General features: G+C 73.4%; 49 protein-coding genes (1 of these 49 running past the window's edge). 28 read left to right on the top strand and 21 right to left on the bottom strand.

The genetic code is table 11. The features are described from left to right. On the bottom strand, window positions 1–94 hold the 5' portion of the coding sequence (locus tag AB0I21_RS24595; protein ID WP_360564463.1) for an HDOD domain-containing protein. Its footprint begins 1,172 nt before the window's first position; 94 of the gene's 1,266 nt are visible here — the first part of the coding sequence; it begins with the start codon at window positions 92–94; its stop codon lies beyond the left edge, outside the window. 128 nt (window positions 95–222) lie between these two features. On the opposite strand from AB0I21_RS24595, the gene AB0I21_RS24590 reads away from it, so the two are divergent. The 6 genes from AB0I21_RS24590 (at window position 223) to AB0I21_RS24565 (ending at window position 5,199) form a co-directional block, all read left to right on the top strand. Further along, complete coding sequence (locus tag AB0I21_RS24590; RefSeq protein ID WP_360564461.1) at window positions 223–1,125, top strand: anti-sigma factor RsbA family regulatory protein; 903 nt, start codon at window positions 223–225, stop codon at window positions 1,123–1,125. 137 nt (window positions 1,126–1,262) lie between these two features. After that, a complete protein-coding gene (locus AB0I21_RS24585) occupies window positions 1,263–2,471 on the top strand; it encodes an inorganic phosphate transporter (RefSeq protein ID WP_360564460.1) in 1,209 nt (402 codons plus the stop codon). 12 nt (window positions 2,472–2,483) lie between these two features. Next, window positions 2,484–2,768, top strand: coding sequence for a hypothetical protein (locus AB0I21_RS24580; RefSeq protein ID WP_360564458.1), 285 nt, complete (start codon window positions 2,484–2,486; stop codon window positions 2,766–2,768). 9 nt (window positions 2,769–2,777) lie between these two features. Further along, on the top strand, window positions 2,778–3,095 hold the full coding sequence (locus tag AB0I21_RS24575) for a DUF3349 domain-containing protein (protein ID WP_360564456.1): 318 nt from the start codon (window positions 2,778–2,780) through the stop codon (window positions 3,093–3,095). A gap of 43 nt (window positions 3,096–3,138) precedes the next feature. Beyond that, window positions 3,139–4,392: a phytase gene (locus tag AB0I21_RS24570; protein WP_360564455.1), complete on the top strand. Its 1,254-nt coding sequence runs from the start codon at window positions 3,139–3,141 to the stop codon at window positions 4,390–4,392. A 162-nt stretch (window positions 4,393–4,554) separates the two neighbouring features. Further along, window positions 4,555–5,199, top strand: a complete 645-nt coding sequence (locus tag AB0I21_RS24565) for a hypothetical protein (RefSeq protein WP_360564453.1) — start codon at window positions 4,555–4,557, stop codon at window positions 5,197–5,199. 117 nt (window positions 5,200–5,316) lie between these two features. Here AB0I21_RS24565 and AB0I21_RS24560 read toward each other — a convergent pair whose 3' ends face one another. Beyond that, entirely contained in the window at window positions 5,317–5,832 is a 516-nt protein-coding gene (locus AB0I21_RS24560) for a GNAT family N-acetyltransferase (protein WP_360564452.1), read from the bottom strand. 83 nt (window positions 5,833–5,915) lie between these two features. After that, window positions 5,916–7,064, bottom strand: a complete 1,149-nt coding sequence (locus AB0I21_RS24555) for a helix-turn-helix domain-containing protein (RefSeq protein ID WP_360564450.1) — start codon at window positions 7,062–7,064, stop codon at window positions 5,916–5,918. A 114-nt stretch (window positions 7,065–7,178) separates the two neighbouring features. Between AB0I21_RS24555 and AB0I21_RS24550 the strand changes: the two genes are divergently transcribed. Together AB0I21_RS24550 and AB0I21_RS24545 are read left to right on the top strand one after the other, a co-directional pair. Then, on the top strand, window positions 7,179–7,982 hold the full coding sequence (locus AB0I21_RS24550; RefSeq protein ID WP_360564449.1) for a hypothetical protein: 804 nt from the start codon (window positions 7,179–7,181) through the stop codon (window positions 7,980–7,982). A gap of 29 nt (window positions 7,983–8,011) precedes the next feature. Continuing rightward, window positions 8,012–8,878, top strand: coding sequence for an alpha/beta hydrolase (locus AB0I21_RS24545; RefSeq protein WP_360564447.1), 867 nt, complete (start codon window positions 8,012–8,014; stop codon window positions 8,876–8,878). An 88-nt stretch (window positions 8,879–8,966) separates the two neighbouring features. On the opposite strand, the gene AB0I21_RS24540 is transcribed toward AB0I21_RS24545, so the two are convergent. After that, on the bottom strand, window positions 8,967–9,242 hold the full coding sequence (locus tag AB0I21_RS24540; RefSeq protein ID WP_360564446.1) for a GlsB/YeaQ/YmgE family stress response membrane protein: 276 nt from the start codon (window positions 9,240–9,242) through the stop codon (window positions 8,967–8,969). A gap of 418 nt (window positions 9,243–9,660) precedes the next feature. On the opposite strand from AB0I21_RS24540, the gene AB0I21_RS24535 reads away from it, so the two are divergent. From AB0I21_RS24535 to AB0I21_RS24525, 3 genes are all read left to right on the top strand, one after another. Then, window positions 9,661–11,142, top strand: a complete 1,482-nt coding sequence (locus AB0I21_RS24535; RefSeq protein WP_360564444.1) for a GAF domain-containing protein — start codon at window positions 9,661–9,663, stop codon at window positions 11,140–11,142. Between the two features lie 77 nt (window positions 11,143–11,219). Then, on the top strand, window positions 11,220–12,212 hold the full coding sequence (locus AB0I21_RS24530; protein WP_360564442.1) for a proline racemase family protein: 993 nt from the start codon (window positions 11,220–11,222) through the stop codon (window positions 12,210–12,212). Beyond that, window positions 12,209–13,120 carry an ornithine cyclodeaminase family protein gene (locus tag AB0I21_RS24525; protein WP_360564440.1) on the top strand — a complete coding sequence of 304 codons (912 nt, stop codon included), beginning with the start codon at window positions 12,209–12,211 and terminating at the stop codon, window positions 13,118–13,120. Before AB0I21_RS24530 ends, AB0I21_RS24525 begins: the two co-directional genes overlap by 4 nt. Here AB0I21_RS24525 and AB0I21_RS24520 read toward each other — a convergent pair. Together AB0I21_RS24520 and AB0I21_RS24515 are read right to left on the bottom strand one after the other, a co-directional pair. After that, entirely contained in the window at window positions 13,089–14,105 is a 1,017-nt protein-coding gene (locus AB0I21_RS24520; RefSeq protein WP_360564438.1) for a pyridoxal-phosphate dependent enzyme, read from the bottom strand. The two genes, AB0I21_RS24525 and AB0I21_RS24520, sit on opposite strands and share 32 nt — an antisense overlap. Continuing rightward, window positions 14,102–14,485: a M20/M25/M40 family metallo-hydrolase gene (locus AB0I21_RS24515; RefSeq protein WP_360564436.1), complete on the bottom strand. Its 384-nt coding sequence runs from the start codon at window positions 14,483–14,485 to the stop codon at window positions 14,102–14,104. Before AB0I21_RS24515 ends, AB0I21_RS24520 begins: the two co-directional genes overlap by 4 nt. On the opposite strand from AB0I21_RS24515, the gene AB0I21_RS24510 reads away from it, so the two are divergent. Continuing rightward, complete coding sequence (locus tag AB0I21_RS24510; RefSeq protein WP_360564435.1) at window positions 14,457–14,945, top strand: LysR substrate-binding domain-containing protein; 489 nt, start codon at window positions 14,457–14,459, stop codon at window positions 14,943–14,945. The genes AB0I21_RS24515 and AB0I21_RS24510 overlap by 29 nt on opposite strands. 77 nt (window positions 14,946–15,022) lie before the next feature. Here the strand turns inward: AB0I21_RS24510 and AB0I21_RS24505 are convergent, their stop codons facing one another. Continuing rightward, window positions 15,023–15,979: an SMP-30/gluconolactonase/LRE family protein gene (locus tag AB0I21_RS24505; RefSeq protein ID WP_360564434.1), complete on the bottom strand. Its 957-nt coding sequence runs from the start codon at window positions 15,977–15,979 to the stop codon at window positions 15,023–15,025. 77 nt (window positions 15,980–16,056) lie between these two features. On the opposite strand from AB0I21_RS24505, the gene AB0I21_RS24500 reads away from it, so the two are divergent. Further along, window positions 16,057–16,524, top strand: coding sequence for an Lrp/AsnC family transcriptional regulator (locus AB0I21_RS24500; protein ID WP_360564432.1), 468 nt, complete (start codon window positions 16,057–16,059; stop codon window positions 16,522–16,524). A gap of 9 nt (window positions 16,525–16,533) precedes the next feature. Here AB0I21_RS24500 and AB0I21_RS24495 read toward each other — a convergent pair whose 3' ends face one another. Beyond that, a complete protein-coding gene (locus AB0I21_RS24495) occupies window positions 16,534–17,595 on the bottom strand; it encodes a nuclear transport factor 2 family protein (RefSeq protein ID WP_360564430.1) in 1,062 nt (353 codons plus the stop codon). Between the two features lie 152 nt (window positions 17,596–17,747). Here AB0I21_RS24495 and sigJ point away from each other — a divergent pair, with 152 nt between their 5' ends. From sigJ to AB0I21_RS24475, 4 genes are all read left to right on the top strand, one after another. Continuing rightward, on the top strand, window positions 17,748–18,644 hold the full coding sequence (gene sigJ, locus AB0I21_RS24490; protein ID WP_360564428.1) for an RNA polymerase sigma factor SigJ: 897 nt from the start codon (window positions 17,748–17,750) through the stop codon (window positions 18,642–18,644). A gap of 64 nt (window positions 18,645–18,708) precedes the next feature. After that, the gene (locus AB0I21_RS24485; protein ID WP_360564426.1) at window positions 18,709–19,467 is read left to right on the top strand and encodes a relaxase domain-containing protein; all 759 of its coding nucleotides are present in this window, start codon (window positions 18,709–18,711) and stop codon (window positions 19,465–19,467) included. A 45-nt stretch (window positions 19,468–19,512) separates the two neighbouring features. Then, window positions 19,513–21,504, top strand: coding sequence for an RICIN domain-containing protein (locus AB0I21_RS24480; RefSeq protein WP_360564424.1), 1,992 nt, complete (start codon window positions 19,513–19,515; stop codon window positions 21,502–21,504). Between the two features lie 68 nt (window positions 21,505–21,572). Beyond that, window positions 21,573–22,367 (top strand): NmrA family transcriptional regulator, encoded by a 795-nt coding sequence (locus AB0I21_RS24475; protein ID WP_360564422.1) that lies wholly within the window; start codon window positions 21,573–21,575, stop codon window positions 22,365–22,367. A gap of 4 nt (window positions 22,368–22,371) precedes the next feature. Here AB0I21_RS24475 and AB0I21_RS24470 read toward each other — a convergent pair whose 3' ends face one another. Both AB0I21_RS24470 and AB0I21_RS24465 read right to left on the bottom strand, forming a co-directional pair. Further along, window positions 22,372–23,040, bottom strand: a complete 669-nt coding sequence (locus AB0I21_RS24470; RefSeq protein WP_360564420.1) for an arabinan endo-1,5-alpha-L-arabinosidase — start codon at window positions 23,038–23,040, stop codon at window positions 22,372–22,374. Further along, window positions 23,040–24,596 (bottom strand): alpha-L-arabinofuranosidase B, encoded by a 1,557-nt coding sequence (locus AB0I21_RS24465; protein WP_360564418.1) that lies wholly within the window; start codon window positions 24,594–24,596, stop codon window positions 23,040–23,042. The genes AB0I21_RS24470 and AB0I21_RS24465 overlap by 1 nt, the downstream gene beginning before the upstream one ends. 208 nt (window positions 24,597–24,804) lie before the next feature. On the opposite strand from AB0I21_RS24465, the gene AB0I21_RS24460 reads away from it, so the two are divergent. Further along, window positions 24,805–25,620, top strand: a complete 816-nt coding sequence (locus tag AB0I21_RS24460; RefSeq protein ID WP_360564416.1) for an NAD(P)H-binding protein — start codon at window positions 24,805–24,807, stop codon at window positions 25,618–25,620. 18 nt (window positions 25,621–25,638) lie between these two features. On the opposite strand, the gene AB0I21_RS24455 is transcribed toward AB0I21_RS24460, so the two are convergent. The 3 genes from AB0I21_RS24455 to AB0I21_RS24445 form a co-directional block, all read right to left on the bottom strand. After that, window positions 25,639–26,880, bottom strand: a complete 1,242-nt coding sequence (locus AB0I21_RS24455) for an MFS transporter (RefSeq protein ID WP_360564415.1) — start codon at window positions 26,878–26,880, stop codon at window positions 25,639–25,641. Continuing rightward, complete coding sequence (locus AB0I21_RS24450) at window positions 26,877–27,518, bottom strand: GntR family transcriptional regulator (protein WP_360564413.1); 642 nt, start codon at window positions 27,516–27,518, stop codon at window positions 26,877–26,879. The genes AB0I21_RS24455 and AB0I21_RS24450 overlap by 4 nt, the downstream gene beginning before the upstream one ends. 86 nt (window positions 27,519–27,604) lie before the next feature. Continuing rightward, complete coding sequence (locus tag AB0I21_RS24445; RefSeq protein WP_360564541.1) at window positions 27,605–28,255, bottom strand: GNAT family N-acetyltransferase; 651 nt, start codon at window positions 28,253–28,255, stop codon at window positions 27,605–27,607. 73 nt (window positions 28,256–28,328) lie between these two features. Here AB0I21_RS24445 and AB0I21_RS24440 point away from each other — a divergent pair, with 73 nt between their 5' ends. Next, a complete protein-coding gene (locus tag AB0I21_RS24440; protein ID WP_360564412.1) occupies window positions 28,329–29,786 on the top strand; it encodes an EAL domain-containing protein in 1,458 nt (485 codons plus the stop codon). Here the strand turns inward: AB0I21_RS24440 and AB0I21_RS24435 are convergent. The 5 genes from AB0I21_RS24435 to AB0I21_RS24415 all read right to left on the bottom strand — a co-directional run bounded on the left by AB0I21_RS24435 (window position 29,777) and on the right by AB0I21_RS24415 (window position 44,233). After that, complete coding sequence (locus AB0I21_RS24435; RefSeq protein WP_360564410.1) at window positions 29,777–30,697, bottom strand: CPBP family glutamic-type intramembrane protease; 921 nt, start codon at window positions 30,695–30,697, stop codon at window positions 29,777–29,779. The genes AB0I21_RS24440 and AB0I21_RS24435 overlap by 10 nt on opposite strands. A gap of 12 nt (window positions 30,698–30,709) precedes the next feature. Further along, entirely contained in the window at window positions 30,710–31,285 is a 576-nt protein-coding gene (locus AB0I21_RS24430; RefSeq protein ID WP_360564408.1) for a TetR/AcrR family transcriptional regulator, read from the bottom strand. Between the two features lie 76 nt (window positions 31,286–31,361). Then, window positions 31,362–37,751 carry an RHS repeat-associated core domain-containing protein gene (locus tag AB0I21_RS24425; protein ID WP_360564406.1) on the bottom strand — a complete coding sequence of 2,130 codons (6,390 nt, stop codon included), beginning with the start codon at window positions 37,749–37,751 and terminating at the stop codon, window positions 31,362–31,364. Further along, window positions 37,748–40,891, bottom strand: coding sequence for a VCBS repeat-containing protein (locus AB0I21_RS24420; RefSeq protein WP_360564404.1), 3,144 nt, complete (start codon window positions 40,889–40,891; stop codon window positions 37,748–37,750). Before AB0I21_RS24420 ends, AB0I21_RS24425 begins: the two co-directional genes overlap by 4 nt. A 138-nt stretch (window positions 40,892–41,029) precedes the next feature. Continuing rightward, complete coding sequence (locus tag AB0I21_RS24415) at window positions 41,030–44,233, bottom strand: BTAD domain-containing putative transcriptional regulator (protein WP_360564402.1); 3,204 nt, start codon at window positions 44,231–44,233, stop codon at window positions 41,030–41,032. A 226-nt stretch (window positions 44,234–44,459) separates the two neighbouring features. On the opposite strand from AB0I21_RS24415, the gene AB0I21_RS24410 reads away from it, so the two are divergent. Next, window positions 44,460–45,215, top strand: a complete 756-nt coding sequence (locus tag AB0I21_RS24410; RefSeq protein WP_360564400.1) for a DinB family protein — start codon at window positions 44,460–44,462, stop codon at window positions 45,213–45,215. 76 nt (window positions 45,216–45,291) lie between these two features. Here the strand turns inward: AB0I21_RS24410 and AB0I21_RS24405 are convergent, their stop codons facing one another. Further along, on the bottom strand, window positions 45,292–45,447 hold the full coding sequence (locus tag AB0I21_RS24405) for a hypothetical protein (protein ID WP_360564398.1): 156 nt from the start codon (window positions 45,445–45,447) through the stop codon (window positions 45,292–45,294). Between AB0I21_RS24405 and AB0I21_RS24400 the strand changes: the two genes are divergently transcribed. After that, on the top strand, window positions 45,421–45,648 hold the full coding sequence (locus AB0I21_RS24400) for a DUF1731 domain-containing protein (RefSeq protein ID WP_360564396.1): 228 nt from the start codon (window positions 45,421–45,423) through the stop codon (window positions 45,646–45,648). The genes AB0I21_RS24405 and AB0I21_RS24400 overlap by 27 nt on opposite strands. 134 nt (window positions 45,649–45,782) lie before the next feature. After that, window positions 45,783–47,738: an acyltransferase family protein gene (locus AB0I21_RS24395; RefSeq protein WP_360564395.1), complete on the top strand. Its 1,956-nt coding sequence runs from the start codon at window positions 45,783–45,785 to the stop codon at window positions 47,736–47,738. Between the two features lie 32 nt (window positions 47,739–47,770). Here the strand turns inward: AB0I21_RS24395 and pflA are convergent, their stop codons facing one another. Then, window positions 47,771–48,565: a pyruvate formate-lyase-activating protein gene (gene pflA / locus AB0I21_RS24390; protein WP_360564393.1), complete on the bottom strand. Its 795-nt coding sequence runs from the start codon at window positions 48,563–48,565 to the stop codon at window positions 47,771–47,773. Beyond that, window positions 48,562–50,826 carry a formate C-acetyltransferase gene (gene pflB, locus AB0I21_RS24385; RefSeq protein WP_360564391.1) on the bottom strand — a complete coding sequence of 755 codons (2,265 nt, stop codon included), beginning with the start codon at window positions 50,824–50,826 and terminating at the stop codon, window positions 48,562–48,564. The genes pflA and pflB overlap by 4 nt, the downstream gene beginning before the upstream one ends. A gap of 233 nt (window positions 50,827–51,059) precedes the next feature. Between pflB and AB0I21_RS24380 the strand changes: the two genes are divergently transcribed. From AB0I21_RS24380 to AB0I21_RS24355, 6 genes are all read left to right on the top strand, one after another. Then, a complete protein-coding gene (locus AB0I21_RS24380) occupies window positions 51,060–51,842 on the top strand; it encodes a thioredoxin domain-containing protein (protein ID WP_360564389.1) in 783 nt (260 codons plus the stop codon). After that, complete coding sequence (locus AB0I21_RS24375) at window positions 51,839–52,456, top strand: vitamin K epoxide reductase family protein (RefSeq protein WP_360564387.1); 618 nt, start codon at window positions 51,839–51,841, stop codon at window positions 52,454–52,456. Before AB0I21_RS24380 ends, AB0I21_RS24375 begins: the two co-directional genes overlap by 4 nt. Window positions 52,457–52,486: 30 nt before the next feature. After that, window positions 52,487–52,756 (top strand): hypothetical protein, encoded by a 270-nt coding sequence (locus AB0I21_RS24370; RefSeq protein WP_360564385.1) that lies wholly within the window; start codon window positions 52,487–52,489, stop codon window positions 52,754–52,756. A 61-nt stretch (window positions 52,757–52,817) separates the two neighbouring features. Continuing rightward, complete coding sequence (locus tag AB0I21_RS24365) at window positions 52,818–53,435, top strand: CBS domain-containing protein (protein ID WP_360564384.1); 618 nt, start codon at window positions 52,818–52,820, stop codon at window positions 53,433–53,435. A 159-nt stretch (window positions 53,436–53,594) separates the two neighbouring features. Beyond that, the gene (locus tag AB0I21_RS24360; protein WP_360564382.1) at window positions 53,595–55,208 is read left to right on the top strand and encodes an RICIN domain-containing protein; all 1,614 of its coding nucleotides are present in this window, start codon (window positions 53,595–53,597) and stop codon (window positions 55,206–55,208) included. Window positions 55,209–55,394: 186 nt separating this feature from the next. Continuing rightward, a complete protein-coding gene (locus tag AB0I21_RS24355; protein WP_360564380.1) occupies window positions 55,395–56,924 on the top strand; it encodes a S8 family serine peptidase in 1,530 nt (509 codons plus the stop codon). Window positions 56,925–56,981: the final 57 nt, after the last annotated feature.

Here is a 56,981-nt window from a genome sequence, read left to right as displayed (position 1 = left end):
CCATGATGCCGTCCCGGTCGTAGATCGGCTGCCGGGCGACGTGCACGACATGGTCGGTGTCCGGTCCCCTGAATGCCCCCGTGTGCTCCCTCACTCCGCCATGATCTCCCCAAAACCAGGTCGAATGGTGCGGAACGGCGTATATACCCTCACCTTCGGCGGGTGATGGCAGGGGTACGGTGGAGGCCGGCAGGCCGGAGGTCGAAAGGCGGGGTGGTGGGGATGCGGGCGTCGCTGACCCACGACGCGTTCTTCTACGACACCGACGAGGGGTTTACCGGCGGTCTCGTGCCGTTCGTCCGCGACGGCCTGCGCAGCGACCACGCCGTCGTCGCCGCCGTCACCGACGCCAACGCGGACCTGCTGCGCGACGCGCTCGGCCGCGACGCCGCCCAGGTGACGTTCATGGACCGCGACGGCTGCTTCCGGCGGCCGGCGAGCACCGTCGCCGGCTGGCGGAAGCTCCTCGCCGACGCCGCCAGCCGCGGGCACGACGCGGTCCGGATCATCGGCGAGGCCGGGTCCGGGCCGCCGGCGCGGCACGTGACCTGGGCGCGGTTCGAGTCGGCGGTCAACGAGGTGCTCGCCGACGCCCCGGCCTGGATCGTCTGCCCGTATGACACGCGCGTGCTGCCGCACGCGGTGCTCGCCGACGCCCGGCGCACCCATCCCGGCAGCGACACGTACCGGCCGCCGGCGGAGTTCCTCGGTGCGGTGCCCGAGCCGGTCCCGCCCGTCGACGGCCCGCCCGCCGCCGTGACGCCCCTCGGCGACAGCGTGGCCGAGGCCCGCCACCTCGTCGGCCGGATCGCCGCCGCGCACGGCTGGGCCGGCACCGACCGGCTCGACGAGCTGCTGCTGGTCACCAGCGAGATCGCCGCCAACGCCGTGCTGTACGGGGGCGCCCGCCGCGAGCTGCGGGTCTGGGTCACGCCGCAGGGCGTGGTCTGCGAGGTCGGCGACGACGGGCCCGGCCCGTCCGACCCGCTCGCCGGCTACCGCCCGCCGGACGACCGGCTGCTCGGCGGCCGCGGCATGTGGATCGCCCAGCAGCTGTCCGAGGCCTTCGCCGTCACCCACCACGACGGTTGGACCCGGGTGCGGTTCATGCTGTCGCACCCGTAGGCGACCGGGCTGTCGCACCCGTAGCTGATCGGGCTGCCGCACCCGTGGGTGACCGGGCGGGAAACTGGTAGCGAAATCCCGTCTGAGCAGGGCTTCTGCGGTGGTGGGTCACACCGGGCGGCGTGACGATCGAAAGTGTGACCGAAACCACCGTGGTCCTCGTCCTGGTGATCGTGACGGCGCTCGGGTTCGACTTCACGAACGGATTCCACGACACCGCCAACGCGATGGCGACCTCCATCGCCACCCGCGCCCTGCGGCCGAAGGTCGCGGTGCTCCTGTCCGGCGTCCTGAACCTGGTCGGCGCGTTCCTGTCCGTCGAGGTCGCCCTGACCGTGAGCAACGCGGTCGTGAAGATCCAGAACTCCAACGGCACACCGAAACAGGACCTCGTCGCCGATGGCGGCGCCGCGCTGCTGCTGATCATCCTGGCCGGGCTGGTCGGCGGCATCGTGTGGAACCTGCTGACCTGGCTGCTCGGCCTGCCGTCCAGCTCGTCGCACGCGCTCTTCGGCGGGCTCATCGGCGCCACGATCGCCGGGCTCGGCTGGTCCGGCGTCAACTGGAACGGCGACGGCAGCAAGCTCGACGGTGTCATCGGCAAGGTCGTCCTGCCGGCGGTCATGTCGCCGGTGATCGCCGGGGCCGTCGCCGCCACCGGCACCTGGCTGATCTACCGGATCACCGCCGGCGTCGACCAGCGCTTCACCGACAACGGCTTCCGCTGGGGGCAGATCGGCAGCGCCTCGCTGGTCTCGCTCGCCCACGGCACCAACGACGCCCAGAAGACCATGGGGGTCATCACCCTGGCGCTGATCGCGACGGGGGCCTGGACGGACACGACGAACATCCCGTTCTGGGTCAAGGCCGCCTGCGCGGTGGCGATCGCGCTCGGCACCGCTCTCGGCGGCTGGCGCATCATCCGTACCGTCGGCAAGGGCCTGGTCGAGATCTCCCCGCCGCAGGGGCTCGCCGCCGAGTCGGCGTCCGCGGCGGTCATCCTGGCCTCCAGCCATCTCGGGTTCGCGCTGTCGACCACCCACGTCGCGACCGGCTCGATCCTCGGCAGCGGCGTCGGGCGGCCCGGCGCGCTGGTCCGCTGGGCGGTGGCCGGGCGGATGGTCGCGGCCTGGCTCATCACGCTGCCCGCCGCCGCGGTCGTCGGCGCGCTCATGTGGTGGCTCGGCAACGGCGTCGGCGGCCTCGCCGGCGCGGTCACCATCTTCCTGGTCCTCCTCGCCGCGGCCGCGTTCATGTACCTGCGGTCCCGCCGGGCGCCGGTCGACCACACCAACGTCAACGACGACTGGGACGCCCGGCGCGAGCTCGCCGACGCGGACCGCTGAGAGGACCGCGAGATGCACAACCTCGGATTCGCGCTCGAGGCGGTCTGGCGGGTCCTGCTGGCCGGCCTGATCCTGGGCGCCGGCCTGCCGGCCCTGTTCGCGCTCGGCGTGCGGTCGCTCGCCTACGGCGCGGGCGGCCCGGGCCGGGCACCGCGCCCGCTGGGCACCGCCGGCGGCTACCTCTGCTTCGCGATCGTGCTGCTCGGCGTCGCGCTGGGCATCACGTTCATCGTCGCGTCGGGCTTCGGCAAGGAGCTCAGCTTCGAGCACGTCTACCCGACCGTCGTGGACAAGTGAGAGGACACCATGGGTGAGCCCAGCTCGAACTTCCTGACCCGCACCGTGGAGTGGCTGCGGGCCGGCTACCCGTCCGGGGTGCCCCGCCAGGACTACGTGGCGCTGCTCGGGCTGCTGCGCCGCAAGCTGACCGACGACGAGATCCACAGGATCGCGCGGGCGCTCGCCGAGGAGCCGCAGCGCACCGCCGACCCGGTCAGCACCGCCGACATCGAGAGCATGATCAACGACTCCGTGCTGCAGGCGGCGTCCGCCGAGGACGTCGCCCGGGTGTCGGCGCGCCTGGCCGCCGTCGGCTGGCCACTGGCGGATCCTCCGGCAGACTGAGCGTGTTCACCTGACGGATCGACACGCACCATAGCTTCGGCGGATGCGACGACTCATTCTCATCGCGGCGACCGCGGTGCCGCTGCTACTGCTCCCCACGGCCGCCCACGCGGCGCCGTCCCTGAAGACGGTGACCGCGGCCGTGGAGACCCCGCCCCTCTACGACGACGAGGCCGGCGGCGACGCCAACGCCGACGACCCGGCCATCTGGGTCAACGAGCGCGACCGCGGCGCGAGCCGGGTGCTGGCCACCGCCAAGAACGGTGGTCTTCGCGTGTACGACCTCGCGGGCCGCGAACGGCAGGGGATCGCCACCCCGCCCGCGCCCGGCGAAGACGACGCCGCAGGCCGGTTCAACAACGTCGACCTGGTGCCCGGGTTCCGGCTCGGCGGCCGCACCACCGACCTGGCCGTCGTCACCGACCGGGGCCGCGACCAGCTGCGCTTCTACCGCATCGACCCGGCCACCGGCACCCTCACCGACGTGACCGCGCCCGGTGTGCCGTTCGCGTTCAGCACCGACCAGGCGCAGGTCAACGAGCAGCGCACCGCCTACGGCCTGGCCACGTTCCGCGACTTCGACGGCACCGCGTACGCCGTCGTCAGCCGCCGCAGCACTTCCGAGGTCGGCCTGTTCCAGCTCGTCGCGACCGGCGGCACCGTCACCTACCGGCGGGTGGACCTGCTGACGCTGCCGTCGACGTTCCGGCTGCCGAACGGCTCGGCCTGGTCGCCGTGCGCCGACCCCGGCGACGGCCCGCAGGTGGAGGGCAGCGTCGTCGACCCGACGACCCGGATCGCGTACCTGGCGCAGGAGACCGTCGGCCTGTGGCGGATCCCGGTGTGGGGCGGCCGGTTCCGCGGCGCGCCGCAGTCCGTGGAGCGGACCCGCGAGTTCGGCGTCCCTGCCCGGTTCGACGAGGCCGAGGACGACTGCGTCGTCGACTACGCCGCCGACCCCGGCTACGGCGGCCGCATCGCCGCGGACGTCGAGGGCCTCACCATCCTGCAGACCGGCGCGCTCACCGGCACCCTGCTCGTGTCGAGCCAGGGCGACGACACCTTCTACACCTACGACCGACTGACCCTGCGCCCGACCGGCCACTTCGCGGTCGTCGCCGGCGCCCGCACCGACGGCTCCGAAGGCTGCGACGGCGCCGCCGTGACCGCGACCCCGCTGCCCGGCTTCCCGCACGGCCTGCTCGTCGTGCACGACGGCGCGGACACGCCCACCGACGGCGACCGGGAGACCACCAACTTCAAGTTCCTCGACGCCGGCTTCCTGCGCCAGCGCTGACCCGGCCCTGACCACGAGGACCTCCAGGCCACCGTCTTCACCGACCCCTTGGAGGTCCTCGCGACGGCCACCCCGCCGGCCGCCCCTTCGACGTCCCGCGAGGACACTTCCGCCGCCGCCGCGACGCACCGGTGGCGAGTCCTGATCGGGGATGATGTTGTGATGACCAGTCATGACGGACGTCAGTTGACGGCCAGTGGCATCACTGTCTGGCCGAATCTGATGGCCGTGCGGAGCCGTCCGCTGATGTACTTCGGGGTCGATCGGCACGACCCGGCGCTGCCCGGACAGGTGCTGCGTTGGGCGGTCCACCAGGCCGCGGCCGATCCTCAGAGCCTGGTTTCCCAGGTCGATGTCGTGATCGAATCGGACCTGGTGTTCTCCGTGCGGGACAACGGCGTGGGTCTTTCCGTCGATCGGATTCGGCCACAGCGGGCGCCGTGGGTGGCCGAGGCGTTGACCGCATTCTTCGGTCCCGGGCCATGCCCGGCAGGCACGGGTCTGGCCATGGTGACGGCCCTGTGCACCGCGGTCGTCGCGGATGTCTGGCGGGACGGGCGGCACTACCGGCAGTGGGCCGACTGGCGATATCCACCCCCGCAGCTGCAGGTGCTCGACGAAACCGAGGAACACGGCACCGAGATCCTCGCCCACCTTGACGGCGCGTACCTCGGTCCCCACGCGAGGCTGCCCCTCGACCCGGCCGAACTGCTGTCCGACCCCTCCGGAGACTTCACTGTGCCGAGCGACGTCGACGTGACCGTGATCGATCGGCGTCGCGTCCGAGCCGCCGACACCGACGCCTGACAGCGCCGCGCCGACGGTCTGGACATCCTCGCCGGCGAACCGTTCCAGTACATGGATGACGGCGTTCTTGACGATCGCGGTCCCGGTGCACTTCGAGGCTCCGGCCTCACGGTGGGCTCAGAGTGCCCGGGTGTAGTGGCGGATCGGTTCGCCGTGCTCGTCGGTGTTGGTGCGGCCCGACAGGGTCCAGCCGAGGCGGCGGTACAGGCGGTCGGCTCGCGCGTTGCTCTGCTGCGTCCACAGCTGCGCCTGGGTGTAGCCGAGGCCGCGGGCCTCGGCCTGCGCGCGGGTGACGACGGCGGCGCCGAGGCCGAGGCCCCAGCGGGACGGGTCGACGGCGACCATCGTGACGTGGGCCAGCCCCGGGACCGGGTCGCCGGCGCCGTCCCGCGCGAGGGCCTGCACGACCACGGTCATCGCGGCCGGCTCGCCCTCGTCCTCCGCCACCACCAGGAGCGACCCGGCCCCCGCCAGCATCCGCAGGGCCCTCGCCTCCGCGGTGGTCTCGTCGTGGTGCCCGGCCCCGGTGCCGGCCTCTGTGCAGGCAGCGGCGCGGCGGGCGGCGTCCGCGGCGGCCCACAGCCGGGCGACGACCGGCGCGTCCGACGGTCCCCCGACACGTGTCGTCAGCATCCGTTCACGCTACCCGCGATCGGGCCGGCGGCGTTCAGTGCCGTGGAAGGCGTTGATCCACGATGTCCGCGGTTCGTACGAAGTCAGCCGGCACCGGCCTGCGGCGGGCGGTCGTGCAGCGCCGCGGCGGTGAGGGCGGCGTCCAGCAGGCGGGCGTGCTCGGGGACCGCCGGGTCCAGGCCGGTCATCGTGGTGATGCGGTGCAGGCGGTAGTCCAGCGTGTTGCGGTGGATGTGCAGGTCCAGCGCGGTCTGCCGGCGGTTGTGCCCGTGCGCGACGAAACTGCGCAGCGTGTCGAGCAGGTACGGGTGCCCGCGCAGCGGGTCGAGCTTCGCCGCCAGCCGCTGCAGGCCCGGCCCGGGACGGGAGAGCTGGTACTCCACGAGGACGTCGTCCAGGCGGTACACGCCGGACGTGCGGCCGATCCGGGTCACCAGGTCCATCACCTCGCGCGCCTCGGCGGCCGCGGCCGGGATGCCGGCGGGCGTGTCCGCCGCCGCCGCGGCCGCCAGCACGGTGCTCGACAGCGCCTCCCCCAGGCCCGCGGCCATCGACGCCGCGGTGACGCCGTCGGGCAGCAGCACGATGCCGGCGACGTGGTCGGCGAGGACGGGCGTGCCCGCGTGCGCGTCGAGGGCGACCTGCACGAGCCGGTCCGGCGGGCGGGGCGCGAACCGCACCAGCAGCACCGTGTGCCGCTGCCCGACCTCGACCCTGACGTCCTGCGCGAGGGCCGCGACGACGTGGAACGGCTGCCCGTGCAGCAGCGCGGCGAGCAGCTCCCGCCGGGCCCGCGCCGACTCGCCCCGCAGGTCCTCCTGCGCCTGCAGGTGCGCGACGACGACGGCGGGCATCATGCCGGCCAGCCCGTCCAGCAGCAGCGCGCCGGCGGCGGGCAGCTCCGCGGGGGCGGCGACGGCCGACAGCGTGCGCCACCAGGTGCGGGCGCCGATGAGGTACGCCGCGAGCGCCGCCTCCAGCGGCACGTGGTCCCGGGCTCGGCGGGCGGACCGCTCCACCACCCAGGTCAGGTCGCCGGGCCGCAGCGCCTCCTCGTCGCGGAGCATCCTCAGCAGAAGGCCCAAGACGGTGCCGACCGACTCGCGGACCGGGCCGTCCAGGACCTCGGCCGGCAGCCCCCGGTAGAACGGCACGTCGGCGGCGCATCCAGCGACGATCTCACCGGTCAGCCCGGCGAGCCTGGGCGCCATCCGGTCGTGCAGGTCCCGCATGCCGGCATCGTCACATTGCCCAAACCCGCGCGTCAATCATTGCCGCAAGTGCGCACAGACACCGGCCGCGGCCGGCGCGACGATTCGAGGACCCCCAACCAACGAGGAGGCACGATGTCTCACCGTTACGGCCTCGCCGCGCTGCTGTGCGTGGCCGCGCTGCTGGTCCCCGCCCGACCGGCCGCCGCCGCGGACGCCTGGGACGCGCCCGGCCCCTACGCGACCGCCGTCCAGGTCGGTGTCGTCAACACCCTGTACTACCCGCGCGACATCGCCACCAGCCCCCGCCGGCACCCGGTGATCGTGTGGGGCAACGGCACCGGCGGCGTCCCGCTCGTCTACCGTGACCTGCTGCTGTACTGGGCGAGCCACGGCTTCATCGTCTCCGCCGCGAACACGCCCACCTCCAACCTCGGCGTCTCGATGCGCCTCGGCATCGACGCCCTCGCCCAGGCCGACGCCGACCCCGGCAGCGTCTTCCACCACCACGTCGACCTCGCCCACATCGGCGCGTCCGGCCACTCCCAGGGCGGCGCCGCGGCGATCGTCGTCGGCGCCGACCCGCGCATCGACGCGATCCTGCCGATCCAGCCCGGCCCCCTCGCCGACATCGACGCCGTGCACGTCCCCGCGCTGCTGCTCGCCGGCCAGTTCGACAGCATCGTGTTCCCGGCGCTGGTGAAGGCGTTCTACAACGACGCGGACCACATCCCGGCGATCTACGCTGAGCTGCGGGGCGCCGACCACTTCACCGTCGTCGGCGACCCGGGCCCGTTCGCCGCGCCGACGACTGCCTGGTTCCGGTTCCAGCTCATGGGCGACACCGCCGCCGGCGCCGAGTTCACCGGTCCACGCTGCGGCATCTGTACCGACACCCGCACCTTCTCCGACGTCCGCCGCAACGCCCTCGCCCCGTAACCCTGCACAGTCCGGAGGAACCACACCACATGGACAGCGTCGAGATCCCCACGCCGGACGGCCCGCTGCACGCCCTGCGGTCCGGCTCGCAGGACCCGGCGGCGCCGGTCGTGCTCGCCGCCCACGGCATCACCGCCTCGGCGATGGCGTTCGCGGCGCTCGCCCGTGCCCTGCCCGCCGGCTGGACGCTGCTCGCCGTGGACCTGCGCGGCCGGGGACGCAGCAACGGCCTCCCCGGCCCGTTCGGCATGGACCGCCACGCCGAGGACCTCGCCACCGCCGCCCGCCACCTCGGCCGGCCCGTCGTCCTCGCCGGCCAGTCGATGGGCGCATACGCCGCGCTGCGGGCCGCGGTCCGGGAGCCCGGCCTGTACCGGCGCCTCGTGCTCATCGACGGCGGCCTGCCGCTGCCCGTCCCGCCCGGCGCGGACCCCGACGCGGTCCTGGAGGCGACCCTGGGCCCGGCGATCACCCGCCTGAGGATGACGTTCCCGACCGAGGACGCCTACGTCGACGTGTTCCGCAACCACCCGGCGCTCGCCGCGGACTGGAGCGCCGACCTCGACGCGTACGCCCGCTACGACGCCACCGGCGACCCCGGCGCGATCCGCTCCCGGGTGTCCCCGGCCGCCGTGGCGGAGGACGGCCGCGACCTGCTCGTCAACGCCGGCAGCTTCGGCGACGACCTGCGCGCGCTGCGCCTGCCGGCCGACCTGCTGCACGCCCCGCGCGGCATGTTCGGCCAGGAGCCCGGCCTGCTCCCGCAGCCCGTGGTCGACCACTGGACCGCGCAGACCGCCCTGCGCGCCGAGCTCGTCCCCGACTGCAACCACTACACGATCCTCACCACCCCCCGGGCCACCGCGCGGCTCGCCGAGGTCCTCACCGCACAGTGACGACCGGAGCGCCGCGACGGCGCGGACCGTCTGGTCCGCGCCGTCGCCCTGTTCCTGAAGTTGCCTGGCCGAGTCCCTCGTCGGGCCGCTACACGTGGTGGCCGCGGCGGGCGTAGAGGCCCGCGACCAGCCACACGCCGGCCGCGGCCAGCACGACCTGGATGAGGAGCTCGATCCAGTCGATGCCCGCTGTGTTGGCCACGCCGATCGCACCGGCGATGGCGGTGCCGATCAGGGCGGCGACGATGCCGATGACGATGGTCAGCCAGATCGGGATGTGCTGCTTGCCGGGCACGACCAGGCGCCCGAGCGCGCCGATGATCAGGCCGATGATGAGCGCGGAGATGATGCCGCCGACAGCCATCTGATGCCTCCAGATTTGCGGGGTTGCGCTACGTCGGCGTACGTGCCCGGCCGGAGGAGCTACCAAACCGTCTGCGGCTGACCCGGCCGCTCATTCCTGCGGTCCGGGTTCGTATTCTCGGCAGATGGCTCACGGCGGCGAACAGCGCCGGGTCGGACCGCCACAGCTCGGCAGCGAAGATGTCGATATGGCGAGCGGCTGGTGGCGATGTTGAACAGAACCTCGCGTCGATGATGGCCGCATCGGCGGGCCACCGATGTGCGGGGCGCTGGTTCGTGCCACCATCGTTGCGGCGCATCGACCATGCCCGACGTCGCCACAGGTGCCGGGTCCAGTTGCAGACTGCTGGCAATGTGGTGTGGAGCACCGGAGCTCATCGCGCCGGCGCGGGGCTGGACGGCGCGGGGAAGGAGCCGCAATGACCGATCCATGGTTCCTTCCGCCGCCGATCGACCCGGTCCGGTCCGCCGCGACGGTCCGCAACCACGACCGGCTGCAGGCCGTCGCCGCGACGGGGCTGAGGGACGCGCCGCACCGCCGGTTCGACACGATCGCCGAGCAGGTCCGCGCCAAGCTCCGCACGCCGGTCGCTCTGGTGGTGCTCGTCGAGGCGCACCGCCAGATCTTCCCGGGCGCGGCCGGGCTCCCCGAGCTGTGGCAACACAGCCGCCAGACGGCACTGACGCACTCGTTCTGCCAGTACGTCGTCGGCACCGACGACCGGCTCGTCGTGCGCGACGCCCGCCGTCATCCGCTGCTGCACACCAACGACGCGATCCGCGACCTCGGTGTCGTGGCCTACGCCGGCACCCCGCTCACCTCCCGCGACGGGCAGGTCCTCGGCGCCCTGTGCGCCATCGACAACCAGCCCAGAGACTGGTCCTCGGAGGAGCTCGCCGACCTCGACGCCCTGGCCACCGACTGCAGCGCGGCCCTGCACGCGCTCTCCCACGCCACGGCGACGCACCGCCCGCCACCGCCTGACGAGCGTTGCGGCAGCGACGGCCGCGACAGCGGCACCGGTCAGGACGATCCGGCCCGCGACGGACTGTGGTCGACCGCGGGACTGCCCAGCGGCCTGGTGTTCGACGGCCGGCCGCCGCTTCGGACCACGGCCACGTTCCTGGTCAGCGCCGCGCGGCTGCACGGCGAACCCGTCGCCGTCGGTTTCCGTCTCGTCGACACCGACGCGGCACGCCGCAGCCTGCACCGCCACATCGACGTGGCCCGGGCGTTCGACCGCCACCGGCCGCCCGTCGTCGTCGGCATGTACCGCTGGAGCGACGACGACCGCGTCCTCATCCTCACCCGCGCCATCGGCGACCCGCTCCGCGACGGCCCCGACACCGTCAGCGATCTCGACATCGAGCAGGTCCGCCGGATCATCCACACCGCCGCCCTGCTGTCCACCTGGCTGCCACCCGGCGACGCGCTGCAGCGCTGGCACGTCGACTACGAGCGCAGCATCGCCGCGCACCACCATGCCGGGCACCTCACCGACGACGACGCCCGCCGCACCCTCGCCCTCCTGCGACGCTGCGACGACGTCCGCACCTTCACCCACGGCAACCTCGTGCCCCACAACATCCAGCAGCTGCCCTCCGGCCGGCTCGGCCTGCTCGACTTCGGCGCCGCCGGGATGTACCTCACCGGCCTCGACCTCGCCACCCTCTACCTCACCACCGCCCATGACCCCGATGCCCGCCGCGAACTGCGCAACCGCGTCACCGACGCCGACATTTTGGATCCCTTCACCGTCAACCTGATGCTCGCCACCGCCCGCATGGCCGCCCACCACCACCCGACCGCGCCCAGCCCGGTCCTCGCCCGCCGCCGCAACGCCCTGATCCACGGCCGCCGCACCGCCCGGCAGCTGCTCCACGCCCTCACCGACGCGTGAACGGCCCCCCGGCGGTGCGGGCGAGCGCCGCGGCGCGGGTGCGGATGGTTCAAGATGGGGTGGTGATCGTGCCTGCCGTGTCGACGGCTGACTACCACACGGCCGGGGAGCCGTTCCGGATCGTGGCGGAGCCACCGGTGGCGCTGCCCGGACAGAGCGTCGCGGAGCGGCGGGTGCGGGCGATCGACAGCCCCGACGCGCAGCGGCTGCGGGAGCTGCTGTGCTTCGAGCCGCGGGGGCACGCCGACATGTACGGCGGGTTCGTCGTGCCGCCCGACGACGACGGGGCGCATCTCGGAGTGCTGTTCTGGCACAAGGACGGGTTCTCCACCGCCTGCGGGCACGGGACGATCGCGCTCGGGGTGTGGGCGGTGGACACCGGGATCGTCGAGGCGCCGCGGGACGGCACGGTCGACGTGGTCATCGACGTGCCGTCGGGCAGGGTCACGGCGCGGGTGCACCGCGACGCCGGGCGGAGCGTCGCCGTCGACTTCGTCAACGTGGCGAGCTACGTCATCGCCCGTGACGTGCCGCTCAGCACGTCCCGGGGAGCGCTCGCGGTGACCGTCAGCTACGGCGGGGCGATCTACGCCTGCGTCGACGCGGCGTCCGCCGGGCTGCGCGTCGACCCGGGCCACTATCAGGACCTGATCGCGCTGGGGCGGGAGGTGAAGTGGGCGCTCAACGACGGCCCGCACGCCGTGCACCCCAGCGACCCGCGGCTCAGCGGCGTGTACGGCACGATCCTGTTCGAGGACCTGGGGGTGGCCGACGGCCAGGTGCACCAGCGCAACGTCACCGTGTTCGCGGACGGGGAGGTCGACCGGTCGCCCTGCGGGTCGGGGACCTGCGCCCGGCTCGCCGCGCTCGCCGAACGGGACGGTGCGGTGACGCTGCGGCACGAGTCCATCGTCGGGTCCGTGTTCGCCGGCACGGTGGTCGCCGCCACCACGGTCGACGGGCGGGCGGCGGTCATCCCGCAGGTGACGGGGATGGCGTACCGGACGGGTGAGCACACGTTCGTCGTCGACCCCGCCGACCCGCTCGTGCCCGGGTTCGTGCTGCGGTGACCGGGCCGCTGATCCTCGACGCCGACGCCGTGCGGGACGCGTGCGGGCCCGCCGCGGCCGTCGCCGCGATCACCGCCGCGCTGCGGGCCGGCCTCGACCCGGCCGCCGACCCGCCGCGGCACGCCGTCGCCGTGCGGGCGGGCCAGTTCTTGCTCATGCCGTCGGAGGCGACCGGCACCCACGCCGGCATCAAGGTGGCGACCGTCGCGCCCGGCAACCCGGCCCGAGGGCTGCCCCGCATCCAGGCGTCCTACCTGCTGTTCGACGCCGAGTCGCTGGGCCTGGTCGCGGTGCTGGACGGCACGGCGCTGACGACGCTGCGCACGCCGGCGGTGTCCGTCGCCGCCGTCCTGCCGCGGCTGCAAACCATGCCGGACCCGTTGCGGGTGGCGGTGTTCGGGGCGGGGCCGCAGGCGCACGGGCACGCCGAGACCCTCGCCGCGGTGCTCCCCATCGCGACCGTCACGCACCTCACCCGCGGCCGCACGGGCGACCGGCCGGTCGAGGACGTGCTGCGCGAGGCCGACGTCGTCGTCTGCGCCACGACCGCGCGGGAGCCGCTCTTCGACGCCGGCCTGATCCGCGACACCGCGACCGTCATCGCCGTCGGCTCGCACGAGCCCGACGCCCGCGAGGTGCCGCCGGCGCTGTGCGCCCGCGCGACGGTCGTCGTCGAGGACGCCGCCACCGCCCTGCGCGAGGCCGGCGACGTCGGCATGGCCGTCCACGAGCGGCGACTGCGGCCCGAGGACCTGGTCCCGATGCGTGACGTCGTCACCGGCCGCGCCCACCCGCCCGCCGACCGGCCGCTGCTGTTCAAGAGCGTCGGCATGGCCTGGCAGGACCTCGTCACCGCGGAGGCCGTCCTGGCCGCCGTCAATGCGCGTTCGCGGCGCGGCCCTCGGTGACCAGCAGCACGACGGTGCTGTCCGGGGCGGCCCGCAGCGACCGCAGCGCGGCCAGCGGCGCGGCGCCGCAGGGGCCGGCGTCGACGCCGTAAGCGGACAGGTCGCGCATCGCCACGGCGGCCTGGGCGTCGGTGACGGTGGTGCACGCGTCGAGGCCGCTGCTGATGTACGGCCACGCGAGGCTCGACACGGTGCCGCAGTTGAGCCCGGCCATGCTGGTCGTGCCGGTCGCGACGGTGACCGGGTGGCCGGCGGCGACGCTCGCCAGGACGCACGCGGCGGAGTCCGGCTCGACGCTCACCACCGCCGTGCCGGGCGGGGCGCCGCGGCTGCGGTAGTGGGTGAGCGCGGCCTGCAGCAGCGAGCCGACGCCGGCGGGGACGACGACCAGGTCGGGACGGACGGGCAGCTCCGCGAACAGGGTGGAGTACCCGTCGACGATCCACCCCGGCACGTCCTCGTAGCCGTCCCACGCCATGTCCTGCACGAGCAGCCGGTCCCCGCCTTCTCCGCCGTCCCCGCCGACGGAGGAAGCGGCGGCGGCCGCGACGGCGGTGTCGTAGTCGCCGGGGACGTGGGTGACGTCGGCGCCCTCGTCGCGGATCGCCCGCACCGCCGCCGGGTGCACGCCGTCGGGCACGTAGACGGCGGCGCGGTGGCCGAACTGCCGGGCGAAGCGGGCTACGGCGCGGCCGTGGTTGCCGTCCGTCGCGGTGACGATCGTCGCCTGCCCCGCACCGCGCCGTGCGCGCAGCGCCCGGTGGATCGCCCAGGACGCGCCGAGCGCCTTGAACGCCGGCAGCCCCAGCCGCGTCGACTCGTCCTTGGCGTAGAGCCGGGCGACACCGGCCGCGGCGGCCAGCTCGGGCAGCTCGGTGAGCGGGGTCGGGGCGTACCCGGGAAGCCGCCGGTGGAAGTCCAGCACCTCGGCGGGTGCGGGCTCGCAGCGCCAGGCCGGGTCGCGGAGCGGGTTCGCGGCCGTCATGTGGTGGCGGCCGGCAGCGCGGTGCGGACCAGGTTGACGTAGTACGCGACGCCGGTGCTCAGGACGTCGTCGTTGAAGTCGTAGTCGGCGCTGTGCAGCGACGGGCCGCCGGCGCCGTTGCCGAGCAGCGCGAAGCAGCCGGGCACCCGGTTGCTGAACGCGCCGAAGTCCTCGCTGGCGGTCCACGGCGGGGTGTCGCCGTCGACGCGGTCCGCGCCGACGGTGAGCCGGGCCGCGGTCAGCGCGGTCGCCACGGCGGCGGGGTCGTTGACGGTCGGCTCGAACTCGTGCGTGTACGTGACCTCTGCCGTCGCGCCGTGCGCGGCGCAGATCCCGTCGGCGAGCTGCCGGATGCGGTGCTCCAGCGTCGACCTGGTCATCGTCGAGGAGTACCCGGACAGCCCGCAGCCGCCGGCCGCCGGCATCGACGTCGCGCCGCTGTGCGTCGACCCGATCAGGCTGGCGCACCCGCGGACGGTGCGCACCCCGCAGAACCAGGCGGCGCTCGCCGCCCTCGCCGGTCACCCGTGGGTGCTGGAGCCCGCGGGGACGGCGGCGAGGGCGTGGGCGGTCGCCGTCTGCCGCAAGGCCGGCTTCGAGCCCGACGTCCGCTACGAGAGCAGCGACCTGCTGCTGCACGTCCGCCTCGTCGAGTCCGGCCACGCCGCCGCGTTTCTGCCCTACCTCACCTGGCGCGGCCGCCGCCCCACCGTCGCGACCCGCCCGCTGCCGAAGCCCCAGTCCCACCGCCGCATCTCCACCGCCGTCCGCCAGGGCCACGCCGACCACCCCGCGATCCGCTCCCTCCGCCAGGCCCTCACCTCGGCGCTGCCCAGCTGACCGGACCTGACCGGCTCCGTGCGCGGGTGGCTCCGCACCTGGGCCGACGGCCGCGACGTGTGGGGCGGGGCGCTCGGCTACCGCTGACCGTCCAGCCAGGGCCGGCGTCCCGGTCCGGTCGGATGTGTGCCGGTGACGCCCATGACGACGGAGTAGAGGCTTGTCTCGGCGGCGATGAAGAGGCGGTTGCGTTTGGCGCCGCCCCAGGAGACGTTGGCGACCGATTCGGGGACCCGCAGCCGTCCGAGCAGCGTGCCGTCGGGGTCGTAGCAGTGCACGCCGTCGCTCATCGCGGCGGCCCAGAGCCGGCCGGCGTCGTCGAAGCGGAGGTTGTCGAAGCGGGCCCGGTCGCGGGTCGCCGCCTCGGCGAAGATGCGGTCCTTGGACAGGGTGCCGTCGTCGCGGACGTCGAAGACCCGGATGACGCCCGCCCGGGTGTCGGAGACGTACAGTTGCCGCTCGTCGGCGGAGAAGACCAGGCCGTTCGGGGCGCCGAAGCAGTCGGCGACCAGCCGCACCTCGCCGGTGGCGGGGTCGATCCGGTAGACGTTGTTGGAGCCGATCTCGCTGTCTGCCCGGTAGCCCTCGTAGTCGCTGGTGATGCCGAAGTCCGGGTCGGAGAACCAGATCGACCCGTCGGACTTCACCGTGGCGTCGTTCGGGCTGTTCAGGCGCTTGCCCTGCCACCGGTCCGCCAGCACGGTGACGGTGCCGTCGGGTTCGGTCCGGGTCACCCGCCGGTTGCCCTGCTCGCAGGTGACCAGCCGGCCCTGACGGTCGAGGGTGTTGCCGTTGGGGTGCCCGGCGCCGCGGCGGAAGACGCTGACCGTGCCGGTCTCCTCGTCCCAGCGCAGCATCCGGTCGTTGGGGATGTCGCTCCAGATAACCTGCCGCCAGGCGGGGAGGTAGATCGGCCCTTCCGCCCACCGGCAGCCCGTGTGCAGGACCTCCAGCCGTTCGTCACCGTTCATGCACCGCCCCGCACGGAACCGGTCGTCGAACATCTCGTACAGCGCGGGGGAATCACCGCTCATGGAAACTTCCTCCCAGTTCCTGCAAGCACCGAACCACATCCTGTCTTCAGCTCAGAGTGCAGGATGCGGTACGGTGAATGCAAGCAACAGCCGGACGGAGGACCGTGGACCAGATCGACAGGACGCTGCTGGGGAAGCTGCAGGAGGACGCCGGCCAGCCCTACGCCGAGCTGGGCCGGGCCGTCGGGCTGTCCGCCGGCGCGGCCCACGAGCGCGTGCGGAAGCTGCGCGAGCGCGGCGTCATCCGGCGCACCACGGTCGAGGTCGACCCGGCCGCCGTGGGCGGCGGCGTCCTGGCCTTCGTGATGGTCGACTCGGACGCCTGGATGGGCGACTCGGCGGACGCGTTCGCGGCGCTGCCCGAGGTCCTGGAGGCGCACGTCATCGCCGGCAGCGCGTCGGTCATGGTGAAGGTCAGGACGACGAGCACCACCCACCTGCAGGATGTGCTCCGCCGGATCTACGCGATCGACGGGGTCAGCGGCACGCAGGCCACCGTGGTGCTGGAGACCTTCTTCGAGCGCCCCGTCTCGCCGCAGGCCTGACGGCGCGCTTCAGAATCCGATGGGTTCGCGCAGCAGCAGGACGGTGCCGCGGCCGGGTTCGAGCTCCGCGTTGAGGATGAGCACGCGGTTCGCGGCGCTGGGCCGGCCGTAGGCCGCCTGGGCGCGGGCGCTCTCCAGCGGCAGGCAGTGCGCCTCGACGCGGTGCAGGGCGGCGTTCAGGTCGGGCACGACCTTCTGCGCGCCGACGATCCAGATGGCGTGGCCGGCGGCGCCGGCGTAGCCGGGCAGCTGGGAGCCGCTGGCCGAGGCGACGACGAGGGAGCCGGTCTCGGTGACCGCGGCGACACTGCCCACGATGACGTCGGGGCTGGCGATCAGCCGCCAGATGTCGCGGGTGCCGGTGGCCCGGTCCATCGTCAGGGTCCGTGACTTGACCGCGTCGTAGCGCCCGCCGCCGTTGATGTCCGCGTCGATGCCGGACACCCGCAGCGTCTCGCTGGCACCGGTGAACACGCTGGCGCCCTCGGGGATCAGCCCCTCGACGCGGGCCCGGGCCGCGGCGGCGTCGTCGAGGACCTCGACGGCGAAGTTGTTCGCCCGCAGCGCCGCCGCGGTCCGCTGCAGCCGCGCCTCGGACGCCGCACCGGTGAACGCGGAGGGTTCGGCGTCCGTGGCGGCGGGCGCCGAGCCGGCCAGCGGGCTGGTGTCCAGGTACCTGACCTCGTAGACCCGCTCCACGAACTTCCAGCCGTCGCCGGTGCGCCGGTAGCGGTCGTGGTAGATGGCGAAGTTCTGCCCCTGGCGGCCGTCGCGGGTGCGCGCGATCTCCTGGATGTAGGTGCGGCCGGTCGCGGTGTCGCCGTCGAGCTGGACCGTGCCGGGGTGGGTGTTCTGCACGAAGAACTCCCACTGGGCCTGCAGCCGCTCACCCCCGGCGCGGATCTGCGCCGGCCCGACCAGCTCGACCGGGATGTTCGGCATCCGCAGCACGCCGTCGTCGGTGAACAGCGCGGCGAGGCGGGCGCGGTCGCGCATCATCGCCGCGTCGGTGAACTCGCCGCGCAGCGCCTCGATCTCGACGCGGTCCGCGATCGCCTGGAAGTCCGTCATCGGTGTCCCCTGCCCGTTGGATGATGGGTTCGTCTCACCGGGTCCGACAGCACAGCGCACCGGAGTGTGAGGCGACGAGGCCGACCTCACAATCCGGGGGGCTGCCGTGTCGTACCGGTGAAGCACCTGCCACCGAGGGAGCCGTCGCGGCCATGACCACCCCAGCGATCGTCAACGAGCGCCGTCAGCTGATCAATCTGGCCTACCGGCTGCTGGGCTCCCTCGCGGAGGCCGAGGACGCCGTGCAGGAGACGTATGCCCGCTGGTACGCCATGCCCCGCGAGCAGCAGCGGGCCATCGAGTCGCCCGGCGCCTGGCTGACGACGGTCGCCAGCCGCATCTGCCTCAACCTGCTCGGCTCGGCCCGGGCCCGGCGGGAGCGCTACGTGGGCGAGTGGCTCCCGGAGCCGCTGCCCGACCGCACGGAGTGGACCGGCGGCGCCCCGGCCGACCCGGCCGATCCCGCCGACCGGGTCACCCTCGACGAGTCCGTCAACATGGCGTTTCTCGTGATGCTCGAGTCGATGACGCCGGCCGAACGGGTCGCGTTCATCCTCCACGACGTCTTCCGCTACCCGTTCGCCGAGATCGCCGAGATCGTCGGCCGCACCCCGGCGGCGTGCCGCCAGCTGGCCTCGTCGGCCCGCCGCCGCATCCGCGCCGCGCAGCCTCCGGCGACCCCGCCGGCCCGGCAGGCCGCCGTCGTCCGGGCCTTCAAGGCGGCCTGGGAGGCCAAGGACGTCGACGCGCTCATCGGCCTGCTCGACCCTGGTGCCACGGCGGTCGCCGACGGCGGCGGCCTGGCCACCACCTTCCTCCAGCCGATCGAGGGCGGCGCGCGGATCGCCCGCGCCTGGGTCGAGATCGCCGAGCGGGCCCCGCGGGACACGACGTTCCTGGAACGCACCGTCAACGGGCGGCCCGGCCTGGTCGCCCGGCACGCCGGCCGGACCCTGACGGTGTTCGCGTTCACCGTCACCGGCGACCGGATCACCCGCATCTGGGTGGTCCGCAACCCGGAGAAGCTCCGGCAGTGGATGACCGCCTGAGGCGGCGGCGCCGGCCGGCATGTGGTACTCCTGTCGATGATCGCATCGACGGAAGGGGCACCCCTTGATCGAAGATCAGGTCACCGCCGGCGCGTTCGCCGGGCGGCTCCTGGACGACGGGCTGTCGCCCCGGGCGTTCGGCGAAGGCCCGCCGGCGAGCGCGTGGGCCGGGGCGGGTGACGCGCTGCGGCAGCTGGGGCTCGATCCCGGCGCCGAGGTCCACGTGCGGGACCTGGTCGCGGTCCTCGAGGGGCGGCACACCCGCACGCCGGCGCGGGTGCTGCGCGAGCCGGTCTTCTACGACCTGGTGTTCATGGCGCCGCGTTCGGTGTCGGTCGCCTGGTCGCTGCTCGGCACCGACGGGCGGGCCGGCATCGAGCAGGCCGTGCTGGCCGGCGGCCGCACCCTGCTGACGCACCTGACGCGCATCGCGCCGCTGGCCGGCGGCACACGGCTGCCCCGGTCGTTCGTCGCCGCGCTGGTGCTGCACGCCGTCGGCACCCGCTCGCCCGTCCCTGGTGCCGACCCTGGTGCCGTCCCGCCCGTCCTGCACGTGCACGGCTGCCTGTTCGCGGTGCAGGACGGCGACGGCTCGCTGACCGCGCCGCACGAGCCGACCCTCGCCGGCGAGGACCTCCAGCGCGAGTGCGACGCCGTCGCCGGCGCCGACCTCGCCCACCGGCTGAGCGTGCTGGGCTACCAGGTCAGGAACACCGCCCTCGCCGGCACCGGCCACACCTTCGAGCTCGACGGGGTGCCCGCGGCGCTCATCGACGACGAGGCGTACTGGAGCAACACCGGCTGCGCCGCCGGCGCGTCCTGACCCGCCGCACGCAGCTCCCCGGAGCCATCGACGGCATCGAAGCACTTGACATGCCGGAGACGCCGACGTGACACTTCGGGCAGTGCTGAGAGCGCTCTCACCGACATCACCAGCGGCGGCACCGCCAACGGCACCAAGCTCCAGCTGTGGGACTGCAACGGCACCGGCGCGCAGCAGTGGGTCGCGCAGGCCGACGGGTCGCTGCGCAACCCGCAGTCCGGACGGTGCATGGACTCCCCCAGCGGCGCCACCGCCAACGGCACCCGGCTGCAGATCTGGGACTGCAACGGCACCGGCGCCCAGAAGTTCGCCGTCACCACCACACCGCCGCCGAGCGGCACCTGCCCGACCTACTCCGACACCCCGGACCTGGGCCCCAACGTCCACGTGTACGACCACGGGATGAGCGACGCGGCGATCCAGTCCTCGCTCAACAGCGTCTTCGAGGCGCAGAAGAGCACGCAGACCGCGCAGTTCGCGACCAGGCGCGACGCGCTGCTGTTCAAGCCCAGCGCCACCCCGTACAACGTGGGCGCCAACATCGGGTTCAACACCTCGATCGCCGGTCTCGGCCTCAACCCCGACGACACCAGGATCAACGGCGCGGTCACCGTCGACGCCTTCAACGCCAGCGACGCCGGCAACGCGACCCAGAACTTCTGGCGCTCGACGGAGAACCTGTCGGTGAACACGCTCGGCGGCACCAACCGGTGGGCGGTCGCGCAGGCGGCGCCGTTCCGGCGGATGCACATCATCGGCGGGCTCAACCTGTTCCCCGCCAGCTACGGCTGGGCCAGCGGCGGCTACATCTCCGACTCGAAGATCGACGGCAACACCGAGTCCGCGTCGCAGCAGCAGTGGTACACCAAGGACAGCACGCTCGGCAGCTGGAGCGGCTCGAACTGGAACATGGTCTTCTCCGGCACCCCCGGCGCGCCGGCCACGAACTTCAACACCAACCCGGCCGCCGGCCCGCGGTACACCACCCTCGGCACCACACCCGTCTCGCGGGACGTGCCGTACCTGTACATCGACGGCGCCGGCAAGTACCGGGTGTTCCTGCCGTCGCTGCGCACCAACGCGTCCGGGCCCAGCTGGGCCGGCGGCTCGACGCCCGGCTCGTCGCTGCCGATGAGCACCTTCTACGTCGCCAGGCCCAGCGACTCCGCCGCGACGATCAACACGGCGTTCGCCAACGGCTGCAACGTCCTCTTCACCCCCGGCGTCTACCACGTCAACCAGACGCTGCACGTCACGAAGGCCAACACGGTCGTGCTCGGCCTCGGGTACGCCACCATCATCCCCGACAACGGCGTCAACGCGATGGACGTCGCCGACGTCGACGGGGTCCGGCTCAAGGGCCTGCTCTTCGACGCCGGCACCACCAACAGCGACACGCTGCTGAAGGTCGGCCTGGCCAAGACCGGGGTGTCGCACGCCGCGAACCCGACCACGATCCAGGACGTGTTCTTCCGCATCGGCGGCATGGTCGCCGGCAAGGCCACCAACAGCCTGGTCGTCAACACCAACAACACGATCATCGACCACATCTGGGCGTGGCGCGCCGACCACGGCAGCGGCGTCGGCTGGACGGTCAACACCGCCGACAACGGCCTCACCGTCAACGGCGACAACGTCCTGGCGACCGGCCTGTTCGTCGAGCACTACCAGAAGAACGAGGTCGTCTGGAACGGCGCCGGCGGCAGGATCGTGTTCTTCCAGAACGAGATGCCGTACGACCCGCCGAACCAGGCCGCGTGGATGAACGGCTCCACCCAGGGCTACCCGGCGATCAAGGTCGGCTCCGCGGTCACCACGTTCGAGGCATGGGGCCTGGGCAGCTACTGCTTCTTCAACGTCAACAACAGCGTCGCGTCCGCCCGCGCCTTCGAGGTCCCGGCCGTGGCGGGCGTCAAGTTCCACAACATGGCGATCGTGTCCCTCGGCGGCGTCGGCACCATCTCGCACGTCATCAACAACACCGGCGCGGCCGCGAACTCCACGACCAACAACGTGTACCTGCTCAACTTCCCGTAAGACGCCTGGACATGCATCCGCGAGTCCCAGCCATGGAAGGCCGCCGGTCCGCGCGCTGAGATGGGTGCATGACAACGCTTGTCCTCGGCGGCACCGGCAAGACGGGACGCCGCGTCGCGCAACGCCTGCGCGGCGCCGGCGTCCCCGTCCGTATCGGCTCCCGCACCGCCCCGCAACCCTTCGACTGGACCGACCCGGCGACGTGGCAACCGGCCCTGTCCGGCGTCCGCAGCGTGTACGTGTCGTATCAGCCGGACCTCGCCGCACCCGGCGCACCGCAGGCCATCCAGGCGTTCACCGACCTCGCCGCCGCCTCCGGCGTCACCCGGCTCGTGCTGCTGTCCGGCCGCGGCGAGGACGAGGCGGCCGTGTGCGAGCAGATCGTGCGGTCCGCCGGCGTCGAGTCGACGGTCCTGCGCTGCAGCTGGTTCAACCAGAACTTCAGCGAGGACCACCTCCTGGAGCCGGTCCTCGCCGGCGAGGTCGCGCTGCCCGTCGGCGACGTCCCGGAGCCGTTCGTCGACGCCGACGACATCGCCGACGTCGCCGTCGCGGCGCTCACCGAGGAGGGCCACGACGGCCAGGTGTACGAGCTGACCGGCCCGCGCCTGCTCACCTTCGCCGGCGCGGTCGCCGAGATCGCCGCCGCGACCGGCCGCGACATCACGTTCGTCCAGGTGCCGGCCGCCGACTACGCGGCGCAGTTGCCGCCGGAGCTCGCCGACCTGCTGATGTACCTGTTCACGACCGTGCTCGACGGCCGCAACGCCCACCTGACCGACGACGTGCGGCTCATCCTCGGCCGGGAGCCCCGGGACTTCGCCGACTACGCCAAGCAGACGGCCGGCACCTGGATCGTATGACGGTTCAGTACACGTACGGCCAGCCCGCCGCGTCGTAGCCGAGGCGGTTGATGCCCAGCAGCGACGCGCCGTTGTCGGCGTAGTAGTGGTACACGAGCTGGTCGCCGTCGCTGTCGGCGAGGACCGCCTCGTGGCCCGGGCCGTGGATGCTGCCGTGCGACGCCAGGACCTGCGTGCCGCCCCCGGACGTCATCGCGAGACCGGCCCTGTCGACGTACGGGCCGGTCGGGCTCGCCGAACGCCCCACCATCACCCGGTACGTGCTGCTCGCACCCTGGCAGCAGCGGTCGAACGACACGTACAGGTAGTACCAGGCGCCGCGCTTGACGATGAACGGCGCCTCGATGCCCGGGCCGTAGCTCGCGAGGCTGTGCACCGTCGTGCCGGACCGCTTGCCGGTGGCCGGGTCGAGCGGGATCAGCTTGATGCCGGTCCAGAACGACCCGAACGACAGCCACCACCGGCCCTGGTCGTCGACCAGCAGGTTCGGGTCGATGGCGTTGAAGTTGTCCGACGTCCGGGACTCGACGACGAGACCCTGGTTGGCCCAGCTGCCGGACGCGCCGGTGGTGCTGGTCGCCAGGAAGATCGCCGAGTGGTTGGAGCCGAACGTCGACGCCGAGTAGTACAGGTAGTAGCGGCCGTTGCGGAACGAGAGGTCCGGCTCCCCCATCACGCCCACGCCGGCGCGGGGACCCAGCTCACGTCGTCGGCCCACAGCCCGGTCGCGTCCCAGGCGTTCGAGCCGCCGTTGCTGGCGATGTACACGTTGTTGTTGTAGTGCCGGATGAACCGGTCCGGGAAGTTCGCCGACGCGAACGAGTTGCCCTGCCCGTTGCGGCCAGTCTGCGGGCAGAACGTCGCGTCGGAGGCGAACAGCGCCGAGCCGTCGTTGGCGTGCAGGAACAGCTGGTAGTTCTGGTGCCGCAGGTAGCTGCCGGCGGCGTTGCGCGCCTCGAACGAGACACAGGCGCTGTTGGCGAGGCCGGCGCGGACCGTGAACGACGCGTTGCTCTTGTCGGTGGCGGAGCTGGACGCGCTGACCACCTGGGTGGAGACGGTCGCGCCGGAGTGGCTGATGTACCGGGTGGTGCAGCACGCGGTGGTGGCCTGCAGCGACACGTTCGACCCGACCGCCGGGCCGCTGGTGGAGCCGGACGTGCCGTAGCCGGCGGCGACGATGTTGGCCTGCACGGCGTTCTCCGTCGCGTCCGACGGGTAGCCCGACGTCATCACGCCCTCGTAGAAGGTGCCGGCGGCGCCGACGCTGTTGTCGCCGCCGATGCCGAGGATGATGGCGCCCTCCTTCTTCATCGGGTTGTAGCCGGCGACGTTCGGCCGGGCCCCGTTGTAGAACGTGCCGAGGCTGCCGGACTGGGCGTTGCCCCCGCGGATCGCCCAGTGGTTCGGCTCGCCCTTGACGATCGCGGTGAGGAACCGGTGGCTGATGCTCGGGTCGCCGGCGTTGTAGCGCTGGTTCACGCCGGAGAACAGGCCGTTCTCCAGGTCGGCCATGATCCACGGGCCGTTGCCGGCGCCGTAGCCCCAGACCTTGTTGCTGCCGAAGTAGATGGCCTCCATCGTGCCGTTGCCGTTGTCGCGGCTGTTGGTCTCGGCGTTGCCGTAGTCGAAGCAGCAGCCACCGTTGTAGTGGGTGCCGTCGAAGATCGCGTACATGCCCTCCGGCTGGTCACCCTTGGCGATGCCGTTGGTGGCGTTGTTGCGGTACCCGGTGCCGGGCGCCACGAACACGCCGTACACCTTGTGCCCGCCGACCGTGACCGGCGCGGCCGTGGCGTTGGCGAGGTTGTCGTAACCACCCGCGGCGGGGCCGTTGAAGCCGCCGGGCGGCGCCTGCGTGAGCCGGTTGTTGCGGCCCGTCTGGTCGTAGATGATCGTGATCAGGCACGACGTGCCGGCGCAGAAGCTGTCCTGCGTGGCGGCGTTGGCATAGCTGCCGGCACTGACCGGCGCGATGTCCCTGGTGGTGTTGTCGGAGGCGCGGCGGACCTGGTAGAGCGGGCCGCTGTACGTGCCGTAGAGCGCGCGGGTGGTGCTGTGCGCCGCGACGCACGGGGTGCCGCCGGCGGCGTAGATGTCGCACGGCTGGCTGGTCGCCGCCTGCGAGGTGCCGGCGCCGGCGACGAGGACGCCGGTGAGCAGCGCCCCGGCGAACGCTCCGGCGAGGGCGGCGCGGCGCAGGCGCCGCCGGGTCGGTCGTTGAGTCATCATGACTCCTTCCGTAGTGGTCGCCAACGCGCGGCGGACGGTTGGCGGAAGCGATGTTATCGCTCACATCAATGATGTCAAGCACATCGATCTCCGCACCTTGGGCTGCTCACAACTGAAAGGTGAGCGCCAACATCCACGGCGGTGTAAGTTTTAGCCACCGGAAATTCGCTGGCGCCGGACGGGCCACCGGTGTTGCCTGGCGCGCGTGATCATCATCAGCGCCGCGAACGGCGCGTTCGGCCGGCTCGTCATCGACCACCTGCGCACCCACCACCCGCACCTGCCCCTCGCCGCCGCGGTCCGCGACCCCACCCGCTGCGCCGACCTCACCACCCTCGGTGTCGACGTCCGCCACGGCGACTACGACGACCCCGGCACGCTGCGCACCGCCTTCCAGGGCGCGGACCGGCTGCTGCTCATCTCGTCCCCCGAGCTCGACCCCGACCGCCGGACCCGCCAGCACCGCAACGCCCTCGACGCGGCCGTCGCCGCCGGTGTACGGACCGTCGCCTACACCAGCTTCCTCGGCGCCGACCGGTCCGGCGACGGCCTCAACGCCGCCCACCACGCCACCGAACGCGCGATCGCCGACAGCGGGCTCCCCGCCACGATCCTGCGCAACCCCTTCTACTCCGAGGCGTTCGTCAACCCGACCCTCCGCGACGCCACCACCCTTCCCGACGGCACCGGCGGCCGTGCCCTCAACACCGCACCACGGTCCGACCTCGCAGCGGCGGCGGCGACGGTACTGGTGGACGACGCGCACCTCGGCCGCTCCTACGACCTCACCGGTCCACTATGGACATACGCGGACCTGGCGGCGGCCGTCACCGACCTGACCGGCCGCCACGTCGACGCCGTCGCCACGGACGACGTGCCCGGCCCGCTCGGCTTCCTCATGCGCCTCGCCAAGGCCGGCATGCTCGAACGCCAGACCCCCGACCTCGAGCACCTCCTGGGCCGCCCGCCCACCACCCTCCGTGAGGCCACGGCCGCCGCGCTCGGCGCCGCCCCCGCCTGACCGCACCGGCCCCGGCACTCAGCGGGAGGGCAGGTGCCGACGGTAGGAGCGCATGAGCAGCAGCCCGCACACCACACCCACGCCCGCGAGGCCGAGCAGCAGGGCGGGAACGGCGACGCCCGTCCGCCCGGCGACGAACGACAGGACGGTGGGGGCGAGGAAACCACCGTAGGCGACCGCGTAGAAGACGCCGGTGAGCCCGGCCAGGCCGGCGGGGCCCGCGATGCGCTGCACCTCCAGGACGCCGGAGACCATCGCGACCCCCATACCGGCACCCGACACCGTCGCCGCCACGATGCCCAGCGGCCAGGACTGCCAGTGCACGGCGACCGCGACCAGCACCGTGGCGGCGACGACGACCGCCACGCCGGTGAGCAGGCCGCGGGCGCTGTCCACCGCGTCGAGGCGCTTGGCCCACGGCTGCACCAGCGCCGCCGCGGCGAGGGCCACGGCCGTGAGCAGGGTCGCGTACGCGATGCCGAGCCCGCCGGTCACGCCCGCGAGCAGGACCGGCAGGTAGCCGTACCCCAGGCCGGCGGCCGCGAACGTCCACGGCGCGGCGACCACCACGACGCGGGTGAACCGGCGATGTCCCGCCGCGGGCACGCGCAACCGGCCGCGCAGCGGACCGGACACTCCCCCGGTCGTGACGGTCTCCGGCGCGCGCGGCACCAGCCACAGCAGCGGCGCCGCCAGCACGACGTGGATCAGGAACGGCAGCCCCTCCGGCCACGGACCCCACTGGGCGATCAGGCCGGCGACGACAGCCCCGGCCGCCGAGCCCAGGGAGAACGCCAGCGCGGCGCGACGCGCTCCCGTGCCGGCGTCGGCGCCGAGGTCGAACGGAGCCTGGGAAAGCTCCTTCAGCCAGCTGGTGCCGACGCACGTGGCCGTGCCCACCGCCACGCCGGCCAGGAACCGGCCCAGGCAGATCACCCACGGCCCGGCCTCGCCGAAGGTGAGGGTGGCGCTCGTCGCCAGCGCGGCGGCGGCACCGGCCGCCATCACCGGCCGGCGGCCGAAGCGGTCGCTGAGCGCGCCGCTGAGCAGGAACGCCGGGACCAGCCCGAGCACGTACACGCCGAGGAAGCCGTTGACCGCGGCCGTGGAGTAGTGCTGCCGCTGCTGATAGAGCAGCAGCAACGGGCTGAACTGGTTGCCCGCCCAGGTGCACAGGAACATCACCGCGAACACCGGCACCCAGGCCCGAGTCCGGGTCCGGGTCGGCGCGGCCGCTGGCCGGGCGGCGACCGCGGTCACAGCAGCCCCTGATGTCGGGCGAGGTGCCGCGCCAGCACCGCGTCGTACCCGGCGGCGTCGTGCTCGCCCAGGCACCGCGCGAGCTCCCGGTGGTCGGCGAACGATGCGGCGGGCGCGACGTCGGTGCTGGTGAGCACCACGTACGCGAGCCGCAGCTGCCGGTCGCGCAGCAGGTCGTAGAAGTGCTCGGCGATGGGGTTGCCGGACAGGGCGACGACCGCGGTGTGGAAGTCGATGTCGGCCACGACGAACGCGCCGACGTCCCCGGCCGCCATGGCCGTCTCCTGCCGGTCGAGCGGGCCCTGCAACGCGCGCGACACCTCGCCCGGGTCACGGCGGCGGGCGGCGATCCGGGCGGCCGCGGTCCGCTCGAGGGCGCCGCGCATCTCCAGCACGTCGGCGGCCTCGCTCATGGGGATCGGCGACACCGTCGCGCCCTGCCGCGACGAGAGCCGGATCAGCCGCTCGGCCTCCAGCCGCAGGAACGCCTCGTGCACCGGGGTCCGGCTCAACCGCAGATCGGCGCAGATCTGCCCCTCGCTGAGCCGGTCACCGCCCGCCAGCTCGCCGCGGATGATGCGGCCCTTGGTGTACGCGTACGCGCGCTCCGCCGCCGACCCGGTCGTCTCGATCGTCACAGCGGCCAGGCTACCTCCTTGCATGCATCGTTGCATGCAAGGAGGGCGCGTGACGGCCGGCACGTCGCGTATGCTTTCCTAGGATGCTAGGAACCGAGGTACATGAGGGCCTCGGCGGCGACGGGGCGGAAGCCGGCGGCCTGGAAGGCGCGGACGCTGCGCGCGTTGCCGGCCGCCTGCTGTGACCAGACGTGCTCCCCCGCCGGGACGAGGTGCCGGGCCGCGGTGGCCAGCGCGCGGCCCAGCCCCCGGTCCTGGGCGTCCTCGTCGACCTCGATCGCCGTCTCCCAGCGGCCCGCCACTCCCCGGCCGAGGACGACGATCCCGCCACCGGCGGACCACACCCGCACCTCGTCGCGGTGGTGCAGCGCGCGCCGGACCCGGGGGTGGTCCGGATCGGTGAGCTCGCGGAGCCGTACCGGCGGATCCCCGGGCAACGGGGCGGCCACGGTCAGCAGGTCGATCGTGTCCATGGCGCGCGACGTGCGCTCGAGCAGCGCCGCGAGGAAGCGCGGGTGCATGGCGGCGGCGAGGGGGTCGCAGTCCAGGGCCGCGAGGGCCGCGCGCACCCAGCCCGGGTCCTCGTCGGTGAACACCACCGAGTGGGCGGTGAACGCGACCACCCCCGCGTCGCGGGCGGAGGGCTGCGGCACGACCGTCACGCCACCGTCCGCGGGCGGGAACCGGCCGCCTGCCGCCGACGCCAGCAGCTGAGTGAGATCCACCCGTACAGGTATAGCGAACCGCTCAGTCCGCACCGGGCCGCGCCGATGGTCCGGGCGGCGGCATGTCCTCGGGTGCTCAGGAGGCATGATGGTGGACAAGACGATCAAGACGCGCGGCTGGACGTTGTGGTCGCGGAGCGGCTACCGGGGGCCGAGCGACCTCAAACCGGGCGCGGGCGGCGGCGGGACCGACCTGGGCGAGCCGCCCGACGACGTGCCGGAGCCGTCAGGCGCACCGGCCGCCAGACCAGCGGCGCCGGCGCGGCGGAGGCCGGCCGCCGGGGGCGCCACGCCGATCGACCAGATCATCGCCGACAGGGCGATCCGCATCGAGTATCAGCCCGTCCACGACACCGAACACGGCCAGATCGTCGGGTTCGAGGCGCTCACCCGCGGGCCCGACGGGCCGCTGCAGTCGCCGGTGCAGTTGTTCGCCGCCGCGCACGCCGCGGGGCGGCTCGGTGAGCTGGACTGGATCTGCCGGGTGACGGCGTTCCGGGAGATGCTCGACGCGCGGCTGCCGCCGTCGATCTCGTTGTTCGTCAACGTCGAGGCCGACTCGCTCATCGAGCCGTGCCCGGCGGATCTGCTGCCGACGGTGCAGGAGGCCGAGCAACGGCTGCGGGTGTACGTCGACCTGACCGGCCGGGCGATCTCGCGGTTCCCGTGCCACGCGCTGGAGACCGCGCGCCGGGCAAGGGCCGCGAACTGGGGCGTCGCCATCAACGACATCGAGTTCAGCGCCGCCGGCGCCGCGCTGCTGCCGACGCTGGAGCCGGACGTGGTGAAGCTGAACCACCAGCTGATCGCCAGCGGGCTCGGGCAGGCGAACTCGGCGCTGATCGCCGCGATGGCCGAGTCGGAGCGGACCCGCGCCGCGCTGCTGGTCGAGCGGGTCGAGAACAGCGACGCGTCGATGATCGCCCGCGCCGCCGGGTCGCACCTGCAGCAGGGGCACCTGCTGGGCAAGCCGGGGCCGCTGCCGGATCAGCTCCCCCAGCCGGTGCACCCGATCCCGTTGCTGGTCCATCCGGACCCGGACCAGGCGCTCAGCACGCCGTGGAGCGTCCTGAGCACCGGCGGCGCCCGGCAGACGTCGAACGTCAGCCAGGCGGGCCTGGACCATCTCGTCCTGTCGGTGACGACGAAAGCCGCGGCCGGCGACCAGGCACCGGTCATCGCGGCGGTCGTGCCCGTCGAGGGCGCGACCATGGCGCCGGAGCGGCAGGTGATGTTCACGATGCTGCTGGAGCGCTGCCCGCTGATCGTCCTCGTCGGCCCGAACGTCTCGGCGTGGGGGGACTGGCGGGTCAGGGCCGCCGACCTGCCGGTCGGGCACGCGTTCGCGCACGAAACGTGCTTCGTGGTCCTGTCGCCCACGATCTCGATCGCCGTGGCCGGGCAACCGCACGGCGGACGGCCACAGGACCCGCCCGTATGGGACATCGCGGTCACCCAGAATCCCGACCTGTGCCGGACGGTCATGCGCCAGGTCCTGCGTGCCGTCGACGCTCTCGCCGGCGGTGTCCACCACTACGGCTGACCGGCGCGGGCGGGGTTCGCGGCCCGGCGGAGCAGCCGGCCGACGACGACGAACCCGGCGGCGGCCAGCAGCACGTACACCGGGACCAGGAGGATCGCGTCGGCCGTCACGAGGTCCGCGGACCACCCGGCTTGGCGCTCCCCGCCGAAGAGCGTGACCCGGTTGACGGTCAGGAACGTCAGGTGCGCGCCGACGCAGGTCCAGATCGTCGCGGACACGGTCGCGGTGCGGGCGGTCACCAGCATGAACCCGAACACCAGCAGGAGCACGACGTAAGCGATCGGGTCCTCGCCTGCGGGCGCGGGCCCGATCGGGCCCGGGTCGCCGCCGCACGCCCACGTGACCGCCGCGTTGACGGCGCTCGCGGCGCCCGGCACCGCCACGAACAGGGCGGTGGTCAGCAGGCCGGTGCGGGCGGGCCCGTACCGCTCGCGCAGCGTGCCCCACGTGTAGCCGCGCAGGCTCAGCTCCTCCGGCATCGCCTCGAGCAGGACCGCGACGACCGCGTTGGTGGCGAGGAACGCCAGCAGCGCGCCCGGGTCGAGGCCGCTCCAGCGCAGCCAGCCGGCGGCCGTGCCGGCGCCGAACACGACCGCGGCGGCGCCGGCGACGACGGCCACGCCGAGGACGAACCCCTGGGTCGCCTCCCGCGGGCCGGTGAGGCCGAGCCGCGCGGCCGGGGCGCCGTCGCGCCGCCGCAGGGCGAGGACGAGCGGCACGGCGATCCCGGCGACCAGCAGCGCCGGCACCAGCCGCGCGGGGAAGCCGGCCAGGCCGGCCCAGCGGATGACGGCGTCGCCGGCCGCCTGCCCGGCGCCGAGCGCGACCGCCATGACCGCGGCGCCGAGCACGGCCCGCCAGGGACGGACGGAGGAACGTCGGGTCGGCCGGGCCGGCGTCTGCGCGCGCATCGTCTGCCTCCGTCAACGCCCGGCGAACAGCCGGTCCAGATAGGTGTCCATCGCGGCGACGACGAGCGCTGCCCGCTCCTGTTCGGGCAGGACGAGCGCCTGCACGACGAGCCCGTCCTGCACCGCGAGGATCAGCGCCGCCTCGATGTCCGGGTCGAGGGCGGGGTCGAGGGCGCCGGCCCGCTGCGCCTCGCCGAGGAAGCCGGCCAGCCACCGCTTGAGGTCGCCGTCCATCTCGGCGCTGAGCGGGCCGATCGCCGGCGACACGGGCGCGGCCGCGGCGAACGTCAGCCACACCTTGGCGTCGCGGCTGCGGGCCTCGTCCACCGGCAGCCAGACGTGCAGGACCCGCCGCAGGGCGTCCCGCGGCGGGCCACTCAGATCCAGCGCCCGGACCCGCTCCAGCAGGCCTTCGGCGACGTGTTTGTAGGCGGCGGTGACGAGTTCTTCCTTGGTGCGGAAGTAGTACTGCACCTGGGCGACGGAGACCCCGGCCTCGGCCGCGACGGCCCGGACGCTGACCGCCGCGATACCGCCGTCGGCGACCACGCGGACCAGCGCGTCGAGCAGGTGATCCCCGCGACCCATCGAAGCTCACCGTCCTGTACGAACGTACTGTACATCTGCACTGTACGTTCGTACAGGACGGCCTGTCGAGCCCGTGCTAGTCGAACGGCCACACCTGCGAGAACGTTGCCTCGTCATCGCAGCCGAACGGGGTCCAGCCGCACCACGACACGCCGGCCGCGTACCCGCCGACCTGACCGAAGGAGTAGTCGAGGCCCTTCTGGACGGACGGTTCGGCGCCGAAGGCGACCTTCGCGGCCACCCTCCCCGTCAGCGGGCCGACGGCAAGCCCCAACGCTGTGGTGGCCAGCTGCCGGTTGCCCTTGTCGGTCTCACCGCCGAGGTAGTAGGCCCCGGCCGAGACCGCCCCGATGCCGGCCCCCACCGCCGTGCACCAGAGGATCGGGCAGAACCCCGTCAGGAACTGCACGAAGTTCAGGATGTTGCCGACCCTGCACACCTCCTTGCCGCTGGAGCACTCGAACGGGTCCTCGTACTGGCCACCCTGGTACTTCGGTTGTTTGGGGCCTATCACCGTCGAGTAGTTCTGGCAGACGCGCTCCTGCTTGGGGGTCGCCGAGCCCGGGGAGCACGCCGTCTGGGCTGCCTTGAGCGGGCAGTACTTGTTGCCGTAGAGGTCGTGCCGGAACCCGTCGGTGGACTCCCAGCAGATCTCGCCCTTCAGCCCACCGCCGCCGCCGTTGCTGCACGGAACCGCGACACCCAGCTCCTCCTCGGGGGCACACGGGGAGACCGTGACGGGGCCCATCATGCCCTCCTTGCAGTTGTGGTACAGCCACACCTTGCCCTTGTACTTCAGGACCGTCTTGCCCGTGGCCTTCTTGGGGTCGCCGCCCTTGTCCACGATGATCACTATGACCGGCGGATCCTCCGGCGCGGGCGGCGCCGCGGCGGGCGGGTTCGGGGCGCACTCGTTGCCGCGGCAGGCGTAGCGGCCGTCCGGATCCGACAGCGTCACCGGGCTGTTCTCGGCGTAGGAGTACCCGTTCATGCCCTGCAGCTTGTTCGCATCCAGGATCGGGTCCACGGAGACGAACCGGCCCGCACGCGGGTCGTACTCGCGGGCGCCGAGATGCACCAGGCCCGTGTCGTCGGCGTAGCCGTTGAGGAACCCGCGCTTGGACGGCCAGGTCACCACCGGGCCACGCGGGTTGCCGAACGGGTCCGCCCGGCGCACCGTCTTGCTCAGGTCCGTCGCCTTGAACGACAGCCCCGCCGTGCCCTGGTGGTCGGCGCACTGCCAGCTGAGCCCCTGCGGGGTGCGCACCGCGATCGTCTGGCCGGCGTGCACGTAGCTGCGGGTGCCGGAGGTGGCCCCGCCCGCCAGCCGGTACTCGACGTCGCCCAGGTGCAGCGTGGTGCCGGCCGGGTCCTTCGTCAGCAGCCGCGCCCCGTCGGCGTCGTACAGGTAGGACGTGGTGCCGGTGCTGTCGCTGACCGACTCCAGCTGGTTGGCCGGGGTCCACGTCAGCGTCTGCGACGGCCGGCCGGCGATCGACCGGGTGGTGACGTTGCCGCCGTTGTCGTACCCGTACGTGTCGGTACCCGTACCCGCGCCGGTGGTGGCGATCTGCGTGACAGCGTGCGGCCGTCCCGTACCGACCCCCTGCGCCGGATACGTGTAGGTGCGGTTGAAGTCGCCGCCGGCGGTGTGGGTCACCTCGCTGGTCCGGTTGCCGCTGGCGTCGCTCGTGTACGACTTCCAGTACGCCGCCGCACCGCCGAGCCCGGCGACCGTCGGCGCCGCCGCGCAGTTGCCGGACGTCGGCGTCCACGCCTCGCTGAGCCGGAACCGGTCGTCGTACCGAAAGCACTGCACGTCGTCCTGGCCGGCGCTGTACTGCGCGATCCTGTCCGCGATCGACAGCACGTTGCCGGAGGCGTCGTAGGTGTACGTGGCGTTCTTCGCCACGGTGTTCGGGATGTCGCCGTACACCAGGTGGTTGGACAGCTGCTTGGTGCCCGGGTAGTACGACCACAGCTGCCGCAGGTTCTTGCCGGCCGCCGAGTCGCGCAGCTGCATGCCGCCGAGCATCCCCTCGGGCTTGTACTGGGTGTCCACGACGTACGTGCCGAGGTTCGACTGCAGCGTCAGCGGGTTGCCCAGCGCCGTGTAGCCGAGCTGCAGCGTCTCGTCGTTGAGTCCGCCGTAGTTCGGCACGCTCACCTTCGCCGACGCGGTCGCCGTGGCGACGGTCCCGTCCGCGTTGTAGGTCGACTCGGTGACGTAGTCGCCGGCGAGGGTCCCGGTCGTGGTGTTCGACGGGATCGTCACCTTGGTCTTCTTCGGCTGGCCGGCCGCCGTGTACTCGGTGACCTGCCGGGTGTAGGCCTGCCCGCCCTGGTAGCGGATCGCCGCGGTGGGCTGCCCGTGCACCAGCGTGTCGTAGGTCCACTCGGCGGTCTTGTTCGTCATGGTGCCGGTGTACTCGGCGGTCCTGCGGCCGAGCCCGTCGTACGTGGTGTACATCGTGACGTTGCGGGCGCTCACCGTCTTCGTGACCTTGCCCAGCAGGTCGTACCCGAACGTGCTCTTGCCGGTGTCCGGGTCGTTGGCCTCGGTGACCCGGCCCATGGCGTCCACGACGTAGGTCCAGAGGTTGCCAGACCCGTCCGTGACCGAGGCGACCTCCCCGTTCGGGTGGTAGGTGCGGCGCATCACGTCGTGCGCGCCGTTCACCGGATCGGCGACGTTGCCGCGGTAGGTCCACAGAGCCGTGATCCGTCCGCGGGCATCGGTGAACGTCGAGGTCGCCGAGCTGCCGGCCGGCGGGCTCACGTCCTCGCGGTCGCCGCCGTACGCGTGGCTGCCGGTCCACTGGATGACGCCGCTGAGCTGCCACGCCTGCAGGATCAGCCGGCCCGCGCCGTCGTAGGTGGAGCGGGTCTGGCCCGGCACCTCAGTATCGGTGGCCAGCCGCAGCGTCCCGCTCGGCGCGCCGGTGGCCCCGAACGCCGGCCTGGACACCTTCGCCAGCCCCCGGCTGTCGTAGAGGGTCTCGGCGATGACCCGGTTGCCGCCCTCCGCCGGGGTCTGCTCCTGCCTGGGGCGCAGCTTGCTGTCCAGCAGCGCGTAGCTGGTCAGGTACCCGTTACCGGCGGTGTTGAGCCGGCTGGTGGCGACGCTCGACGCGCCGGTCTGGCGCAGGTCGTAGGCGAACTTCACCGACGCCGTCTCGTTCGCGGCCTTGTTGCGGCCCGGCGCCCACACCGACACGACCCGGCTGAGCTTGTCGTAGGCGAAGTCGGTCCGCCGGGTCGTCCCGGGTCCGCTGACATCCTTGTCGACGACCGAGATGGCGCGGCCGCTGGCGGGGTCGACGTCGGTGTCGGTGACCCACCCGAGCGGGTTGGTGACGGAGACCTTGGTGACCGGTCCCCCGGTGGCCGGCGTGTAGGCGGTGCCGGTGTGGTAGTTCTCGGCGTCCCACACGTCGACGGACCGGCCGTGCTCGTCCGCGGCGGCCCTCGTCGTGGTCTGGTACGTCGGGTTCGTCGCGTTCGGCGTCAGCAGCTGCTCGACCCTGGAGGTGAAGCCCTTGGTCAGGGTCGTGGAGTAGAACGTCGCCCCGTCGTACCACATCCGCACGTCGGAGACGACGTCCGTGACCCGGTTCGGGGTGAGTGCGCAGCGCACCGCGACCACCTCGACCCGGGACAGGTGCTGGATGTTCGTCCCGGCGGCGTTGCTCGCGTACCACTGCCGCACGCACTGGTCGTCGGCGGTCGTGGACAGGTCGGCCTCGTCGTCGACCCGCTCCACCCGGCCGGTGCCGTCGGCCAGGAACGTGTTGGTGGTCCGGGTCTTGCGGGGCGCCCGCCCGCCGTCGAGCGTCGTCGTGACCTGCGTCGCCCTCACGTTCGTCACCCATGCCCGCATGGTGATGCCGAGGACGTCCTGGGTGGCGGTCGGCCCGTACTCGTACGGGTCGGTCTTCGTCTTGTCGACCACGGTCGAGGTCTCGCCGAGGTAGTTGATCTGCTCCCGGACGGTGCCGGCGAACCGGTCCTCGTCGGCCCAGCTGCCGCCGTCGGAGTCGGGCACGGATGCGGTACGGGTACCGCTGCTGAGCTTGTCACCGTGCATGCCGCGGAAGTACGTCGTCTCGCTCTTCAGCCGCACGCTCGTCGCGGCGCCGCGCAGCACCCGCACCTTCTGGTAGCCGCGCCACAGCCCCCACGTGCGCCGGTTCGGCATCGCGATGGGGTTCTGGTCGGAGTGCCACGCCGGGTCGCCGATGTACTCGTAGGTGGTCTCCTCGTCCTCGGTGCCGTCGGTCGCGTCGCCGCCGTCGCCCTCGGCGACCTTCTCCACGCGGTACTTGTGGAAGTACTCCAGCTTCGGGGAGCTGGTGCCCGGCGGCACCCAGTACTGCGGGTAGCAGCGCCGGTTGTTGTTGTCGGGTGCGGCCGGCATGGTCTGCCCGGCGACGCAGTCCTCCGCCGAGTAGGTCACGGCGATCGTGTTGCCGGACTCGGTGAGGATCGAGCGCATCCGGTAGCGGGTGATGCTGTTCGTGGTGCCGGCCATGTCGACGCGGTTGCGCATCCCGACGGGGTTGAGCTGGACCGGGGGTGTGCACGCGTCGGCGTCGTCGGTGGTGCCGCAGCCCTTGATGCTGGACAGCCACAGCACCTTCTGCAGGTTGACGCCCGGGTCGTTCCACTGGTGGCTGAGCTTGGTCTGCGTCACCCGGCGCCACGTCCGGTTGCCGGTGGCGACCTCGGTGGTGACCGTGCTGAGCCGTTTCGTGGTGAAGAACGTCGGGGAGTAGCGGCCGGCGCAGCTGGTGCCGGAGCACAGCTGGTCGACCGGGGCGTCGGGGAAGTTCGCCGCGTTGGCCGCGACCGGCACGCAGGTCGCGCCGGGGGTGATGCACCGTTCCTCGGTGCCGAACACGACCCGGGCCGGCGCGGTGCCGGCGAAGACGGTGTCGGCGCCGGCCGCGTTCTGCCGCGTGCCGTAGTCGATCTCCCGCACGTACAGGTCACGGACGTACGGCGTCCCGGCCGAGTCGGTGCGGTTGCGGGCGTAGTTGTTGACGTGCCGCTCGTAGAAGTACGACATGGTGTTCTTGAACGGGTCGACGACGTAGTCGAGGTTCCACCGGTACGCCTGCTGGCACCAGCCGTTCGCGTTGCACGGCTCGCCGGTGTTGTTGCCGTACACCGGCTCGTACCCGACGGACTTGGTCTCGGTGGCCGGGTCGCCGTCCCAGCCGGGCAGCCGGTTGAGGCCGAAGTAGTACTCGGTGCCGTCGGTCGTCGTCACCCGCCAGTACTCGCCGTCGTCGTCGCCGTTGCCGGTGGCGAGGTTGGCGAGCTTCTCGACCTTCGCGCCGTTGTCGGCCGACGGCCGCCACTTGCCGTTCTCCAGCACCAGCGTGCTCGACTGCCCGTTCAGGGTCATGGTGGCGTTCTCGCCCACCCAGCACACGTCGCCGGTGCCGGTCCGGCCGTCGTCGGTGCAGCCGCGGTAGCCGCGCTCGATCGACCCGGGCTGCCAGTTGAAGCCCTCACCGACCCAGCTCGGCTGCGAGTTCCCGGCGGCGGTCATCCCGTCGACGGACTGCGAGGAGTACCCGAGCTGCACCTGCGGCGTCGGCCCGCCGGCGCCCGGCGGCAGCGGCACCGGGTAGCCCCAGTTGAACCCGCCGGCGCTGCCGCCCGCGCTCCACTTGTTGGCGGCGTTGAGGTCGGTGGCCTTGAAGTCGCCGCCGTCGGAGTCGGGCCCCGCGGCGAGCGCGACGAGCATGCCGGAGCGGGCCTGCGGCGCGGCCGCGGTCGTCGCGTCGAGCCGCTGGTCCAGCAGCGCGGGCGCGGCGACGGCGGCGGACACCACCCCGGTGACCGGGTCGTTCGTCGAGTCGAGCGCCTGCTCCTGGCAGCCCGGCAGGTCCGGGGTGCTCAGCGCGCACTCCGGCAGCGCGACGAGGCGCAGCCGGCGGGACCAGTCGGCGCCGTAGGCGTCGCGGAACCCGGTGTAGTCCACGCCGACGACGACCGCGCCCGCACCGGCACGGCCGTCGCTGCGGCCGACCCGGAACACGACGTCACGCCCGCCGGTGCCGTGCGCGAGCAGGCTCACCCGCACCGTGCCGGGCACGGTGCCGAGCGACTCGCCCGACAGCCGCTGCTGCGGGCCGAGGGCGGCGCCCGCCCGCGCGCCGACCGGCAGCCCCTGCGCCCAGGCGAGGGCCGGGGCGGCCGTCGCCTGCGGCGAGGCCGCGGCGGGCAGCTGCACCTCGGCCGTGCCGGCGGCCGGCCAGGCGACCTTCGGCGCGGCCGTCACGGTCGGCTGCGGGTCCTTCGCCGGCGCCTTGAACACCGCGTCGCGGCCCTGCACCAGCGGCCGGTCCTTCGGCAGCTTGAGGTCGACCGGGGCGGCGTTCGCCGGGATCACGGCGACGCCGTCGGTCAGCAGCGTGAGCGCGAGGGCGGCGAGCCCCACCCACCGCGCCCTCACAGCGCACGCACCGTGGTCGGGTCGAGCGTGCCGGTGACGCTCGTCGAGTTCCACCAGCTCAGCTCGGTCCTCGCCTCACCTGCGACGAACCCGCCGGTGACCACCTTGATCGTGGTGCTGGTCGTGCCGTCGAAGCAGACGATGTCGAACCGGCCGTTGCCGTCGATGTCACCGCCGGTGAACCGCCAGGACGCGGCGGTGGAGGTGCCCGGGATCGCCATGCACGACGCGGGCGCGAAGGACATCCCGGTGGAGATCGCCGCGCACACGCCCGAGCCGGACTTCAGGATCTCGTACAGGTCCTCGTCGCCGTCACCGTCGGCGTCGCCGCTGAAGGTCGTGATGGTGTTCGTCATGCACTTGACGCCGGCGCCGGAGCGGGACACGGGGTTCGTGGCGAGGGTGCCGTCGCCCGGGGGCCGGAAGCGCCAGAGGCCGGTGTCGCAGTTGCCGTAGTCGTACCACACGAGGATCTCCGCCTTGCCGTCCTTGTCGAAGTCGCCGGCGACCGGCATCTTCAGCCGGTTGCCGTCCCAGTTGCCGGGGCCCGAGTCCCACGACTGGACCGGGCTGTTGAAGCCGGTGCCGTCGGACTTCGCCTGGAACAGGAACGTCCGCTCCTGGTTGCCGTCGTAGCGGTAGAACGCGGTGATGTCGGTCTTGCCGTCGCCGGTGAAGTCGCCGGCGACCGCCTGGACCCGGTCGAAGCACCAGCCGCCGGCGCCGGAGTCCCACAGCTGCGCCGCGGCGCTGTAGCCGTTGCCGTCCGACAGCCACCACGACAGGGTCATGCGGCAGCCGCCGTAGTCGCGGAACATGGCGACGTCGGAGCGGCCGTCGCCGTTGAAGTCGCCGCTGAGCCCCTTGATGGTCGCCATCGGATACGCCTGCGGGTCGTTGACCACGGGCGTCACCGGCGTGGTCGTGCCGCTGCCGTCAGCCTTCGTCGTCCACCGCATCAGCGACGTGCGGTAGCCGCCCGGGTCGACGACGGCGACGATGTCGGCGTTGTCGTCGCCGGTCGCGTCGGCCCGCTTCCGCGACAGGGTCCCCGGGCTCGCCAGGAACATCCACAGGCCCGGCGTGTGGAAGTTGCCGACGTTCGGGGCCTGCGGCGACCGGTTGCCGCTGGCGTCGACCGCGACCACGCTCAGGATGTTGATCCCGCCGGAGCCGTCGACGGGCACGATCGGCACGGTCGCCACGCCGTTCGCCGCGGCCGGCACCCAGATGTACGGGGTCCGCTCCACGGTGCCGACGGAGTAGTAGTAGCCGACGACCCGGTCCAGGACCTGGTCCACCGGGCTGAACGTCACCGTGGCCGGTGCCCCGGCGACCGCCCCCGGGCCCGCCGGGAACGGGAAGTCCTGCAGGTCGCTGCTGGTGAGCAGCGGCTGCGCCGGCGCGGTCCCGTCGACCACGAAGTGGCACCACGGCGAGTAGCCGCTGTAGTGGTTGCCGTCCCACGCCCGCACCCGCCACTGGATGTTGTGACCGTTGGGCAGCGACGAGCCGGGGATGTTGACGGTGATCGTGCGCGGTGCCGGCAGGCCCGGTGTGTCCGGCACGGTCACCGCGCCCGTGCCGGCGGTCAGGTCCTGCCACTCGAACTTGCCGACGATGTTCTGGTCGGTCTCGGCGTCCTGCACCTTGGTGCTCAGCTGCACGCCGTTGTTCGCGCCGATCGCCGGCTGGCCGCTCGTGCCGCTGGAGTAGCAGCCGATGGTGCTGCCGTCACCGGTCGCGGACTGGTCCGAGATCGTCGGCGGGGTGTTGTACTGCACGACCAGGTTCGTGTTCGCCGCCGACAGCTTCTTCCACTGGTGGGAGTCGCTCTCCGAGCCGAGGAACACGAACGTGTAGGCGCCGAACCGGGCGTCGGCCCAGCTCTGCATCTGCGAGGTGAGGATCCAGCTCGGGTTGTTGCCCGGCGCGCTGCAGCTCTGCGCCGACCGCGCCCCGTACGACGTCAGGACCACCGGCGCCCAGCCGAGCCGGCTGCCGTTGAGCCCGGACCCGATCGCCCCGCTCTGCGCCAGGGTCAGGTCGGTGCCGGTGCAGTTCCACGAGTGCGTGACGAGGGTCTTGAGCTCGGCGGCGATGATCTGCTTGCCGTGCACGGCCGTCAGGCCGAACTCGAAGTACGCCCGCCAGTTGGTGCCGCAGCACTCCGGGTTGCGGCCGACGCGGGCGACGTCGCCGACGCCGCCGGAGTAGCTGTAGTTGTCGCTGTTGGCGTACGCGAAGCTGGTCCGCGGCAGGCCGATCTGCGGGTCGACGTACAGCGGCAGGGTGAGGCTCTCGTCGGCCAGCCACGCCGGGTCAGGGCGCAGGACCAGCTCGCCACCGGTCAGCTCGGTCGCGACCGCGCCGGTGCGGGTGAGGTCCTCCGCGCCGCGGGCGGTGCCGCCGCCGGAGGCGTCCCACATGCCGGCCGGCGCCGAGGCGAGCACCGCGGTGCCCGTGCCGTCGAGGACCTCGAACGTGCCGTCGGCGCGGGTGCGGGTGGCGGGTCCGGTGACGGCGACCGCGATGCGGCGCAGCGCCGGGTTCGCCTGCGCCGCGCGGGTCTTCACCACCAGCACGTAGTTGAAGCTGTCGGAGAGCGCCCGCACCCGTAGGTCGACGCCGTCGAGCACGTCCGGGTAGACGACGCTGTCGCCGTCGATCCGGCCCGCGGGCAGTGCCGCCGGCCAGCGCAGCGCGAACGCCCCGGCCGCGGTCTGCACCGTCGCGAAGGGCTGGGTGCCGCCGGTGGAGAAGGTCACGGGCAGCTCGGCGGCCTTGGCGGCGAAGCCGCCGGCCTTCGCCGGCTGCAACGCCGTGTCGATCGGCGTCCAGCCGCTCGCGGTCTTGACCCGCTTCGGCGTCGCGGACGCCTCGTAGGTCATCGAGCCGTTCGGGTTGGCGAACGTCTGCGACTTGGCGGTGCGGGCGCCGACCACCTCGAAGCGCTTGCCGCACAGGCGCGCGGACGCCCTGGCGGTCTTCTCGTCCTGTTGCACCGCCTCCGCGGCGCATGCGGCGCTCGGCGGGGCGGCGGCCGCCGTGTGCGGCACGACGGTGACCCAGCCGAGGCCGAGGCCTAACCCGGCGAGGACCAGTCCGGCGCGCCGGCGCGCCGAGGAGAACCTGCCCATAGTTGTCCCTCCAAGGAACGGGCGAGCAGCGGAGACGTCGGGGCGATCATGGGCAGCGCCGCTCTCATCCGGCTCACGCGCCGCTACCCGTACTCCGCCCGTACCGCTCGCCCGTACCCTGTGGGGCTCGGTCGGGGCTCAGTCGGGCGTCGCGGCCAGCTCGTCCCGCAGCTGCGCGGCCTCCGGCACGCCGAGGTCGTCGTAGAGCGCCAGGGCCCGCGCGAAGTGCTCGCGGGCCAGGTCCTGCTCGAACGACGCGCGGTGGGCGTGGCCGAGCCCGGCGTGCGCCCGCGCCTGCTGGTCGCGCAGCCCGGCGCGCACGGCGGTGTCGAGCGCGGCGGTGTGGTGCGCGAGCGCGTCCGCCGGCCGGCCGGCGGCGGCCGCCGCCTCACCGAGCCCGTTGCGGGCCCACGCCTCGCCGTGCCGGTCGCCGGCCTCCAGGAACAGGGCGAGGCTGCGCGAGTGGCGTTCGGCGGCCCGCCGCGGCTGACCCAGGTGCACCTCGATGATGCCGAGGTCGGTCAGGGCGGTCGCCTCCCCCGTCCGGTCGCCGATGCGCCGGTGCACCGCGATCGCCTCCCGGTGGTGCCCCGCGGCCGCCTCGAGGTCGCCGAGCTGGTAACGGACCATGCCGAGGTTGATCAGCGTCCGGCCGACGCCGGCGTCGTCGCGTTGCGAACGGAAGATCGCCAGGGCCGCGCCGAAGTGCCCGGCGGCCACCTGGTAGCGGTGCAGCCGCTGCTCGACGGCGCCGAGCCCCACCAGCGCCCGGGCCGCCCCCGTGGGGTCGCCCGCCCGGTCGAGCGCGGCCCGCGCCCGGGTGAAGTGGCCGGCCGCCGTCGTGAGCCGCCCCAGCTGCTGCTGCGTCGCGCCCAGGCCGAGGTCGGCGTACGCGGCGCCGGGACGGTCACCGGCCAGCACGGCGGCGTCGTGGGCGGCCTGGTGCACGACGAGCGCCTCCTCGGCGGAGCCACCGGCGAGGTAGCGGAACAGCGTCCGGGCCAGGATCCCGGCGTGGACCGGCCAGCCGTGCCGGGCCGCGTACCGCACGACCGCGGTCAGGCCGGGCAGCTCCGCGTCCAGCCACGCCCGGGCCGCCGCCCGGTCCGGCAGGGGCGGGGTCGTCGCCGTCGGCGGCACCGCCGGGCGGTGCCGGCACTCCGCCGGGAACAGCACGTCCATCGCCGCCGCGGCGGCGGCCGTGCAGTGTTCGAACAGCCGCGTCCTGGCGGCGTGCACCGCCGCGTCGTCGGCGAGCCCCAGCGCGTACGCGCGGAGCAGGTCGTGCATCCCGAACCGTTCGCCGGCCGTGACGTCCAGCATGCGGCCCCGCACGAGCAGCGACAGCATCCGCCGCGCGTCCGGCACGGTGACGTCGGCCAGGGCCGCCGCCGCGTACACGTCGACGTCGCCGCCGGGGTGCAGCGCCACCAGCACGAACAGCTGCGCCACCGCCGGCGGCAGGTGCCGCAGCGACCACGAGAACGCCGCCGGCACCGAGCCGCGCGGGTCGCCGCCGGCGTCGAGCAGCGCGAGCCGCAGCCGCTGGTCGCCGAGCTCGGCCACCAGCTCGGCGAGGGTCGCCCCGCGGCGCGAGACGACCAGCTCGGCGACGACCCGCAGCGCCAGCGGCAGCCGCGCGCACAGTTCGGCCAGCGCGACCGCGGCCCCCGGCTCCGCCTCCGCCCGGACACCGATCAGCCGGCGCAGCAGCGCCCCCGCCTCGACCACCGACAGCAGGTCCAGGTCGACGCGGTGGGCGCCGTGCACCGCCACCAGCCCGGCCAGCCGGTCGCGACTGGTCACCAGCACCGTGCACGACGCGGTCCCCGGCAGCAGCGGCCGGACCTGCTCGACCGACGACGCGTTGTCCAGCAGGATCAGCATCCGCCGGTCGGCGATCTGCGTGCGGTAGCGGGCGGCCCGATCGTCGGCGTCGGCGGGCAGGTCGGCGTCGGCCACGCCGAGCGCCCGCAACAGCCGGCGCAGCGCGTCGGTGGAGCTCATCGGCTCCTCGGGGTCGGAGCCGCGCAGGTTCAGGTACACCTGGCCGTCGGGGTACCGGTCCCGGACCCGGTGCGCCCAGCGGATGGCCAGGGCGGTCTTGCCGACCCCGGCCGTGCCGGAGATCGCGGCGATCACCACCGCGGACGGCTGTGCCGCCGGCCCGGTCCCGGCGATCCGGTCCAGCTCGGCCAGCTCCGCCCGCCGCCCGGCGAACCCGGACACGTCCGGCGGCAGCTGGGCCGGCACGACCGGCGCGGCGGCGGGGACCGCGCCCGGCCCGGCCGTCTCCTGCCGCAGCACCCTGCGGTGGGCGTCGATCAGGTCCGGTCCGGGCCCCACGCCGAGCTCCTCGACGAGCCGCTGCCGGATGTCGGCGTAGACCGCGAGGGCCGCCGCCTGCAGGTCGCCGGCGGCGAGCGCGGCGATGAGCCGGGCGTGCAGCGGCTCGTGCAGCGGCTCGGCCGTGGTGAGCTCGCGCAGCACCGGCAGGCACCGGCCGGGCTGCCCGGCGGCGAGGGCCGCGTCGGCGAACCGCAGCGCCACCGCCGCCCGCTCGTTCGCCACGGCCGTGACCAGCGGGTGGTGCCGCAGCTGCGGGACGTCGGCGAGCGGGCTGCCCCGCCACACCGCCAGCGCCGCCTCCAGCAGATCCAGCGCCTCCTCGGGCGCCGCCGCCCGCGCCCGCTCCACCCGCTGCCGGAAGCCGGCGAGGTCGAGCTGGTCGGCGGTGAGGTTCAGCCGGTACCCGCCGGGAGTCCGCTCGATCAGCCCGGTCCGGTCCGTGTAGTCCGGGTCGAGGACGGTCCGCAGCCGTGACACGTACGTGTGCACCGCGTGGGCCGGCGCCGCCGGCGGCTCCACGTCCCAGAGCAGGTCCACCAGCTCCGACACCGCGACGGCGGTGTTGGCCGACAGCGCCAGCCGGCCCAGCAGCACCCGCTGGCGCGCCGAACCGATCGCGACCAGGTGCGCGCCGCGGTGGACGGCCGCCGCCCCCAGCACCGACACCCGCACCGGGAGATCGGCGCCGCCCCGCGCCCTGGCGGGTCGCTGCCTGGTCGCGGCGTCCCTGATCGATGCCACGGCCGGTGCGGGTGCCGCCGGCTGCCGGGCCGCCGCGAGCCGGAACGCCGTTGCCTGCGGGCCCGTCAGGCGCAGCCCGCCTGCCAGGGCCTCCACCGACTGCGGCTGCGGCCGTCGGGTCCGCCCCTGCTCCAGGTCGCGCACCGCGGCCAGGCTCATCCCGGCGTGCTCGGCCAGCTGCCGTTGGCTGAGCCCCGCCTCCCGGCGTGCCGCGCGCAGCAGCACCCCGAACTCCTCATCAACGCCGATCATCTTGCGGCCCCCCGGATCCATCGATGCGCACGCACCCTAATGCAGGCACGCACAACCGGTGCACCGCTGACGCCGGGATTGCCGTGCATCGCACCGAAGTCGCTGAAAGTGCTCTTTGCGCCGTCTGTGTCGCCTGTACCGACCGGCGCCGCGGACACGGGCGTAGGGTCGGGCGTGGCACACGCCAGTTGCCGCCATGAGCGGCGATCGATGCGGGGGGACAGCGATGGCGACATTCGGCCGTGACGACGAGCTGCGGGGAGCGCGGTTCACGGACGCGGACCTGCGGGGGGCCCGGTTCGCCGGGGCGGACCTGTCCGGGGTCGTGGTGCGGGGCTCCGAGCTGCGGGGCGTGGAGCTCGACTCGCCGTGGCTGTTCGAGGGCGGCAACGTCCTGCTGGTCAACGGGGTCGACGTGCTGCCGTTCGTCGAGGCGGAGCTCAACCGGCGGTTCCCGGGGCGGGCCGCGCGGCAGGCGGAGGACCCCGACGGGCTGCGGGCGGCGTGGACGGCGGTCGAGGGCGCGTGGGCGGCGACCGTCGCACGGGCGGCGGCGCTGCCGGACGGCACGGTCGACGAGGCGGTGGACGGCGAGTGGTCGTTCGCGCAGACCCTGCGGCACCTGGTGGCCGCCACCGACATCTGGCTGGGCAAGGCGATCCTGCGGGTCGAGCAGCCGTTTCACCCCATCGGCCTGCTGTACTCCGGCGCGGAGCAGGACGGCCACGACACGTCGGTCTTCACGGCCGGGACGCCACCGTTCGCGGAGGTGCTGGAGGCCCGGGCGGGCCGCGTCGCGATGGTCCGCGACTTCCTCGGCGGCGTCACGGCCGACGAGCTGGCCGCGACCCGCCACAACCCGCACTCGTCCGAGCACGAGGAGACCGTGCGCTCGTGCCTGCACGTGATCCTGGACGAGGAGTGGGAGCACCACCGCTACGCCGTGCGCGACCTCGACGCGATCGAGGCCCGCGCGTCATGACGTGAGACCGGCGGACACGGGCGGCGGCCGGGCCACCCGCGTCCGATCGGCTACCCGGCTCGGGTACGGGCACTCGTCAGGGCAGGTACGCGATCTGCGGCACCCACACGGTGGTGTCGTAGCCGTTGTTGCCGTTCTTGTTGACGTTGAAGTACAGCCACTCGCCCTTGGTGACGGGGATGTCGACCGGCGCAACGCGGAGCTCATGGCCACCCTCCGGCGGGCGCTGCACCGCCCGCCGGCACCGCCCACCCCGGCCACGCTGGTCCGGCTCGGCGCGCGGGTGCTGCGGACCGACCCGGCGCTCGCGCTGACCGGCCGTCGGTGCGTCCCGGCACGGCTGGAGGCGGCGGGCTTCCGGTTCGCCCATCCCGAGCTGCGGGGCGCGGTCGCCGACCTGCTGGCGGGCGGCCCGCGCTCCCGGCCGGCCTGAGCACGTCCCGCGCCGCCCCGCCCGGCGCGGTGGCTCACCGGTCGCTGACCCTGATGAGGTGATGTCGCCGGAGCCCGTCGCCACCACATGCCCGGAGGCGTTTGGAGCACCGCGGGGCGGGCAGCGGGCCCGCCGTGTCCACGACTGCGCCGACGGCGGCTCCGGCGCGGTCGCCCCACCTGCCGGCGCTCGACGGCGTCCGGGCCGTCGCGCTGTGCGCGGTCCTCGTCGTGCACGGCCTGCCCGGCCTGCTGCCGGGCGGGTTCCTCGGCGTGGACCTGTTCTTCGTCCTGTCCGGCTTCCTCATCACCTCGCTGCTGCTCCGCGAGGCCGAGGCGACGGGCCGGATCTCGCTGGGCGGGTTCTGGCTGCGCCGGGCCCGGCGGCTGCTGCCCGCGCTGGTGCTCATGGTCGGGTTCGTGCTGTTCACCGCCCGGTGGCTGCTGCCCGCGCAGGACCCGGCGCCGCTGCGGACCGACGCCGTCGCCGCGCTCACCTACTGGGCGAACTGGCGGATGGCGGACCGGGGCGGCGACTACTTCACCGAGACCGCCGCCGCGTCGCCGTTGCAGCACACCTGGTCCCTCGCCATCGAGGAGCAGTTCTACCTGCTGTGGCCGCTGCTGCTGCTCCTGGCGCTGCGCCTGCCGCGGCGGCGGCTCGTCATCGGGATCGGCGCGCTGCTCGGCGCGGCCGCCTCGGCGGTCACCGCCGCGGCGCTGCCGGCCACCGACGGCACGGACCGGCTCTACTTCGGCACCGACACCCGGGCCTGCGCGCCGCTCGTCGGCTGCGCGCTCGCGGCGGCCCTGCCGGCGCTGACCCGGCACGCCACCCTCCGCCGTTGTGCCGCGGCCGCCGGTGTACCGGTGTGCTGCGCCGGCCTGGCTGTCGCGCGCGGCGACTCCCCGTGGCTGTTCCAGGGAGGGCTGGCCCTGTTCGCGGTCGCGGCCGCCGCGGTCGTCGGCGAGCTCGCCGCGGCGCCGTCCTCCCCGGCCGCCCGCCTGCTGAGCGGCCGTGCCGTGGTCCTGCTCGGGCGGGTCTCGTACGGCGCGTACCTGTGGCACTGGCCGCTGTTCGCGGTCCTCGACGCCGACCGCACCGGGCTCACCGGCGTCCGGCTCTTCGCGGCCAGGGTGACCACGACCCTGCTCGTGGCCGCGGTCAGCTTCGTCCTGGTGGAGCAGCCGATCCGCCGTGCGGGCGCCGTCGCCGCCGGCCGGCGGTCGCTGCTGCCACTGGGCGCCACGGCGACCGCGGCCGCGGCGACGGTCCTCGCCCTGCTGGCGGGCCCGCCCGCCGGTCCGCCGCCCTCGAATACGGTCGCCGCGCCGCCACTGGCCACGGTCGCCGCCCCGCAGGCCACGGTCTCCGCTCCGGCCGGCGGCCCGGTGACGGCCCGCCCCGGGCGGCGGGCCGGTCCCCCGCGGGTGATGGTCATCGGCGACTCCGTGTCGTGGACCCTCGGCGCGTACTGGCCCGGCGACCCCCGCTTCGAGCTCGACAACCAGGGCGTCCAGGGCTGCGGGATCGCGGTCCTGCCGGAGCTGCGCTACGGCGGCGACCCGCACACCAACCTCCCGTACTGCGCGACGTGGCAGTACCGGTGGGGCAGCTCCGTGGCGAAGGCCGAACCCGACGTGGTGGTCGTGCTGCTGGACCGGTGGGAGCTGATGGACCGCCGGCTCGACGGCCGCTGGACCCACGTCGGCGAGCCGGACTACGACGCGTACCTCGCCGGCCAGCTCCGGACCGCGATCGACCTCGCCGCCGGACGCGGTGCCCGGGTCGCGCTGCTGACCGCCCCGTACACGCGACGCCAGGAACGACCGGACGGCGGTCTGTGGCCCGAGGACACCCCGGACCGTGTCGACGCGTGGAACCGGCTGCTGCGCGCCACCGCCGCCGGCCACCCCAGCCACCCGGTCGTGCTCGACCTCAACCGCGTCGTCTGCCCCGACGGGAAGTTCACCTGGCAGGTGGGCGACGTCCGCGTCCGCAGCGACGGCCTCCACCTCACCCCGGAGGGCGTCCGCCTCGTCGTCGCCCCGTGGCTCGCCCCGCAGCTCGCCGCCCTCGCCGCCACCTGACCGCGGACGTGGCGCATCGCAAGGCCGGGGCGTCAGTACACGGTGAGGCCGGCGGCGGTGAAGGTGTCGCGGACCCGGGTCAGCAGCGCCTCGTCCGGGGGTGCCGTGTCCCGCAGGGCGAACGGGATGCCGAGCCGGTCGTACTTGGCGGCGCCGAGGCGGTGGAACGGCAGGACGTCGACGCGTTCCACGTTGCCGAGGCCGGCGGCGAACCCGGCGACGCCCTCGACGTCCGCGGGGTCGTCGGTGAGGCCGGGGACGAGGACGTACCGCACCCAGACCGGCGTGCCGCGGCCGGCGAGGCGGCGCGCGAAGTCCAGGGTCGGGGCGATGGAACCGCCGGTGAGCCGGTGGTAGCGGGCCGGGTCCCACGCCTTGATGTCGAGCAGGACGAGGTCGGTGACGTCGAGGAGGTCGTCGCCGGCGCGGGCGCCGAGCGCGCCGGACGTGTCGAGGGCGGTGTGCAGGCCGAGCTGCCGGGCGCCGGTGAAGAGCGCGTGGGTGAACGCGGGCTGCAGCAACGGTTCGCCGCCGCTGACGGTCATGCCGCCGCCGGTGGTCCGGACGAAGTCGGTGAACGTGCGGACCTGGTCGACGACGCCGCCGGCGGTGGTCCCGGTGCCGTCACGCATCCGCCAGGTGTCGGGGTTCTGGCAGTACAGACAGCGCAGCGGGCACCCGGCGAGGAACGCCACGAAGCGGGTGCCGGGCCCGTCGACGCCGGTGGAGACGTCCCACGAGTGCAGCCGGCCCGGGACCGGACGCCACCGTTCGGGGGGAAGAACGGCGGCGTCCGGCCGGGTCTGGGAGGAACACATCGGGGTCATGCCGATCCGTGGAAGGTCCGGTTCACGACGTCGCGCTGCTGCTCCGGGGTGAGCCGCACGAAGTTGACGGCGTAGCCGGACACGCGCACGGTCAGCTGCGGGTACCGCTCGGGGTGCTCCATCGCGTCCAGCAGCGTGGCCCGGTCGAGCACGTTGACGTTGAGGTGGAACCCGCCGGCGCCCACGTAGGCGTCGAGGATGCGGGCCAGGTTCGTGACCCGTTCGGCGTCGGCGCGGCCGAGGCCGTCGGGGGTGACGGTGCTGGTGAGGGAGATGCCGTCGCGGGCCGCCGCGTAGGGCAGCTTCGCCACCGACAGGGCCGAGGCGACCATGCCGTGGGTGTCGCGGCCGTTCATCGGGTTGGCGCCGGGCGCGAACGGCTCGCCGGCTCGGCGGCCGTCCGGCGTGTTGCCGGTGTGCTTGCCGTACACGACGTTGGAGGTGATGGTGAGCACCGACTGGGTGTGGATCGCGTCGCGGTAGCTGGGGTTGGCGCGGACCTTGTCCATGAACGTCTCGACCAGCCACACGGCGATGCTGTCGGCGCGGTCGTCGCCGTTGCCGTAGGCCGGATAGCCGCCGTCCACCGTGTAGTCGACGGCGAGGCCGGTGGCGTCGCGCACCGGCGTGACGCGGGCGTAGCGGATCGCGGCGAGGCTGTCGGCGGCGACGGAGAGCCCGGCGATGCCGCAGGCGAGGAACCGGCGCACCGGGTAGTCGTGCAGCGCCATCTCGATGCGCTCATAGGCGTACTTGTCGTGCATGCAGTGGATGATGTTGAGCGCGTCGACGTACGTGCGGGCGAGCCAGTCGAGGGTGCGGTCGAACGCCGCGAGCACCTCGCCGTAGTCCAGGACCTCGCCGGTGAGCGGTGCGGTCGCGGGCGCCACCTGGACGCCGCTCATCTCGTCGCGGCCGCCGTTGATCGCGTACAGCAGGGCCTTGGCGACGTTGACGCGCGCGCCGAAGAACTGCATGTCCTTGCCGACCCGCATCGCCGACACACAGCAGGCGATCGCGGTGTCGTCGTCGCTGTACTGCCGCAGCAGGTCGTCGTTCTCGTACTGGATGGCGCTGGTGTCCATCGACACCTTCGCGCAGAAGCGTTTGAACGGCTCGGGCAGCGCCGGCGACCACAGGACGGTCAGGTTCGGCTCGGGCGCCGGTCCCAGGTTGTACAGCGTCTGCAGGTACCGCAGCGACGTGCGGGTGACGAGGGTCCGGCCGCCGGCGCCCATCCCGCCGATCGACTCGGTGACCCAGGTCGGATCGCCCGAGAACAGCTGGTCGTACTCGGGGGTGCGCAGGAAGCGGATGATGCGCAGTTTCATGACGAAGTCGTCGACGAGCTCCTGCGCGCCGCTCTCGGTGAGGACGCCCTCGTCGAGGTCGCGTTCGAGGTAGATGTCCAGGAACGTCGAGGTGCGCCCGAGCGACATCGCGGCGCCGTTCTGCTCCTTCGCGGCGGCGAGGTAGGCGAAGTACAGCCACTGCACGGCCTCCCGCCCGGTACGGGCGGGACCGGCGATGTCATACCCGTAGCTCGCGGCCATCGTCTTGAGCTCGTCGAGGGCGCGCAACTGCTCGGCCAGCTCCTCTCGGTCGCGGATGACCTCGGCGGTCGACGGCCGGTCGTCCAGGGACGCCTTGTCGCGGCGCTTCTCGGCGATGAGGAAGTCGACGCCGTACAGCGGGACCCGGCGGTAGTCGCCGATGATGCGGCCGCGCCCGTACGCGTCGGGCAGGCCCGTGATGACGCCGGCCTTGCGCACGGCGAGGATCTGCGGCGTGTACGCGTCGAACACGGCGGCGTTGTGCGTCTTGCGGAACCGGGTGAAGATCTCCTTGACGAGGGGGTCGAGCTCGTACCCGTAGGCCTTGAGCCCGTTCTCCACCATCCGCAGCCCGCCGAAGGGCATGATCGCCCTGCGCAGCGGCGCGTCGGTCTGCAGGCCCACGATCAGCTCGTGCTCACGGTCGATGTAGCCGGGCGCGAAGGCGGTGATCGACGCGGGCGTGCGCGGGTCGACGTCGTGGATGCCGCGCTCGCGCTCCTGCGGGAACATCGCGGTCAGCAGGCCCCACACGTGCGTGGTCCGCCGCGTCGGGCCGGCGAGGAACGTCTCGTCGCCCTCGTACGGGCGGACGTTGGCCCGCACGAACCCTGCCACGTCGACCTGGTCCCGCCACGATCCGCCGCGGAAGCCGCGCCAGGCGGTGGTGTCGGCGGTGGTGTCGGTGGGGGCGCTGATGGTGGTCATCGGTTCCTCCTCGATTCGGTCTCCAGCCTTGTCCGTGGCGGACGGAGACGGCAGGGCCGTTGGTCCCGCCGCCTCCGGGACGCCCGTCACCGCGGCCGCGGTGCTCCCCGGACGAGGGCCGCCGGTCCGGGTCGTCGGTCCCGGTCGGTACGGGTCTTCCGCCTCATCCGCCGTCTCGCGGTACGGGCGGAGGCTGACAGCGCGTACACGCATCCGACAGGGGGACCGCCGACATGGGGACACAGGCACGCACGCCGTCACGGCAGGCCCGGCAGGCCCGGGAGGCGCGCGCGGCACGGCAGGCGCGGGCGGAGGCGCTGCGGCGCACCCGGCGGCGGCACCGGAACCTGGGTGTCGCCGGCGGGGTCGTCATCGTCGCGCTGCTGGCCGCGATCGCGTTCGTCCTCGTCGACGCGGCCGGCGGCGACGACGCACCCGCACCGCCCGCCGCGCAGTCGACGGCGGCCCCGGCGGGCGCGACCGCCACCGGCGCGATCGTGACCGGGACGGGTCCGGTCACGGTGACGATCTATCTGGACTACCTCTGCCCGTACTGCGGGCGGTTCGAGCGGGCGAACAGCGGCGACCTGGAGCGTCTCGTCGCCGCCGGCACGGTCCGCCTGGAGCTGCACCCGCTCGCGTTCCTCGACCGGGCGTCGCAGGGCACCCGGTACTCCACCCGCACCGCCAACGCCGTCGCCACCGTCGCCGACCGGAGCCCGGCGAAGGTGCTGGCGTTCAGCGCCGCGCTGTTCGAGCAGCAGCCCGCGGAGGGCGGCCCCGGCCTGACCGACCAGCGGATCGCGGCCATCGCCACCGGCGCGGGTGTCCCCGCCGACGTCGCGGCGTCGTTCACCGAGCGCCGCTTCGAGCGCTGGGTCGCGACGTCCACCGACTGGGCGTTCCAGCACGGCGGCGTCACCGGCACGCCGACGGTCCTGGTCAACGGCAAGGTGTTCGAGGGCGACCTGTACACGGCCGGTCCGCTGGCCGCCGCCGTCGCGGCCACGGCATGACCGCCCTGGAGCGGGCCCGGCGGCTGCGGCACAGCAACGGCTGGATCTACGGCACGATGCTCGTGTCGGCCGTGCTGAGCCTGATCGCGTCGTTCGTGCTGTCGGTCGACGCGGTCCGCCTCGCCGCCGACCCCGCCGCCGACCTGACCTGCAACATCAACGCCGTGCTGTCCTGTGGCACCGTCGGGCGGTCCTGGCAGGCGCAGCTGTTCGGCTTCCCGAACGCGTTCTTCGGCCTGATCGCCGAGCCCGTCGTCATCACCGTCGCGGTCGCGAGCCTCGGCGGCGTGCGCTTCCCGCGCTGGTTCATGCTGGCGGCGCAGGTCGTCTACACGCTCGGCGTCGGGTTCGCCTACTGGCTGTTCTACCAGTCGTCGTACGTCATCGGCGCGCTGTGCCCATGGTGCCTGCTGGTGACGGTGTCCACCACGCTGGTCTTCGCCACCCTGACGCACGTGAACCTCCGCGACGGCCACCTGCCGCTCCCCCGCCGCGCCGGACCGGCCCTGCGCGCCGCGATCGACGCCGACCTCGACGCCGTCGCCGTCACGATCTGGCTGCTCGTCCTCGCGCTGCTGGTCGTCGTGAAGTACGGCAGCGCGCTGGTCGCCTGACCGAGCACCCGCCGAGGACGGAGCCGACCCATGACACACACGCTGATCGTCACCGCCGTCGTCCTGATGGTGTACGGCGCCGCCGCCACCACCGTGCTCACGATCTACCGCGCGGCCGACGTGAAGGCCCCGCGCCTGGCCCGCATGGAGTCCGACGCCGCCCGGCGCCTCGTCGCGGGTAGCCTCGACCAGGTCGGATACCGGCGGACCATGGCCGTCCTCGCCGCGCTGGACGACGTCGCCCATCCACTCACCGTCCCCGGACCGCCCCGTCAGGACGACGGCCCGGCGACCAGGTGACCTTCGGCCCGTGCGGCCGCAACGGCCACGGAGCAGCGTGGACCGTGAAGGGGGTAGGGCCATGAAAGACCTATGTGTCCGTGACGTGATGAACCCGTCGGTGGTGGTCGTGACGGCCGACTGCACCGATCGGCACGTCGCCGACGTCATCACCGAGTTCGGGGTGAGCGGCGTGCCGGTCGTCCGCGACGACGACCGGGTGATCGGGGTGATCTCCGAGGCGGATCTGCTGCCCCTGCTGCGCCCGGGCGCGGGCGACGCGCCGGCGGGCACCGCCGGCACGATGATGTCCACGCCGCCGGTCACGGTGACCGCCGGGTCGCGGGTGAGCGCCGCCGCCGGTCTGATGGAGCGGCACCGGGTGAAGCGGCTGCCGGTGCTCGACGACGACACCGGCGCCCTCGTCGGGATCGTGACCCGCCGGGACCTGCTGCGCGGCGCGCTGCGCTCCGACGAGGCGATCGAACGGGAGCTCATGGACGAGCTGCTCATCCACGGGCTGTGCCTCGGGGACGACGGCGTCACCGCCGACGTCCACGACGGCACGGTGACCTTGTGCGGCGCCGCCGCTCGGCGGCGGGACGCCATGGTCGCGGCCAGGATCGCGGGCGGGCTCGACGGCGTGGTCTCCGTGGTCGACCACATCAGCGTGCCGGCCGCCCCGCAGCCCCGTGGATGACCGCCGACCGGACGGCGGACTGCATGCCGGACGGCAAGGTCGTCCGGGTCCGGACGATCGCGGGCGCTGAAAGTTACAGCGGTGTTTGACTTCATCGATGCACTCCGATAGCTTCGCCGACACCCTTGGGAAAGCCCTTTCCCCGTGAGGAGTCGCGTCATGAAGCGTCGCTGGCGCATCAGTGTGCTCATCGGGACGGCGGTGACCACGCTGCTGGGCGTGGGCGTCGTCGTCGCCCTGCCGGCCGCGTCGGCGGCCACGGTCGACACGTCCGCCTGGTACGTGATCGTCAACCGCAACAGCGGCAAGGCGATGGACCTGTGGGAGTGGTCCACCGCCGACGGCGCCCCGGTCAACCAGTTCACCCGCAACGACCTCGCCGTCCAGCAGTGGCAGTTCGTGCCCACCGACAACGGCTACTACCAGATCAGGTCGCGGCACAGCGGCAAGGTCCTCGAGCTCGCCAACGCGAGCGACGGCGCCGGCCTGTACCAGCAGGCCGCCGCCGCCGGGAACAACCGGCAGCAGTTCACGCTGAAGGACTCCGCCGGCGGCTACGTGCGGCTGCTCAGCCGGCACAGCGGCAAGGCCCTCGACGTCTGGGAGTGGTCGACCGCCGACGGGGCCCGCATCTCGCAGTACACCGACACCGACGGGGCCAACCAGCAGTGGACCCTCGCCCGCGTCGGCAGCGGCACGCCGACGACGTCGCCGCCGGCCGGCGGGTGCGGCACCGGCTCCTTCAACGCCGAGGCGGTGCTCAACGGCGGCACGTGGACCGCGCGCAACGGCGGCACCACCGCATACACGGGCACCGACATGCGCTCGGCCGTGCAGGCCGCCGTCAACAGCCTGACAGCCGGGCGGGCCTCGAAGCAGCGCGTCGTCGTGCGCGGCTCCGGCACCATCAGCGCCGGCGCCCGCATCTCGCTGCCCAGCTACACCACGATCGACGTCTGCGGCACGATCAACGTCACCGGCACGGGCTCGGGCGACCAGGCGCCGATCTACTCGCGCGGCACCACCGACGTCGAGGTGCAGCACCTCACGCTGACCGGCGCCCCGCTGTACGGCATCTTCATGCGCAACGTCACGAACGTCGTGCTCGGGCAGATCGACATGCGGCTGTCCGGCGGCCTCGGCGTGCGCATCGACAACCGCGGCGACACCAGCCAGTGGACCCGCAACGTCCGGATCGGCACGGTGTACGTGTCGGGCGCGAGCTCGCACGCGGTCGAGACGTACGGCGTGGACGGCATCACCATCGGCACGGTGACCGCGCGCAACGTCGGCGAGTCGGGCCTGCTGCTCAACCAGACCGTCAACGCGACGGTCGGCACGGTCGACGCGGAGAACGCCGGGACGGGCACCGGGTACGCGGCGTTCAGGATGGCCAACCGCAACGGGCGCATCGGCAGTTCGTACACCACGAACATCCGCGTCGGGACGGTCCGTGCGCGCGGCGGCGGCCGGGGCATCTTCTGCGTCTCGGAGAGCGGCGGCGCCGTCGTCGACCGGGTCGACATCGCCGACACCGGCAACAACGCCGTCCTGATCGAGAACTGCTACAACGTCACCGTCGCCACGAACGGCGGCACGATCAGCGGCGGCGGCGAGGTCCGGCTGGCCGAACGGACCGAGTTCCCCGGCAACACCGACATCACGCTGCGCAACTTCACGCTGACGAACAACCGCATCGTCGAGAACCCGTGCACGGACCGGCTCACCATCTCGAACGTGACGCTGAACAACTCGACGATCAGCCGCTGCTGAACCTCGCCCGGCGCCTGTCAGGTCTTCGGTCGCCGCCGCGGCCGAACCGCCGATACGCCCGGCGGGCGGCTGACAGGCGCCGGGTGCGGTTCGGTGGCGCTCCCGGTCCGGCCCTGCCGTCCGGCGGCTCGGGCCCGAATGATGGGGCCGTGCCCGTCGATCACGGGCAGCCGGAGGGAGTCCAGAGTGCGCAACACACGCAGGCGAGGCCTGCTTCGGGTGGCGGCCGCGGCGGCGCTGCTGCCGGTGGTCGTCGGCGGCACGGCCGGCGGCACCCAGTCGGTCGCGTCGGCGGCGCACCCGGCGTCGAACGCCTGGGCGTCGAACATCTGGATGGGCACGGCCGCCTCGAGCGCGGGCCTCTCGCTGGCCGACGTGCGCAAGACCATCGGCGCGGCCACGGGCACGGCCGCCGGCCTCACCGGCGCCGGGGTCGGTGTCGCACTGATCGACACCGGCATCGCGCCGGTGCCCGGGATGCCCGCCGCGCAGATCATCAACGGGCCGGACCTGTCGTTCGAGTCACAGTCGCCGAACCTGCGCTACCTCGACACGTACGGGCACGGCACGCACATGGCCGGCATCATCGTCGCCAACGACCCAACCACCGGCACCGTCGGCCTGGCCCCCAAGGTGAAGCTCACCTCCGTCAAGGTCGGCACGTCCAACGGTGCCGTGGACGCGTCGCAGATGATCGCCGCGATCGACTGGGTGGTGGCGCACCGCAACGACGACCCCGCCAACCCGATCCGGGTCATCAACCTGTCCTACGGCACCGGCGGCACGCCGAACTACTGGACCGACCCGGTGGCGTTCGCCGCGGAGCAGGCCTGGAAGGCCGGCATCGTCGTCGTCGCCGCCGTCGGCAACGACGGCAAGCAGATGACCGACCCGGCCACCGACCAGTTCATCCTCAACGTCGGATCGGCCGACACCCGCGGCACACTGTCCACATCGGACGACACCATCTCGACGTTCACCAGTCTGACGTACAACGGCCCGTCCAACCGCCGCACCGACCTGCTGGCACCCGGCCAGTCGATCCTGTCGCTCGCCGACCCCGGCTCCAACATCGACGTGTCCTACACCTCCGCCCGGGTCGGGACGACCCTGTTCCGCGGCAGCGGCACCTCCCAGGCGACCGCGGTCACCAGCTCCGCCGTCGCGCTGCTGCTGCAGGCCCGCCCGTCGCTCACGCCGGACCAGGTCAAGCACCTGCTGATGACCAACGGCGACGTCCTGACCAGCGGCAACGCGGCCGGGCTCGGATACCGCGAGCTCAACCTCGGCAAGGCCCTGGCCGCGCCGACGCCGAACGTGAAGCAGAACTTCACCTGGTCCAACGGGTCCGGCTCGATCGAGGACGCCCGCGGCGGCAGCCACGTCGTCCGCGACAACGTCGCGCTCACCGGTGAGGCCACCATCTGGGGCACCCTCAGCACCGGCGCCTGGGCGTCGCGCAGCGCGTCGCAGAGCTCGTGGTCGGGCGGGCAGTGGATGGGCCACCAGGTGACCGGCAGCGGCTGGACCGGGACGTCCTGGGCGTCGAAGACGTGGGCCGTCTCCGCCTGGTCCGGCACCCCGTGGGGCGCCGCCTCCACCTGGTCGGACCCGGGCTGGTCGGGCCACTACTGGTCCGGGCACTACTGGTCCAGCGGCACGTGGAGCGGGCACTACTGGTCCAGCGAGGACTGGTCCACCGCACGGTGGGAGTGAACCCGCAGCAACGAGGACGCCCGGGCACGATGTGACCGGGCGTCCTGCCGCTCGCCG

Source organism: Dactylosporangium sp. NPDC050588, assembly GCF_040654975.1.
GTDB classification, from domain to species: domain Bacteria; phylum Actinomycetota; class Actinomycetes; order Mycobacteriales; family Micromonosporaceae; genus Dactylosporangium; species Dactylosporangium maewongense.
Note: the sequence above shows the minus strand (reverse complement) of the source record. Positions and strands in the feature narration are given on the sequence as shown.

Excerpts from the sequence above, each read along its gene's own strand:
- AB0I21_RS24440 (WP_360564412.1), top strand. The coding sequence starts at position 28,329 with ATGATGGTGGACAAGACGATCAAGACGCGCGGCTGGACGTTGTGGTCG.
- AB0I21_RS24365 (WP_360564384.1), top strand. The coding sequence starts at position 52,818 with ATGAAAGACCTATGTGTCCGTGACGTGATGAACCCGTCGGTGGTGGTC.
- AB0I21_RS24590 (WP_360564461.1), top strand. The coding sequence starts at position 223 with ATGCGGGCGTCGCTGACCCACGACGCGTTCTTCTACGACACCGACGAG.
- AB0I21_RS24550 (WP_360564449.1), top strand. The coding sequence starts at position 7,179 with ATGTCTCACCGTTACGGCCTCGCCGCGCTGCTGTGCGTGGCCGCGCTG.
- AB0I21_RS24415 (WP_360564402.1), bottom strand. The coding sequence starts at position 44,233 with ATGATCGGCGTTGATGAGGAGTTCGGGGTGCTGCTGCGCGCGGCACGC.
- AB0I21_RS24500 (WP_360564432.1), top strand. The coding sequence starts at position 16,057 with ATGCAAGCAACAGCCGGACGGAGGACCGTGGACCAGATCGACAGGACG.
- AB0I21_RS24435 (WP_360564410.1), bottom strand. The coding sequence starts at position 30,697 with ATGCGCGCGCAGACGCCGGCCCGGCCGACCCGACGTTCCTCCGTCCGT.
- AB0I21_RS24505 (WP_360564434.1), bottom strand. The coding sequence starts at position 15,979 with ATGAGCGGTGATTCCCCCGCGCTGTACGAGATGTTCGACGACCGGTTC.
- AB0I21_RS24555 (WP_360564450.1), bottom strand. The coding sequence starts at position 7,064 with ATGCGGGACCTGCACGACCGGATGGCGCCCAGGCTCGCCGGGCTGACC.
- AB0I21_RS24430 (WP_360564408.1), bottom strand. The coding sequence starts at position 31,285 with ATGGGTCGCGGGGATCACCTGCTCGACGCGCTGGTCCGCGTGGTCGCC.
- AB0I21_RS24380 (WP_360564389.1), top strand. The coding sequence starts at position 51,060 with ATGGGGACACAGGCACGCACGCCGTCACGGCAGGCCCGGCAGGCCCGG.
- pflA (WP_360564393.1), bottom strand. The coding sequence starts at position 48,565 with ATGACCCCGATGTGTTCCTCCCAGACCCGGCCGGACGCCGCCGTTCTT.
- AB0I21_RS24515 (WP_360564436.1), bottom strand. The coding sequence starts at position 14,485 with ATGACCAGGTCGACGCTGGAGCACCGCATCCGGCAGCTCGCCGACGGG.
- AB0I21_RS24580 (WP_360564458.1), top strand. The coding sequence starts at position 2,484 with ATGCACAACCTCGGATTCGCGCTCGAGGCGGTCTGGCGGGTCCTGCTG.
- AB0I21_RS24465 (WP_360564418.1), bottom strand. The coding sequence starts at position 24,596 with ATGACTCAACGACCGACCCGGCGGCGCCTGCGCCGCGCCGCCCTCGCC.
- AB0I21_RS24535 (WP_360564444.1), top strand. The coding sequence starts at position 9,661 with ATGACCGATCCATGGTTCCTTCCGCCGCCGATCGACCCGGTCCGGTCC.
- AB0I21_RS24410 (WP_360564400.1), top strand. The coding sequence starts at position 44,460 with ATGGCGACATTCGGCCGTGACGACGAGCTGCGGGGAGCGCGGTTCACG.
- AB0I21_RS24375 (WP_360564387.1), top strand. The coding sequence starts at position 51,839 with ATGACCGCCCTGGAGCGGGCCCGGCGGCTGCGGCACAGCAACGGCTGG.
- pflB (WP_360564391.1), bottom strand. The coding sequence starts at position 50,826 with ATGACCACCATCAGCGCCCCCACCGACACCACCGCCGACACCACCGCC.
- AB0I21_RS24470 (WP_360564420.1), bottom strand. The coding sequence starts at position 23,040 with ATGGGGGAGCCGGACCTCTCGTTCCGCAACGGCCGCTACTACCTGTAC.
- AB0I21_RS24400 (WP_360564396.1), top strand. The coding sequence starts at position 45,421 with ATGGCCACCCTCCGGCGGGCGCTGCACCGCCCGCCGGCACCGCCCACC.
- AB0I21_RS24475 (WP_360564422.1), top strand. The coding sequence starts at position 21,573 with ATGACAACGCTTGTCCTCGGCGGCACCGGCAAGACGGGACGCCGCGTC.
- AB0I21_RS24520 (WP_360564438.1), bottom strand. The coding sequence starts at position 14,105 with ATGACGGCCGCGAACCCGCTCCGCGACCCGGCCTGGCGCTGCGAGCCC.
- AB0I21_RS24545 (WP_360564447.1), top strand. The coding sequence starts at position 8,012 with ATGGACAGCGTCGAGATCCCCACGCCGGACGGCCCGCTGCACGCCCTG.
- AB0I21_RS24495 (WP_360564430.1), bottom strand. The coding sequence starts at position 17,595 with ATGACGGACTTCCAGGCGATCGCGGACCGCGTCGAGATCGAGGCGCTG.
- AB0I21_RS24565 (WP_360564453.1), top strand. The coding sequence starts at position 4,555 with ATGACCAGTCATGACGGACGTCAGTTGACGGCCAGTGGCATCACTGTC.
- AB0I21_RS24570 (WP_360564455.1), top strand. The coding sequence starts at position 3,139 with ATGCGACGACTCATTCTCATCGCGGCGACCGCGGTGCCGCTGCTACTG.
- AB0I21_RS24575 (WP_360564456.1), top strand. The coding sequence starts at position 2,778 with ATGGGTGAGCCCAGCTCGAACTTCCTGACCCGCACCGTGGAGTGGCTG.
- AB0I21_RS24360 (WP_360564382.1), top strand. The coding sequence starts at position 53,595 with ATGAAGCGTCGCTGGCGCATCAGTGTGCTCATCGGGACGGCGGTGACC.
- AB0I21_RS24420 (WP_360564404.1), bottom strand. The coding sequence starts at position 40,891 with ATGGGCAGGTTCTCCTCGGCGCGCCGGCGCGCCGGACTGGTCCTCGCC.
- AB0I21_RS24370 (WP_360564385.1), top strand. The coding sequence starts at position 52,487 with ATGACACACACGCTGATCGTCACCGCCGTCGTCCTGATGGTGTACGGC.
- sigJ (WP_360564428.1), top strand. The coding sequence starts at position 17,748 with ATGACCACCCCAGCGATCGTCAACGAGCGCCGTCAGCTGATCAATCTG.
- AB0I21_RS24510 (WP_360564435.1), top strand. The coding sequence starts at position 14,457 with ATGCGGTGCTCCAGCGTCGACCTGGTCATCGTCGAGGAGTACCCGGAC.
- AB0I21_RS24560 (WP_360564452.1), bottom strand. The coding sequence starts at position 5,832 with ATGCTGACGACACGTGTCGGGGGACCGTCGGACGCGCCGGTCGTCGCC.
- AB0I21_RS24540 (WP_360564446.1), bottom strand. The coding sequence starts at position 9,242 with ATGGCTGTCGGCGGCATCATCTCCGCGCTCATCATCGGCCTGATCATC.